Raw genomic sequence first — 55,394 nt, 5'->3', positions numbered from 1 at the left:
CAGGCGCAGCACGTCACGGGCATAGATGGCGTAGGGGTCGCGGATCAGGGTCTTGACCTGCGTCACCGACAGCTTGCGCGGGCGGGTGGAAACGGGCGGGCGGGGCGAGGGGCGCGGTGCGGGCGGCAGAGGCGTCGGTTTTTCCAGCGCCTCGACCCAATGCAGCCAGGTCGCCCCGCGCGCCCGCATGGCGGCCAGCGCCGCCCGCCCGCCCTGTTCGGGCAGCCCCTCCAGCAGGTTGGTCAGCCGGTTGAGCCACCGCGACGGCACCGTTTCGGCATCTTCCGAGCGGGTTGCACGGGTCAGCCAGACCTCGCGCGCGGCGATGGCCTGCTGAAAATCATGCGCGGCCAGGCCGATCCGCCGTTCCGGCAGCAGCAGGCCTGCCTGGTGGCGCATGCGGCGGTTCAGCCACGGATCGGGGGGGACGGATTCGGGCCAGCTGCCTTCGTTCAGACCCGCCAGGATCAGCAGTTCGGCCCCTTGCACCCGGGCCTCGAGCGTACCCCAGATCATGATATGCGGGTGCGGCGCATCGCGGTCGCGGACCTCTTCGGCCGACAGCAGCGCGCCCAGCAGATCGGCAAAGTCGCGGGCGCCCAGCGCGCCGGCCGCGCCCGCCTCGGCGGCCAGCGCCTCGATCACCGCACGCGCCTTCTGCCCGGCATTTCGCTCCCACAGCTCGCCCGCGCCGTCCGTGGCACTTCCGGCGGCGATGGCCTCGGCCAGCTTGCGCAGCCGGGCCACCCAGAACGCCAGCGGCCGTTCGTCGGGGATCTCCTGCCCGCAGAAGCAACGGCACAGCCAGTCGATCCAGCCGGAATCGGGGGCCGGGCTGGCGTTTTTTCCATAAGCCTTCAGACTCGCGGCATCAGGAAAGGGCGGCCCGTGGCGGCGCAGCTGCAGCTCCAGATCGCGGCTGGCCAGAAGGTGGCGGCCCCGCCCGGCCCCGCCATGGCACAGGGGATGCTTGAGCAGCGTCATCAGGGCCTGCGCCGTCAGCCGCCCCGAGAACAGGGCGGCAACGTGGCGCAGGAACCGCCCCGGCGGCGAAAGCTGCAGCGGCAGGCCGGCGCTGTCATCCGGTTCGATCCCCCAGCGATCCAGCGCCGCCGCCACCTGCCGGGTCAGCATCCGGTCGGGGGTGATCAGAGCCGCCACCTGCCCGTGTTCGGCCGCCTGTCGCAGGCGCAGCGCGATGGCCAGCGCCTCGGAGCGGGGCGAGGGCGCCTCGACCAGCGTCAGGTCGGCCGTGGCGCGGTCCAGCCCGGTCAGGGCCGGCCCCTCGCGCATCCACGAATCCGTCACCGGCGCCGGCCGCAGCGCCAGCGACAACAGCCGGTTGCGCGCCGGTGCAGGCGGAAGGGTATCCGTCCAGCGGGCGATGTCGCCGGGCCCGATCCCGAGGCGCTCCATCAGCCTGCGAAAGCGGAACTGCGGGTGATCCTCGGCGCTCAGCGCGTCATCCAGATCCTCCCATGCCTGCGGGGCCATGTCGAAGTCGAAGCCCGGAAGGATCACCGCCCCCTGCGGCAGCCGCGCCACCGCCTCCATCAGCATCAGCGTGGTGCCCCGCGACCCGGTGGAGCCGGCCACGATCACCGGGTGCTGCGGAGGTGCCTTCTGCCAGCGGGCGATGGTGCTCTCCACCAGCCGGCGGTGGTAGGCCTGCGTATCCAGGGCGTCGTCCGTCGCCGAAAGGAAGTTTTCGGCAATGTCGATGAATTTCTGCGCCCGCGCCCAGTGGCCCGACTCGTCGCTGACGTCGAGCTCGCGGATGGCGCTGGCGGGCACGCCTTCGCCCTGCATTTCGTCGATCAGTGCCGCAAGGCTGTCGGCCAGGTCGTAAACCGAAGCGCGTGCGGCAAGGTCGGGCTGACGATCCAGCGCCGCCGCCACCAGACGGGCCAGCTCCAGCCGTCGTCGCAGGGGAGGCACGGGCGGCGGCAGGCGGGCGATTGCGGACGCGTCCGCAAAATCCGTGACCAGCGACAGCCGCGGCAGCAGCCGCGGCGGGCCGGCATCCAACAGCTCACGGATGCGGCGGGCCATGCGGCGGGTGTTGACCACCAACTGCACACGGGCCAGCGCCTCGGGCGGCTGGCCATCAAGGCGCGCGGTCAGCCCCGCGATCAACTCGGCGGGGAAATCCACCCCCGGAGGCAGGGCAAAGACCCGGGGCCTGGCCGAAGGCTCAAACATGGCCGTCGTCCTGCTTCAACATCGCTTCGGCCAGGGCAATGCCGCCCGGGTGGCCGACATCGCACCATCCGCCGGGATAGCTCAGCGCATGCAGCCGCCCCGCCGCCTGCATCCGGTTCCACAAAAGGTTGAGGGAAAAGGCTGGCTGGGGGAAGTCGTGCAGCCCCTCGGGTTTGACGATCTGCACCCCGCCATAGACCAGCCCCGGCCCGCGCCGGATCCGGCCCGAGTCATCGGCCGTGAAATCGCCAGGGCCGGAATGGCCGGTGGCACGCCCGGCCGGCACGCACATCAGCAGCGCGTCCATGCGCGCCGGATCCCATGCCGCGCGCAGCAGCGCCAGCGGGTTCGGCCCGACCCAGATCGCATCGGTGTTCATGGTGAAGACCGGCCCCGGCCCGAGCAGCGGAAGCGCCGCGCGCAAGCCGCCCCCGGTGTCGAGAATATCGGGCTGCTCATGCGAAAGCGCCACGCCGCGCGGGGCAAGGTGACGGGCCAGCTGATCGGCCCGGTAGTGCAGGTTGGCCACGATCCGCGACGGCCCGACCGCCCGGGCCAGTGCCAGGGCATGGTCGATCAGCGGCTTCCCGGCCACCTCGATCAGCGGTTTCGGCCGTTCCTTGGTCAGCTCGCCCATGCGGGTGCCAAAACCGGCGGCAAACAGCATCACGGCAATGGGTTGGTCGGTCATGGACGCTTCAGCCGTCGCAGGTTGTCGGGGGTCGGTTCGGGCAGCCCCCTGCCCAGCATGTCTTTGACCGGAGCCAGCGCCGGATGCACAAGATCGCGCTGCAGCAATCCCCACACACGCGGGATCAGATCCACGTAATGCGACTTGCCACTCTCCAGCGACAATCGCGCGAAAACCCCCAGGATACGCAGATTGCGCTGGGCACCCAGTATCGCGCAGGCGGTTTCGACCCTGGTGCGGTCCGAGCCGGTCCGATCGGCATATCGGGCAATCATCGCACGTTCGATCGCAACCGGGACGTCCCTGCGGGCGTCCTGCAGCAACGACACCAGATCATAGACCGGGTGGCCCAGCATGGCATCCTGAAAATCCAGCAGGCCCACCCGTGCAATTCCCGCGCGCTGCGGCAGCCACAGCAGGTTTTCGGCGTGGTAGTCGCGCAGGATCACGACCGGCACCACGCCCTGCATCACCTCCTCCAGCAGCGGCCGGAAGGCGGCAGCAAAGGCCTCGCGCGCCGCCGGGTCGGGGGTGCCGGCGATGCCGTCGCGGTACTTGTCGAAAGCCAGCGCCGCAAGTTCGGTCATCAGCGGCGGATCATAGGGCGGAAGGTCGGGCGGGTCAGCCGCGTGCAGCGCGACCAGCACATCAGCCGCTGTTTCGTAAAGTACGGGCTCCAGCCGGGGGTCACGCTGCACGACCCGTGCATAGAGGTCGTCGCCGAGATCTTCGAGCAGCAGAAAGCCGCCTTCCGCATCCTCCGCGAAGATCTCGGGCGCGCTGAGACCGTTTTCGCGCAGGAACCGGGCGATTCGGACGAACGGGCGCACATCCTCGCCGCGCTCGGCCGGGGCGTCCATGAAGATGGCCGTCCGGCCGGTGTCGGGACAGGTCAGGCGTTCATAGCGGCGATGCGATGCATCTCCCGCCAGCGCAGCGTGCCGCGCCTCGCCCCAACCGGCGCGGGACAAAAAGTCCTGGGCCAGTGCCGACCGGTCAGTCATCCGCGAATGCCTCCAGAACCTCGCCCCAACGCTCGGCAGGGCCGCAAAACCGGATCAAACGGGCGTTTTCGTCCTCGGCATCTGTCTCGAAGACCAGCCGAAGCGCCCCGGCGGGCGCCGTCGGGCCAAGGCGGTCGGGCCATTCGACCAGGGTAATCGCCGAAGCGAAGGCTTCGGCCAAGCCGAGTTCCTCGATCTCGTCCAGCGACGTCAGCCGGTACAGGTCGGCATGCCAGATCTCGCCCAGCCGGGTGTCGTAGACCTGGACCAGCGTGTAGGTGGGCGAGGGAACGTCTTCGGGCCGATCCATCAGCGACCGGATCAGGTGGCGGGCGAAATGGGTCTTGCCCGCGCCGATGTCCCCCTCCAGAAGCAGCACGTCGCCGGGTCTGAGACGATCTCCCAACCGACATGCAAGCGCAGCGGTTTCTTCCGGCGAACCGGTTCGGATCGTGACGGGCGGCCTAGTCATGGTGTCACAATGGCCCCTGGCCGGGCCGGCTGCAAGCAGGATCAGGCCGGGGCCTCCTCGGCCAGCGGCAGGTGGCGTGCACCGTGATGCGTGCCATTCCCCTGCCCGGAAAAGCGGACCATCGTCGCCCCGTTCTGAAGGGGGCTGACCAGGCAGTCCAGAGCCTCGCCCGAACGCAGGGCGATCCGGCCCGACCACTCCACCCTGTGTTCCCTCCGGGCAATGAAATCGCGAAGCTCTCCCCACAGTGGGGTCGGGACGCTGCGATCCTGCCAGATCCGGGTCGCGTCCAGAATCGTCATCTGGGCAAAACTGCGATCCGGGTCCATTCCCCATATCCGGTGAAAGCTTCTGTTCGACAGCGTCAGCGTGCCTTCGGACGAGAAAACGGCGATGGCATCGTCAAGAACGTCCAGAACCGCCTGGCCGAGTTCCAGTTCCGACCGGAAACGCCGCGTCAGGGTGATCTCGGCGGTGATGTCCTCGAACAGGAAGGCCACGGCCCCGTCCGGATGAGGCCGCCCGCTGACCGAATAGACCGAGCCCGAGGGCAGGGTCCACGTTTCCTGGTACCGGCCGTCCGCGGCAGCGGCGAGAAGGTCGGCCATGTGCTGGCGCCAGCTTTGATAGTCCTTGGGTTCGGGCATCATCCTGAGGTCGCGCAGACGGTCGAAGAAGCTGGGCAGCGTCGGCCGCGCGCTGAGAAAATCCGCCGGCAGCGAGGTCAGGTCGATCAGGGCGGGATTGAACAGTGCCAGCTGCCGGTTGCGGTCGAAGATGGCCAGCCCGATGGAAAGCTGGGCAAAGGTCTTGGCCAGCGTCTGGACGAAATTGCGCTGGGCGATCTCGGCATCCACCACAGCGTTTGCGTCGGCACCGAAGAACAGCTCGCCCGAGGCCTGCTCGATCCGGGTCACGTCATACCACAGCTTGTGATCCCTGCCCGCGACGTCGATGGAAACGCGCGCCCTGCGTCCCGCGGGCATCCGTTCCCTTGCCGGGTCGAACAGGGGACGCGCAAGATCGGCGTCGCGCCCGCGGACCTTGCGCACCAGTTTCGCATAGGCGGCGTTGTGCCATGTGACCTTGCCCTGCGGCGAGGTGCGCCAGGCCGGGAAGGACATGGCCTCGATCACCTCGCGCAGCTCGCCCAGCTCTTCGGCAAGGCCCGAATCCGAACCCAATGAATCCGGCGACAGAACGACGCGGGTCGTGTCCCCGAAGCGTTCCACAAGCAGCTCGCCCGCGCCGAGGCCCTCTCGCGCGGCGATGGCCATCCTGCCGCGATCGGGCAGGGCATCGGGAGAGGGCGGAAACGACGGATAGGAAACGGCCAGCGTCTCGCGCAGGCGTTTCCAGTTCAGTTCGGCCGGGCCGACGCCGAACAGGGCGCGAATGTCGCCCGAGGCATCGGAGATTTCCCCCCCTTCGAAAAGAAGGACCGGGCCGGAAGGCTCGGGCCCGCCCCGGCCCGGCCGGCGCCCGACTCGCCCCCGGCCGCGGAGCGAAAGTACCGCCACCGCGACCACGGCCGAGGCCAGGCCGATGCCGAACAGGACGATCATATCCGCAAGAGCGAGTTCCTGCATCACGCGACCACCAATCCATCGCCCGCGAAAGAGCCGGGCGACCACTGCATAACCCACGGATCGTTAACGGCTGATTAAACCGGTCGAAGATGACCGGGCGGCGTTCAGATCTCGATCGGCCGGTTGCGTCCCATCGGCACCACATTGTCGCCGGTCTTGGCGTCAATCTTCGCCCGTGGCCAGACTACCTCGACCACGGCGCCGCGCTGTTCGGGGCGCGCGGCGACCCGGTGCGACGGGTCGCGGGCATTGGCGAATGTGAGCCGCGCCCCGGATCGTTCCAGCAAGGTCTTGGCGATGAACAGGCCCAGCCCCATGCCTTCGTATTCCGGGCGCTGCCTGCGGTCGCTTTCGGCGCGCCTGCGGCGCACGAACGGGTCGCCGATCCGCCCGATCAGATGCGACGGGTAACCCCGCCCGTCATCGAGGATACGCACCGTTATCCGGTCGTCGCTCCACGTGGATTCGACCCAGACATTGGCACGCGAGAAGTCCACCGCATTCTGGATCAGGTTGCGCAGCCCGTGGATGATCTCGGGCATACGCAGGATGGACGGTTGCTGCACGCCGCCGCCCTCCTCCGGCCCTTCGGTGAAATGAATCGTCTTGCCCCGGTTCATGTGCGGTTCCGCGGCTTCGTGCACCACGGTCGACAGCGGCGCCTGGCGCAGGTGCAGATCCTCCTTTCCCGCCCGCCCCATGTTGCGCAGGATGTCGCGGCACCGGTCGGCCTGATCGCGGATCAGTTCCACGTCCTCGCGCAGGTCGGGCCGGTCGTCGAGCTCTTCGATCAGTTCCGAGCTGGTCAGCTTGATCGTCGCCAGCGGCGTGCCCAGCTCATGCGCTGCTGCTGCCACCACCCCGCCAAGATCGGTCAGCTTCTGTTCGCGTGACAGCGCCAGCTGGGTTGCCGAAAGGGCATCGGACATGGAGCGCATCTCGGAGCTGATCCGCAGCGAATACCCCCCGAGAAAGATGATGGCGATGACCGTGGCGATCCAGTTGCCGAACAGGAATATCTCCGGCACGCGCAGCACATAGCCCAGCTCGGTCTTCAGCGGCAGATGCCAGTTGGCGAGGATCGACACCAGAACGATCGCCGTGCCTCCGATCAGCAGGGTCGAACGCAGCCCCATCATGTTGGCCGAAATCACCACCGGCCCCAGCAGCAGCAGCGCGAACGGGTTGTTGAGCCCCCCCGTGAGATACAGCAGGAAGCCCAGCTGAAGCAGATCGAAAAGGATGGTCACGAAGCCTTCGAATTCGGACAGGCGCTTGTTCTCGGGAAAGAACAGGATCGCTCCGACATTCGCCGCCACGGAGATCCCGATGGCCAGATAGCACAGCCATAGCTCCAACTGCAGGTGATAGACCCGCTGGGCGATGGTGATCGCCGCGACCTGCCCGACGATCGCGACCCAGCGCAGCCAGATCAGCGTGCGCAGCCTGATCCAGCTGCTGCGCTCCTGTCCGCGCCAGAGTCCGATATTGGTTTCGGGCATGTGATATTGCGTCCCGTTGCAACCGCCTGAGATGTTGATAGGTGTCTGCGGGCAAAGGATCAACTCGTCACCGGGCCGGAGGCCGAACATGAACCGCAGGATCGTCATTGCCGCCATCGCCGTTGTCGGAGCCCTTGCTGCAGCCCTGTGGGTCGCTCTCGGGCCGCAGGCGGACGCGGACCGCTTCGCCCAGTGCCGCTCGGGCCAGATTGCCGGCGGCAAGGCCGAGATCGGCGGGCCCTTCGAGCTGGTGAACGCGCGCGGCGAAACCGTGACCGACAAGGATGTCATCACCGGCCCGTCGCTGGTCTATTTCGGCTATACCTTCTGCCCCGACGTCTGCCCCTTCGACATGGCCCGCAATGCCGAGGCCGTGGACATCCTCGAAGCGCAGGGCAAGATCGTCACGCCGATCTTCATCTCGGTCGATCCGGCGCGGGACACGCCCGAGGTGGTGGGGGATTTCGCCGAAGCGATCCACCCCCGCGCCATCGGCCTGACCGGCTCGCCCGAGCAGGTGAAGGCGGCAAGCCGCGCCTACAAGACCTATTACAAGGCCAATCCCCCGGACGAGGACGGGTTCTATTTCGTGGATCACTCCACCTTCACCTATTTCATGTCGCCCCGATACGGGCTGCTGGACTTCTTCAAGCGCGACGACACGCCCGAAGAGATGGCCCGCCGGGTGGCCTGCTTCATGGACCGGATGTGACCCCTTCCGGTCCGGGCAGGCGGCATCCGGCCTGAAGGTCACGGCCGGGTCGCCCGGGCACGTGCCATTTGACCTTTGCCGGGGGGCTGGTAATACTCGCGGCCGAGCCGACGGAACAGCCGCGAAGGAGTGCGCATGGCCGACCAAGCCCTGCCCGAGATCGGACCCGACAAGTCCCTGTTGCTGGTCGACGACGACGAGCCGTTCCTGCGCCGTCTGGCCAAGGCGATGGAGAAACGCGGCTTCGAGGTGGAAACCGCCAGTTCGGTGACGGCGGGGAAATCGATTGCCACCGCCCGCCCGCCGGCCTTCGCCGTGGTCGATCTGCGGCTCGAGGACGGCAACGGGCTGGACGTGGTCGAGGTGCTGCGCGACAAGCGGCCCGATTGCCGGGTGGTGGTGCTGACCGGTTACGGCGCCATCGCTACCGCCGTGGCGGCGGTCAAGATCGGGGCCACCGACTACCTGTCGAAACCGGCCGATGCGACGGACATCACCAATGCCCTTCTGGCGAAGGAAGACGAGTTGCCGCCTCCGCCCGAAAACCCGATGAGCGCCGACCGCGTGCGCTGGGAGCACATCCAGAGAGTCTATGAGCTGTGCGACCGCAATGTCAGCGAAACCGCGCGGCGGCTGAACATGCACCGCCGGACATTGCAGAGAATTCTTGCCAAGCGCAGCCCGCGCTAGGCCCGCCCGGGCGGCGGCACGGCATTCCCCGGTTTCCCCCGCACCCGGCCCCGCCAGACGGCCATTTCGGGATTGCCAAATGGTCCCATATACCGGCACACGGAAATGTGGTCGTGTTCGGCCGGCGCGACCAATTTGAGGAGGCTGCCCATGAAGATGAGTGACAAGCGCGAGATCGCCGCGGACCCGGCAACGGTCTATGCCGCGCTTCTCGACGCGGAAGTTCTGAAGGCCTGCGTTCCCGGCGCGAAAGAGGTCACCGGCAACCCGCAGGAGGGTTACACCGCCACCGTGGTCCAGAAGGTCGGGCCGGTGAAGGCCACCTTCAAGGGTCGTGTCACCATGTCCGAGATGGTCGAGAACGAAAGCCTCGTCATCACCGGCGAGGGCAAGGGCGGCGCGGCGGGCTTTGCCAAGGGCGGCGCACGGGTGACGCTGGAGCCGGCAGGGGATGGCGGAACCGTGCTGAGCTATGACGTCGAGGCCAAGGTCGGCGGCAAGCTCGCGCAGATGGGCAGCCGTCTCATCGACGGCTTTGCAAAGAAGATGGCCGACCAGTTCTTCGCCAATCTTCAGGAGGTCCTGGAGGGTCCGCAGGAGGCCGAAGGCGATGAGGTCGGCGCCGACGACGAGACAGGCGAAAGCGGCAAGGGGAAAGGCTGGTTGCGCAAGCTCACGGGGCGGGGCTGAACGCCGGGGCGGCGGGGCGGCGCAATTTGCCCTGTTCCCCCTTGACGGCGCCGATTAGGGTTGCGCCCAGAGACCGGGAACGACCATGCCAGCCATCCTTTCCATTCGTGATCTGAGAAAGACCTATCAGGGCGGCCTCGAGGCGCTCAAGGGGGTTTCGCTTGATATCGAAGAGGGCGAGATCCTGGCGCTGCTGGGCCCCAACGGGGCGGGCAAGACCACATTGATCTCGATCATATGCGGGATCACCACCGCCAGTTCCGGCACCGTCACCGTCGCGGGACACGACATCGTGGACGAATTCCGCGCAGCCCGCGCGCTGATCGGGCTGGTGCCGCAGGACATCGCGCTGGAACCGTTCGAGAAGGTCCGCAACACGGTGCGGTTTTCCCGCGGCCTGTTCGGCAAGCGGCGCGACGACGCAAGGATCGAAGACGTGCTGCGCCGCCTGTCGCTGTGGGACAGGCGCGACGACCAGATCAAGGAACTGTCGGGCGGCATGAAACGTCGCGTCCTGATCGCCAAGGCGCTGGCGCACGAACCGCGGATCCTGTTTCTCGACGAACCCACCGCCGGGGTGGATGTGGAACTGCGCCGGGACATGTGGGAAATCGTTGCCGAGCTGAAGGCCTCGGGCGTGACCATCATCCTGACCACCCACTATATCGAAGAGGCCGAGGCCATCGCCGACCGGGTCGGGGTCATCAGCCGGGGCAGGCTGCTTCTGGTCGAGGAAAAGGCCCGCCTGATGAAGCGCATGGGCCGCAAGCAACTCGAGGTGGAACTGACCGAGCCGATCCGCGAAATTCCGCCCGCGCTGGCGCGCCACCACCTGCGCCTGTCGCAGGACGGCCGACGACTGATCTTCACCTATGACAGGCAAGGCCGGCGCACCGGCATTACCGCGCTTCTGAACGATGTCGCCGCGGCCGGGCTGGTGCTGTGCGACGTGCAGACCCGGCAAAGCAGCCTCGAGGACATTTTCGTGGATCTCGTGCACGGAGAGCAGGCATGAACTGGCTGGCCATCGCCGCGATATACCGGTTCGAGATGAACCGGTTCTTTCGCACGCTCATGCAGAGCTTCCTTTCCCCGGTCCTGTCCACGTCGCTTTACTTCATCGTCTTCGGAGCGGCAATCGGCAGCCGGATCAGAGAGGTCGAGGGCATCTCCTACGGCGCCTTCATCGTTCCGGGGCTGGTGATGCTGTCGGTGATGACGCAGGCGCTGAGCAACGCCTCCTTCGGGATCTATTTCCCGAAATTCATCGGCACCATCTACGAGCTTCTCTCGGCGCCGGTGAGTTTCCTGGAAATCGTCATCGGCTATGTGGGGGCGGCGGCGACGAAGGCGCTGTTCATCGGCGTGGTGATCCTGGGCACGGCGTCGTTCTTCGTGGACATCTCCATCGCCCATCCGGCGGCCATGGTCGCCTTCCTGCTGCTGACCTGTTTCAGCTTTGCCCTGCTCGGCTTCATCATCGGCATTTGGGCGGGGAATTTCGAACAGCTGCAGATCGTGCCGCTGCTGGTGGTCACGCCGTTGGTATTCCTTGGCGGTGCCTTCTATTCCACCACGATGCTGCCGCCGCTGTGGCAGAAGATCACCCTGTTCAACCCGGTGGTCTATCTGGTGTCGGGGTTCCGCTGGTCCTTTTTCGGAATGGCCGACGTCCCGGTGGGGAGGAGCCTGCTTGCCATCGCCCTGTTCACGGCCGGCTGCCTGAGCGTGATCTGGTGGATCTTCCGGACCGGCTGGCGCATCCGCAGCTGACCGCCGCCGTCGGGGCCGGCGTTGCAATTTTGCCTGCGGCGGGATGATTTTCCCTGTCGCGGCGACAGCTTTGCCGGCGGTGCCTTGTTTGTCGCAGGGCGGCAATCTACATCGTGCCCATGAAGTTGCGCCTGCCCTTCATCAAGAACCCGCCGCTGGTGGCCGTGGTGCGCCTTGCCGGTGCCATCGGCATGGCCGGCCGCTCCTCGCTGAGCGACAGCGCGCTTGCCCCGGTGCTGGAGCGCGCCTTTCGGCGCGGCAGGCCGTCGGCGGTGGCGCTGGAAATCAATTCTCCCGGCGGGTCGCCGGTGCAGTCGTCGCTGATCGCCCGGCGCATTCGCCGGCTGGCGGACGAGCGGAACATGCCCGTCTATGCCTTTGTCGAGGACGTGGCGGCCTCGGGCGGATACTGGTTGGCGGCGATTGCCGACGAGATCTGGGCAGATGAAAATTCGGTCCTGGGCTCCATCGGGGTGATCTCGTCGGGGTTCGGGGCGCATGTCTTCCTGGCCCGCCAGGGGATCGAGCGGCGGGTCCACACCGCGGGCCGGTCGAAATCCATGCTGGACCCTTTCCGGCCCGAGAAAAAGGAGGATGTCGAGCGCTTGCAGATCATCCTGAACGACATCCACCGCAACTTCATCGATCACGTCACCACCCATCGCAAGGGCCGGCTGGCCGAGAACGAGGACCTGTTCAACGGCGATATCTGGCTGGGCCGCCGGGCGGCCGAGCTGGGGCTGATCGACGGGATCGGGCACCTGGTGCCGAAGATGCGGGAACGCTTCGGCGACAAGGTCCAGTTCCGCCGCTATGCCCTGCGGCGCCCGTTCTGGAGCCGCCTCGGAACCGAACTTGCCGGCAACGTCGTGGCCGGCATCGAGGAGCGCGCGGCCTTCGCGCGCTTTGGTCTGTGACGTGATCGTCAAGATCGTGACCCTCTTCCTGATCGGCATGGCGGTGCTGGCCATGTTCGGCAGGCTGCGGTTTCCCGGCAGCCGCAGGCTTTCCTCGGCCAGATGCCCAAAATGCGGCCGGTTCCGGATCGGCAAGGGCCCCTGCGATTGCGGCCGGGAGGGGCGCAAATGATGGCGTGGCTGCTGTGCGGGCTGGGCCTTGCCATCCTGCTGCTGGCGGGGGATTCGCTGGTGCGGGGTGCGGTCAACCTCAGCCTGCGGCTGGGCGTGCCGGCGCTGATCGTGAGCCTGACGGTGGTTGCCTTCGGCACCTCGGCGCCCGAGCTTCTGGTGGCCATCAAGGCGGTGCAGGAGGGCGCGCCGGGCATCGCGCTGGGCAATGTGGTCGGATCGAATACCGCCAACATCCTGCTGGTTCTGGGCATCCCGGCGGTCCTGTCCATCATCCGCACCAGCCAGTGCAACAGCCGCAAGACATATCTGCAGATGCTGGCGGCCTCGGTCCTGTTCATCGCGCTGGCCTCGTTGGGCACCTTCACCGCCGTGACCGGGGTCATCCTGCTGTCGGTGCTGGCGCTGGTGCTGTGGGACATGTTCCGCGATGCCATGGCCCATCGCGCCGCCTGCGCGGTTGTCGATGTCTCGGAAATCGAAGAGGCCGATCCCGACATGCCCTGGTGGCAGATCAGCATCTACCTGGTGCTGGGAATGATCGGCCTGCCCCTGGGGGCACACCTGCTGGTCACCTATGCCTCGGTCATCGCCCGCACCTATGGCGTGACCGAGACCGCCATCGGCCTGACCCTGGTCGCCGTCGGCACCTCGCTGCCCGAGCTGGCCACCTCGGTCATGGCCGCCCTGCGCCGGCAGACCGACGTGGCGCTGGGCAACGTGATCGGCTCCAACATGTTCAACCTGCTCGCCATCGTCGGCATTGCCACGATGTTCGGACCGATCCCCGTCGATCCCGGCTTTCTCGCCTTCGACCTGTGGGTGATGCTGGGCGCCTCGCTGCTGCTGATCCCCTTCGTGTTCCAGTGCCGGGACATCTCGCGCCTGTGGGGGGCGGCATTTTCGGCGCTTTACGTCGGCTATGTTGCGACGGTGCTGTTTTGACGTATCAATCCGGTGAGAAAGGACAATGCCGAAAGGTCCGATGGAACCTATGAACCGAGCCCTCGTCACCGGCGCCGGGGCGCGACTGGGACGGGAAATGGCGCTTTACCTTGCCCGCCGCGGCTTTGACGTGGCCGTGCATTTCGCCACCTCGCGCGAGGGAGCCGAGGAAACCGCCCGGCGCATCCGCGCGCTTGGCCGGCAGGCAGCGGTGTTGCAGGCCGATCTTCTGGACGAATCACAGACCACCCGGTTGCTGCCCGCTGCGACGGATGCCCTGGGCGGCCCGGTCACCTGTCTCGTCAACAACGCCTCGATCTTCGAGCACGACTCGATCACCACCGCCACGCGCGAATCCTGGGACCGGCATGTCGAAAGCAACCTGCGCGCCCCCTTCGTCCTGACCCAGGCGATGGCGGCCCAGGGGCTGACACCGGAAACCGACCCGGCGGGAGAGCCGCGCGCCACCGGGCTGATCGTCAACATGATCGACCAGCGGGTGCGCAAGCTGACCCCGGAATTCATGTCCTACACCATCGCCAAGGCCGGCCTGTGGACTCTGACGCGCACGGCGGCGCAGGCGCTTGCCCCGGCGATCCGGGTCAATGCCATCGGACCGGGCCCCACCCTGCGGGGGCACCGGCAAAGCGAGGCACATTTCGCGGCCCAGCGGGCGAACACGATCTCGAGGCGGGGGGTGAACCCGTCCGACATCACCGGGGCCTTGGGCTATTTCCTTGATGCTCCCGCGGTCACAGGTCAGCTGCTTTGCGTGGATGCCGGGCAGCATCTGGCATGGCAGACACCGGATGTGGTGGGGGTCGAATAGGTGATCCCCCACTTCAAGTTTTGCACCGGTGCCGGCACGTTCCCGACGCCGGCCGGAAATTCCCTTTAATTTCATAAACTTGCGAACGCGGAAAAAAATATGTTGTAATTTCAATGCCTTGGATAAGCGCCCAATTTTTGTGCAAGCCGGCGAAATTGGCGTGTTTCAAGGAAAATTCCACGTTCACCAGAAGTTATCTCCGTACTTATCCACAAGAGTCGTGGATTTGTTTTCTCTTGATCCCGACGCCGCGAGATTGCAGCCGATGCCAGAGAATCATATGTCCCGACCATGACCACGGGTAAACATGACGCCCCCCCGGCGCCGGTCACGGGGCATGCCTGCATCCAGGCCTATCTTGCCACGCTGGACAACTCGCCCGGCGTGTACCGGATGCTTGATGCGCAGGCGCGGGTTCTCTATGTCGGCAAGGCCCGCAACCTGCGCGCCCGCGTCTCGAGCTATGCCCGCCCCACCGGCCATTCGCCCCGGATCCAGCGGATGATCGCGGCCACCGCCTCGATGATGTTTCTGACCACGAACACGGAAACCGAGGCGCTACTGCTGGAGCAGAACCTCATCAAGCAGCTCAAGCCGCGCTACAACGTGCTGCTGCGCGACGACAAGAGCTTTCCCAACATCCTGATTGCCAAGGATCACCCCTTTCCCCAGATCCGCAAGCATCGCGGCGCGCGACGCGACAAGGGGGCCTATTTCGGCCCCTTCGCCAGCGCCGCGGCGGTCAACCGCACCCTGAACCAGCTGCAGAAGGTGTTTCTGCTGCGCAACTGCCCCGATTCCACCTTCGAAGGGCGCACGCGGCCCTGCCTGCTCTACCAGATCAGGCGCTGCTCGGCGCCATGCGTGGGCCTGATCTCGGAACAGGACTATGCCCGCAGCGTGCGCGATGCCGAACGCTTCCTCAGCGGGCGATCAACCGGAATTCAGGAAGAACTGGCCCGGCAGATGCAGGAGGCCTCCGCCGCGCTCGAATTCGAACGCGCCGCCGCCCTGCGCGACCGGATCCGCGCGCTGACCGAGGTGCAGGGGTCGCAATCCATCAACCCCCGCACCGTGGACGAGGCCGACGTGATCGCCCTGCACATGGAGGGCGGGCAGGCCTGCGTCCAGGTCTTCTTCATCCGCGCGCACCAGAACTGGGGCAACCAGGACTTCTACCCGCGCATCTCGGACGACATGTCGCCGGCCGAGGTGATGGAGGGCTTCCTCGGCCAGTTCTACGACAACAAGGAACCACCCCGACAGATCATCCTGTCCGACGCGATCGAGAACGCCGACCTGATGGCCGAGGCCCTGACAGGCAAGGCCGGGCGCAAGGTGACGCTGATCGTGCCCCGGCGTGGCGAAAAGGCCGAGCTCGTCGCCGGCGCGCTGCGCAACGCGCGCGAATCCCTGGCCCGCCGCATGGCCGAACACGCCACGCAGGCAAGGCTGCTGCGGGGCCTGGCCGAGGCGTTCGACCTGGGCACACCGCCGAAAAGGATCGAGGTCTACGACAACTCGCACATCCAGGGCACCAACGCCGTCGGCGCGATGATCGTCGCGGGGCCCGAAGGCTTCCGCAAGAGCAGCTACCGCAAATTCAACATCAGGGGCGATGATCTCGTGCCGGGGGACGATTTCGGCATGATGAAAGAGGTGCTGACCCGCCGCTTCGCCCGGCTGCTCAAGCAAGACCCGGACCGCCGCAGCGACCAGTGGCCCGACCTGCTGCTGATCGACGGCGGTGCCGGGCAGGTCTCGGCGGTGGCCGGGATCATGGAAGGCTTCGGTCTGTCCGACATCCCCGTCATCGGCGTTGCCAAGGGCATCGACCGCAATGCCGGCAAGGAAGAGTTCCACCGCCCCGGCCGGCCGCCCTTTGCCCTGCGGCACAATGACCCGGTGCTCTACTTCATCCAGCGCCTGCGGGACGAGGCCCACCGCTTTGCCATCGGAACCCACCGGGCGAAACGCGCCCGCGCCGTGGGAGCAACGCCGCTGGACGAAATACCGGGCATCGGTGCTGCGCGAAAACGCGCGCTTCTGGCCCATTTCGGTTCGGCCAAGGCCGTCAGCCGCGCCGCGGTGGCCGATCTCAAGGCGGTGGACGGCATTTCCGACGCCCTTGCCGAAACCATCCACGCCTTCTTTCACGACCGCGGCTGAGCGGCCGGCGACCACCCCTTCCTCTTGCCCAAAATACTCCCGCCGGAGGCATCTGCCCGCCAGGGCAGATTCTGCCGACGCCCGCTTTTCTGTCCCGACCGGTCATTGTAGGGTCCACGCATGAAGTGGAACCTGCCCAATCTCCTGACCGTTCTGCGCCTTGTCGCCGCCCCCGGTGTCGCGGTGATGTTCCTCTACTTCACGCGCCCCTATGCAGACTGGTTCGCGCTGATCCTGTTCCTGGGCGCTGCAGCAACGGACTGGATCGACGGCTACCTCGCCCGCGCCTGGAGCCAGGAAACCAGACTCGGCGCCATGCTCGACCCGATTGCCGACAAGGCCATGGTCATCATCGCCCTGATGGTGATCGTGGGCTATTCTTCCATGTCGCCCTGGCTGGTGCTGCCCGCCACCTTCATTCTGTTCCGCGAGGTGTTCGTGTCGGGCCTGCGCGAATTTCTCGGCGATACCGCCGGCACGCTGAAGGTGACCAGACTCGCCAAGTGGAAGACAACGCTGCAGATGGTCGCCATCGCGATCCTGTTCTCCCAGGGCATCTTCGAACACTACCTGCTGCAGGCCGCCTGGAAAATGGACCAGACGATGGTCAACGACATCCTCAAGGGCAGGGCCGAAGACCTTCAGGGCCTGCGCGGCTATTATGCCGGCATGATCTGGTCCGGCCGGCTGGGCCTGTGGCTGCTGTGGCTGGCGGCTGCGTTGACGGTCGTCACCGGCTTCGACTATTTCCGAAAGGCCCTGCCCCATCTGAAGGAACCACTGTGATGCTGGACGTTCTCTATTTCGCATGGGTCCGCGAACGCATCGGTATCCCGCGCGAGCAGGTCGAGACGCAGGCCACCACCGTGGCCGAACTGGTCGAGGAACTGAAGGCCCGCGAAGAACGCTATGCCGCGGCCTTCGCCGACCCGTCGGCGCTGCGGGTCGCGCTGGACCAGGAATTGCGGGATTTCAACGCCCCGCTGGCCGGCGTGCGCGAGGTCGCCTTCTTTCCCCCGATGACCGGAGGCTGACCCCCATGCGCATCGCCGTGCAGGAAGCCCCCTTCGACCTTGGCGCCGAATCCGAAGCCTTCGCCCGCAACTGCGCCGGTATGGGCGCGGTCGTCACCTTCACGGGGATCGTGCGCGACCTCGACGGCGCCCTGACCGCGATGGAAATCGAACACTACCCCGGCATGACCGAAAGGGCGATCCGGGACATTGCCGAAACGGCCATGGCGCGCTGGGGGCTGGGCGATGTGCTGGTGATTCACCGCCACGGGCGGCTGACTCCGGGCGAACGGATCATGATGGTCGCCACCGCCGCCCGGCATCGCAAGGAAGCCTTCGAGGCGGCCGAATTCCTAATGGACTATCTCAAGTCGCGCGCGCCCTTCTGGAAAAAGGAGATCACCGCGCGTGGTGCCGACTGGGTGAAGGCCCGGGAAGAGGACGAAGCAGCGCTGAACCGGTGGTAGCGCGCCACCCGGTCAGGCCCGGCCTTCAAGCCGCGCGCGCAGTTCCTCGGCCTCCTGCCGGGCATCGCGCAGCCCGTCCATCGCCGCGCGCAGTTCGGCCTCGGTCTGGACCAGCTGGTTGGTCAGTTCGGCCTCGCGCTGCTGCAGGTAGGTGATGGCCTGATCGCGCGCTTCTTCCGCTTCGTGCAGCTCCTGGCTCATGCGCTCCAGATCGGCCACGTCGCTTTGCCGGACACGGGTGAAACGATGCACCAGCCAGTTGGCGAACCATCCCAGCGCGAAGGCAACGAACAGGATGACTGCGGTGGTGATGATGAACTCGGTCCGGTTCATTCGCTGGCCTCCGGAGTGGATGACGGTTTGTTCGGCGATGGCGGGTGGCTCTCGCCCGTTGTCGGGCGCGGGCGCGGCCTGACCCTGGGAATTGGCGGTGCCTGCGTGCCGGCGCCGTCCCCGGTCGCGCCTTTCGCCTGATCCACCTGCGGCTCTGCCGTGGCCTCGGCACCGTCGCTTGCGGGTGACGGCCCGGCCGCCCCGTCATCGCCCCCCTCGCCGTCCCGGGCCTTATCGGGGCGGATCAGGTGAAACTCGATCCGGCGGTTCGCCTCGCGCCCCTCTTCGGTTTCGTTGTCGGCAATGGGGCGGGTTTCGCCATAGCCCACCGCCCGGTAGCTTGAGGTCAGAACCCGCCTTGCCCGCAATTCGTCCAGAACCGTCTGCGCGCGCAGCTGGCTGAGCCTGAGATTCATCTCGGCCCGCCCCTGGCTGTCCGTATGGCCCTGAATCTCAAGCCGGATTTCCCCGCAATCGTTGAGAACCGCGGCGATCTGATCCATCACGTCCAGCGATTCGGCCGCGATGTTGGCCGAGCCCGGCTCGAAGGAAATCTTCTTTTCCTTCTGGATCTCGACCAGTTTCTGCAGACAGATTTCGGGATCGGGCGCCTTGATCTCGGGCTCGGGCGGCGGCGGCCGGTAGGTGATCGACAGCTCGAAGGCGGCTTCGGCCCCCAGCTTGTCGGCAAGAATCCGCGAGATTTCCGCGCGGACACCTTCGTGATCGCTTTCCCCGCGCAGCACCACATTGTCGGGCGTCACCGACACGAAACCGCGCGAAAGCTGCGACAGGGCGTCAAGACCGGCCAGCACCCGCACCGACCAGTTCGCCGGCAGGCCCTCGGCCAGGCGGGCCGCCATGTGAGTGTTTTCCGAGCCGAACAGCGCCTTGGCATAGCTGGCCGCCATCCGGCGGCTGCGCGCGTCCCCCATCTTGCCGCGCATCTGCACCAGGCCCTCGGGGCTGAGCGTGGCGATGAACTCGATGCTGTCCGCATCGGCCTTCTCGACCGGCTTCGGCAACACCGGGTGCAGCGCAAACGCCTTGGGCAGCTGCGCCTCCAGTTCGCCCACGACCCGGTCGAAAAGCGCGCTGTCAGCGCCCTCGGCGGCCACCAGCGTGATGTCGGTATCGGCATAGGTGATCGCGCCCCGGCCCAGCTCGGCCAGCGCGGCAATCCCCGCCTCGACCGCGCGGGCCCAGCTGGGGGTGGGCACACCCATGCCTATGGTGCATTGCGCCGCCTCCTCCAGCCCGGCGGCGCGGGCGGCCGAGAGGATGCGTGCGCGCGCCTCTTCGCTGTCGGCCGAGCAGGCATCGAACCGCGCCCCCCCGTCGTCGATGATGAAGCGCAGCGTGAACGGCGTGATCACCGGGCGCGGCGCGGCGATGTCGAGCGCCAGCCTCACCCCCCCCGGCACCTGCGCGCGCAGCCCCCGGTCGAGCGCATCGCGCTGGCTGCGGCTGTCGGCGATGGCGGTGACGGCCACCGCTCCGGCGCGGACGGAGACCTTCGACCGGGGCAGCCTGGCCAGCGCCCGGATCGCGAAATCCATGGCCTCGTCCCAGCCGGGGGGAACCGGGTAGTCGGCAACCTCGAGAAGATCCACCACCTCGGCCGAACCGGCCGCCTGCCGCAGGCGCCGGGCCATGGCCTGCCGGTCGAAATCGGCCGGGACCAGCCCGATGACCGAGATGCCGTGATCGTTTCGCAGGATCTCGGCGGAAAATTCCGGGGGCGCCAGGTCCGAGGCCGGGCGGACATCGGTTTCGTCGCTGATTCGCGCGGCATCGACGATGCGGCCGGCGACCCGAATGGCCTCGAACCGGGTGGCCTCGTCGGGGGCGGTGCCGGCGAGGATCACCCGCAGACCGTCGGCCTCGACCTCGGCCCATTCCAGCCCCGATTCGTCGAAGGCCCGACGCAGGGAAATCTCGGTCCTGTCCTCGATCGCGCCGACCGCGAAGCCGGCCGCGATCAGCGACAGCGCAGCAGCCGCGGCAAAGACCAGTCCGACGACGAGCAGGGAGGAGATGCGCATGGATCGTTTCGCGAGTGAGCGTGAGTTGGTCCGGTCATACTAGGCCGGTGCGGGGGGATCAATCACGCCAACATCGCCGCCACGAAGAAGATGAGCGGAATCAGGCCGGTGTCGCGGTTGGCGCGGAACAGTTGCAGAAGCTTCGCATTGTCGTCGATATCCAACCCGCGAAGCTGCCAGGCCATGTGCCAGCCCATCGCCCAGGGGCCGGCCAGCGCCACCGCCAGCGCCAGAACCGAGCCGTTCGGCTGAACCGCGGCGATGACCGCCAGCCCCATCAGGCTGACCGTGATCACCAGAAAATACTTCAGCCAGCGGGCGGTGTCGGTTCCGAACAGCCGCGCGGTGGACTTGATCCCGATCAGGGCGTCGTCCTCGCTGTCCTGGTGGGCATAGATCGTGTCATAGAACAGCGTCCAGGAAATCCCGGCCAGATACAGCAGCACCGCCGGCCAGTTCAGCGTGCCGGCATGGGCCGTCCAGGCCAGCAGCGCCCCCCAGTTGAAGGCCAGCCCCAGAAACACCTGCGGCCACCAGGTGAAGCGCTTGGCAAAGGGATAGACCGCCACCGGCAGCAGCGACAGCACCCCCAGCGCGATGGCCGCACGGTTGAAGGTCAGCAGGATCGCCAGCGCCACCAGCGCCTGGAGCACCATCCAGACAACTGCCTGGCGCACACTGACCTGCCCCGACGGGATCGGGCGGGAACGGGTGCGTTCGACCCTTGCGTCGAAATCGCGGTCGGTGATGTCGTTCCAGGTGCAGCCCGCCCCGCGCATCAGCCACGCACCCGCCGCGCAGCCCAGCGCGATCCAGGCATCGAACCAGCCGACGCTCTGCGTCCACAGGATGGACAGGGCCAGCCCCCACCAGCAGGGGATCAGCAAGAGCCAGGTGCCGATGGGCCGGTCGGCGCGGCTGAGCCGCAGATAGGGGCGCGTCGCCGCCGGGGCGAGGCGATCCACCCAGTTGCCGGCGACCGCGTCAGAGACCTGTCCGTCTGGTGTCGGGGCGCTGCCTTGCATATGTAGGGGTCCATGAATGCTCGGGTCAGGCTGTATGTAGATCACCCCCTGGGTCGGGGGCAATCGGTTCCTTTGAACCGGGATCAGGCGCATTACCTGTTCGGGGTCATGCGGCTGGGGCCGGGGGACGGGGTGCTGCTGTTCAACGGCCGCGACGGCGAATGGCGGGCCGAAGTCGCGCAGGCGGGAAAACGGGGCGGGACGCTCGTGGCGCGCGAGATGACCGCGCCGCTGCGGCGCCCGCCGGATCTGTGGCTGCTGTTTGCGCCGATCAAAAAGGCCCGCACCGACTTCATCGTCGAGAAGGCCGCCGAGATGGGCGCCGCCCGCATCCTGCCGGTCCGCACCGATTTCACCAACGCCGAGCGCATCCGGCGCGACCGGCTCCAGGCCCATGCGATCGAGGCGGCCGAGCAGTGCGGCGGCACATATGTGCCCGAGGTGGCCGAGCTGAAGCCGCTGGAGCGGGTTCTGGACGACTGGCCCGAAGAGCGGCGTCTGATGTTCTGCGACGAGGCCCGGGTCGGCCCCGCCACGGCCCTTTCGGAGCTTTCCGCCCTGCGCGGCGATGCCGGAGATGACGGCGCGGCCGGCCCCTGGGCCATCCTGATCGGGCCCGAGGGCGGCTTTTCCGAGCGCGAACGCACCCGCCTGAACGACCTGCCCTTTGCCCATGTGGTCAGCCTCGGCCCGCGAATCCTGCGCGCTGACACGGCGGCGGTGGCGGCGATGACGCTGTGGCAGCTGGCGCTGGGGGACTGGCGGTGAGCTTCTTCCGCCCCGAGGCCAGGGCGGCACTGCGGCGCTGGCGCGAGGTGATCCTTGCCGCCGCCCTGGCGGCGCTGGGGCTGTGGTGGATCCTCGGCGCCGGCGGGATCCTGGCCTGGCTGGGCTGGGCGCTGATCGTCATTGCCCTGGCCACCCTGGTCATGGGCATCCAGCGCGCCCGCTTCCGCCAGGGCGGGGGCGGGCCGGGGGTGGTGGTGGTCGATGAGGGCCGCATCGCCTATCTGGGGCCGCTGACCGGCGGCGTCGTCGCCACGGCCGAGCTGGAGCGGCTCACCCTCGACCCCACGGCCCGCCCGCCGCACTGGATCCTCGAACAGCCCGGCGCCCCGCCCCTGTTCATCCCGGTCAATGCCGAAGGGGCCGAGGGGCTGTTCGATGCCTTCGCCCTTCTGCCGGGGCTGCGCACGGGCCGGATGCTGGACGAGCTTGCCGGCCGCTCCGCCCGCCCGGTGGTGATCTGGGAACGCCGCGGCGCCCGCCCGGCTGTGCATCGGCTGCATTGACAGTGGCGCGGTTTCGCCCCACCACTGGCCGCCAGACGAAGCCTCAGGAAGCGGAGCGCGCAGCCCATGTCCATCCCCCAATCCGGCGGCGGGCCGATCGAACGCAAGGAACAGCTGGCCGAATACCTGGCTGCCGGCTGCAAGCCGAAGGACCAGTGGCGCATCGGCACCGAGCACGAAAAGTTCGGCTATTGCAAGGACACGCACAAGCCACTGCCCTATGAGGGGGAACGCTCGATCCTTGCGGTGCTGGAGGGGCTGCGCGACCTGCATGGCTGGTCGCCGCTGACCGAAGGCGGCAAGCTGATCGGGCTTGAGAAGGACGGCGCCAATGTCTCGCTGGAACCGGGCGGGCAGCTGGAGCTGTCCGGCGCGCCGCTCGAGACCATCCACCAGACCTGCGACGAGCTGAACGCACATCTGCGCGACGTGAAAAACATCGCCGACATGATCGGCGTGGGCTTCATCGGACTGGGCGCCGCCCCCGAATGGCGGCACGAGGACATGCCGGTCATGCCCAAGGGCCGCTACAAGCTGATGACCGCCTACATGGACAGGGTGGGCAGCCTCGGCAAGGCGATGATGTATCGCACCTGCACGGTGCAGGTGAATCTCGACTTCGGCTCCGAGGCCGACATGGTGCAGAAGCTGCGGGTAGGGCTGGCGCTGCAGCCGGTAGCGACGGCGCTGTTTGCCAACTCGCCCTTCTGGGAGGGCAGGCCGAATGGGCACAAGAGCTGGCGCTCGCGCATCTGGCGCGACCTCGACCCGGCGCGGACGGGCATGCTGCCCTTCGTCTTCGAGGACGGCTTCGGCTTCGAGGCCTGGGTCGAATATGCCCTGGATGTGCCGATGTATTTCGTCTACCGCGACGGGAAATACATCGATGCGCTGGGCCAGTCCTTCCGCGACTTCCTGCGCGGCGAGCTGCCGGCGCTGCCGGGCGAAATGCCGACGCTATCGGACTGGGCCGACCACCTGACCACCATCTTCCCGGAGGCCCGGATCAAGCAGTTCATCGAGATGCGCGGCGCCGATGGCGGCCCGTGGCGGCGGATCTGCGCGCTGCCGGCCTTCTGGACCGGGCTTCTGTATGAGCAATCCTCGCTCGATGCGGCCTGGGATCTGGTCAAGGGCTGGGACGCGGAAACGCGCGAGGCCTGGCGGGTGGCGGCCTCGGTCCACGGGCTTCAGGCGAAGGTGGGCGGCATGACCATGACCGAGCTGGCCGGCAAGGTGCTGGACATCTCCCGCGCCGGATTGAAGGCGCGGGCGCGGCCGGGGCTGGGCGGCATGGTGGCCGATGAGCGGCACTTCCTGCACGCGCTGGAGGACAGCGTGGAAACCGGCATGAGCCCCGCCGACGAGCTGCTGGAGAAATATCACGGCGAATGGGGCGGGGATCTGTCCCGGATCTACGAGGAATTCAGCTACTGACCCGAGGGCGGCCCGGCCCCGGCCGGGCAGGGCGACTCAGGACGCCTTGTCGCCCAGCGACAGGGTGTGCTCGCGCAGCCAAGCCATGAAACCGCGCGGGTCGCTCTCCAGCGGCTTCATCTGTTCCTCGGTCAGCGGCGGGCCGATCACCGGCGCCTGCGGGCGGTTGCAGGACCGCACGATTTCGTGCAGCAGCAGCCCCTGGCGCAGAACCGGCGAGATCTGGCAGGCGATCTGATAGGCGCGCGAATTGCGCCCCGGAAAATAGATCGGCACCACCCGGGCCCCCGAACGGCGGATCATCTTGGCGGTAAAGACATTCCATTCGCGCTCGACCGGCGGGCCGAACCAGCTGTCCGAGGACATCACCACCCCCGAGGGAAATAACGCCACCACGCCGCCATCGGCCAGGTGCCGCATGGCCCTGGCGCGCATTTCCACCATCTTGCGCTGGGCGTCGGGGTCGTGGGGAAAGGGCACCGGGATCATGAACGAGGTCGCCGCCTCGTCCAGCCCGGTCAGGACCGAGCGGGTGAGAATCCGGTAATCCTCGCGCACGCGGCCGATCAGTTCGGCCAGGATCATCCCGTCCACCATCCCGTGAGGGTGGTTGGCGACCACCACCACCGGCCCCTCCTTGGGGATGTTGGCAATCTGTTCGGGCGGGGTCAGAAGATCTATCCCCATGGTGTCCAGCGCCCCGCGCCAGAACTTCTGCCCGCGATAAAGGGCGTTCTTCTTCTCGAACCGGTTGACCATGCGCAGGATCGAGATCTTGCCCGTGCACCACTCGATCGCCTTGATCGCGAAGGCGGTCCAGGGATCGTCGAAGGAATTGGCATAGGTCAGGGTGCGGCGATCGTAGACCTCGACAGTCTGTCGGTACGTATCGCCGCCCTCCATGCCTGAACTCCGGTCCTGCGCGGTTTTCAATGTCGCATTTCCCGTTCCTGTCGCCGGTGCTTCGCGGCGATCAGAACTCCTCGCCGAACTTGTCCGCTACCAGGGCCTCGAGCGCATCCGCCAGCGCATCCGCATCCGGCCCCGTCGTCTCGAGCTCGACCGTGGTTCCCTTCGAGGCAGCCAACATCAGAAGACCCATAATACTGTCGCCCGACGCCGACAAGCCGTCGCGTGAAAGCTCGGCCGTGGCGTCAAAGCCTTCCACGACTTCGACCAGCCTGGCCGATGCCCGCGCGTGCAGGCCCTTTTCATTGATGATCTTCAAGCTTCGTTGCGCCATCAGCGTTCCATTGACCGTCAGTCCGCCCCCGACGCCCGACCGGCGCTGAGGTTGCGTGCATTGATATATTTCCGCCCCGCCTCCATGGCGTCGCGCACCGCCTCTCCGACCGGCAGATGCCTGCTCTTGGCCAGCTTGATGAGCATGGGAAGGTTGGCTCCGTACAATATCCGCCGATTCGGCCGCTGACACGCCTCAAGGCTCAGGTTGGACGGCGAGCCTCCGAAAAGATCGGTCACCACCACGACACCATCGCCGGTATCGACGCGGTCGGCAGCCTCGGATATTTCGCGGCGTTTGGCGTCGCGGTCGTGATCGGCTTCGATCGAGATCGCCACCACGCCGGGCTGCTTGCCCATGACATGTTCGATGGCTGCCAGATACTCTCTGGCCAGCCCCCCATGCGCAACGATCACGATTCCGATCAATCCGGCCTCTCATCCCGTTTGCGGCCCTTCAGCTCGCGGTGCCTAATTGACACCTGCTGGCCATCCTCTGCAAGGGCCTTCGCGACCGCCTCGGCCAGCGCCACCGAGCGATGCTGACCGCCGGTGCAGCCAAAGGCGATGGTCAGGTGGGATTTCCCCTCTTCCAGAAATGCCGGCAGGAGCAACCGCAGAAGGCCCAGCACATGGTCGAGAAAAGCAGCGTGCCGCGGGTCGGCGGCGACGTGCGCGGCAACCGCCCGGTCGCGCCCGTCGAGGCCGCGCAGTTCCGGCACCCAGTAGGGATTGGACAGGAAGCGGCAGTCGAACACCATGTCCACCCCGCGCGGCAGGCCCCGCTTGTAGGAAAACGACTGCACCGACAGGGCCAGGTTGCGGCCGCCTTCGGGCGCGAACCAGCGTTCGATTTCCCGCCGCAACTGGTGGACGTTCAGCCCGCTGGTGTCGATCAGGATATCGGCCCGGTCCCGGATCGGGGCAAGAAGATCCAGCTCACGCTCGATGCCGATGCCGGGGCTTTCCCACGGTGCCAGCGGATGCCGCCGGCGGGTTTCGGAAAACCGCCGGATCAGAACCTCGGGCTGGCAGTCGAGGTAGAGCACCGACAGGGCGATATCGGGGCGCGCGGAAAGGTCGCGGATGAGGTCAAGCAACGCCTCGGTGGTAAAGTCGCGGTTCCGGGTGTCCACGCCCAGCGCCACCGGCCGCCTGGGCGGCGGTCCCTCCAGAAGGCGCGGAAGCAGGCGCAGCGGCAGGTTGTCGATGGCCTCATGGCCGAGATCTTCCAGAACATGGATCGCCGTCGATCTGCCGGCGCCCGAGGGGCCGGTGACCAGAACGACCCGTGCGCCTTCCCCGGTTTTCTCGCGATTCGTCATCGGTCCTGCCACAAGCCGCCCTTGAGATATTGTAACAGCGCCGGCGCGAAATGCGCAGATTCGATCCTGCAGATCAGCGGCACGCGCAGCCCCAGCAGTTCGGCCGTTTCCGGCTCTGGCAGGCGGTGCCTTGCCACCCGGTCGAGATCGACCAGCGCCGCGACGGTGGCGGAACCGGCCGGGTCGGCCCGAAGGATGCCCAGCCCGCGCGCCTCGATCAGACCGCGGATCTGCGCGGGCGCCTCGGCGACAAGCGACGCCCCGCGGCGGCGGATGCGAACCCGGTCATCGGAAACCAGCTGCGCCCCGTATGCCATGAGCGACAAGGCCAGCGCCGACTTGCCGCTGCCGGATGCCCCCGAGATGATCAGACCCCTGCCGGAAAGCGCAACACAGGACGCGTGCAGGACGATCTCGTCGCCGGAACCGACCACCGCCCCGTCAGAGCGGCAGGCCGACGACGAAACGCGCGCCCAGCGGTTCGGACGTCACATCGGCTTCGGTCGGGCGGATGTTCTCGGCCCAGATCACGCCGCCATGGGCCTCGACGATCTGCTTGGAAATAGCCAGGCCCAGGCCGGAATTGTTGCCGAAATGCTCGGGCGGGCGCTGGGAATAGAAACGCTTGAAGATCTTCGACAGGGCCTCTTCCGGGATGCCGGGCCCGGTATCCTCGACCACCACGAGAACCCGGTTCTGCCGCCTGCGCGCCCAGACCCGGATGGCATCGCCTTCCTCGCAGAAGGAAATCGCGTTGGTGATGAGATTGACGAAAACCTGCGCCAGCCGCGCCTCGAGCCCGTCGATCATGATCGGATCGGGCGGAAGATCGGTGATGAAATCGATCCCCTTGTTGCGCGCATCCTCGCCCAGATACTGGTTGAGGTTGCGCAGCATTTCCAGCAGGTCGAAGGTTTCCTCCTCTTCCTTGACCAGTTCCGCATCAAGCCGCGAGGCATTGGAAATGTCACTGACCAGCCGGTCGAGCCGGCGGACGTCGTGCTCGATCACGTCCAGCAGCTTTTCGCGCTGGTCATCGCGCTTCACCATCCGCAGCGTGCCGACCGCCGATTGCAGGCTGGCAAGGGGGTTCTTGATCTCATGCGCCACGTCCGCCGCGAACTGTTCGTTCCCGTCGATGCGGTTGTACAGCGCCGAGACCATGCCGCGCAGCGCCCGGCTGAGGCGGCCGATCTCGTCCGGGCGGGCGGACAGGTCGGGGATGCGGATCCGGCCCGGTGTCATCCGGCGCGCGTTGCGGTCGCGCCCCAGCTCGGCCGCTTCGGCCAGATCGGCAAGCGGGTTGGCAATCGTCGAGGCAAGAACGAGGCTGAGCCCGACCGACACCAGAAGGGCCACGATGAACATCTGGAGAATACGCTCCCGCTCGACCCGGGCGGCGGCATCGATTTCGCCCGAGGGGCTGGCCACGGTCACCACGCCCACCGGACGGCCGTTCTGCAGAACGGGAGTCGCAGCCGAAAAGACCGAACCGCCCTCGGTCATGACCCCGGTTTCGATCCGGGTTCCGCCGAGCGCCTTCTGCGCGAGCGCCTGCATCCTCTGTTCAAGCGGCGGCGGCGCTTCGGCCTTGCCCGAAGACAGCAGGCCGGACACCGTGTTCCACACGGCCTCCAGCGCATTGGTGATGACCGTTCGCGGCTGATCCGGCGCGCCCCCAGCAACGAGGGCCCCGACATCGTCGGCCCCCTCTGCCCGGGCGATCAGCCTGCCTTCGGGGTCGAAGACGAAGACCTCAACCCCCTTGCGAAGATGCAGGTTGTCCAGCGTCCGCGCCACGTCGCCATCCCCGGCGTCAGTGGCCGCAGGGCCGTCGACGGCCGCGCGGGCTGCGAACACATCGGCAATCAGCCGCGCTTCGCTGACCAGGGTGACGGCATATTGCTGCACCATGCGATCGCGCGAATTGTTGAGATAAAGGATCCCCGCGACCAGAATGGCCAGCCCGACCAGGTTGAAGGTGATGATCTTGCGCGCCAGCGGCGACCCGCGCAACGAGAGAAAGCCGCGGCGGGCGCGACGCGCCTGCAGCTCGGGACCACCGGCATAGTCCGGGACGACCCAGTCGTCGCCCAGAACCACGTCGCCATTGGCCTGGCCATGTGTGATGCCCGTATCCCGCACCGTTTTCCTCACCTCGGGCCCCTTTCGGGCCGGTCGCTCCGTCTATCTATTCTTCGTTGTAACGATAACCGATCCCGTACAGCGTTTCGATGGCCGAGAAATCGGGATCGACCGCGCGCAGTTTCTTGCGCAGCCGCTTGATATGGCTGTCGATCGTCCGGTCGTCCACATACACCTGATCGTCATAGGCCACGTCCATCAACTGGTCGCGGCTTTTCACGAAGCCCGGACGCTGGGCGAGCGCCTGCAACAGCAGGAATTCCGTGACAGTCAGGGATACGTCCTTGCCCTTCCACGTCACCTGGTGACGCAGCGGGTCCATGCGCAGATGGCCACGTTCCATCACCTTGGCCTCGGGACCGGTGCCGGCGGCATCGCCGACCAGAGCCTCCTGCCGGCGCAGCAGGGCACGGATCCGCTCGACCAGAAGACGCTGGGAAAAAGGCTTTTTCACATAGTCGTCCGCCCCCATGCGCAGGCCGAGCACCTCGTCGATCTCGTCATCCTTCGAGGTCAGGAAGATCACTGGCATCTGGGTTTTCTGGCGCAGCCGCTGCAGCAGATCCATCCCGTCCATGCGCGGCATCTTGATGTCCAGAACGGCCATGTCCGGCAGCTTCTTGTTGAAAGCGTCCAGCGCGGCCTGACCGTCATTGTAGGTCTCGACCTCGAAACCCTCGGCCTCGAGCGTCATCGAAACCGACGTCAAGATGTTCCTGTCGTCGTCAACCAATGCAATCTTCGACATCTGAAAGCGCCCCTATACTGCTCATGTCTGCCCGTTTTTTCCGCCATTCTTCGCCGTTTTGGCGTTCCGAATCAATCCTTAAGTGCGAATCAGCAGGCCGATCGCCCTCATGAGGGCAGAAATTTCCTGACAATGTCTGAATTTCGCCACGCTCCCCCATGGCGTGTCGCGCGTGGTTGCGCTAAACTTCGCTGTGGTGGCGCTAACTGTGCCAAAGCGCCCTGTTCATACCTTTTTTCAGCATGTTAAGACCGCCCCACTCCGGCACGATCCCGGAGATCGCCTATTGGCGCGATGGAATGCAAACGCGACGCGCGACGCCGCTCACAGGAGAGAAAGCGCATGACCACCGGACGGGTGAACCCGAACTTCCGCCTCGAAGACCAGGGCATCGAGGGGCTCGGCAACGTCTATTACAACCTGATCGAACCGGCGCTGATCGAACATGCGATCCGGCGGGGAGAAGGCAAACTGGGCAAGGGCGGATGCCTCATGGTCACGACTGGCAAGTTCACCGGCCGTTCGCCCAAGGACAAGTTCGTGGTGAAAACCGACAGCACCGCCAACACCATCTGGTGGGAAAACAACGGCGAGATGGCGGCCGACGCCTTCGACCGGCTCCATGCCGACATGCTCGAATACCTCAAGGGCCGGGACGTGTTCGTCGAGGATCTGGTCGGCGGGGCCGATCCGACACTTGCCGTCAATGTGCGCATGGTGACCGAACTGGCCTGGCACGCCCTGTTCAACCGCACCATGCTGCGCCGCCCCGCGCGCGAGGCGCTGGACGATTTCGTCGCCGACTTTACCCTCATCAACTGCCCCGGCTTCAAGGCCGACCCCGAGCGCCATGGCTGCCGGACCGACACGGTGATTGCGCTCAACTTCGACCGCAGGCTGATCCTCGTGGCCAATACCGAATATGCCGGAGAGAACAAGAAGGGCATCTTCACGCTGCTCAACTACCTGCTGCCCGAGAAAGGCGTGATGCCGATGCACTGCTCGGCCAACCACGCCATCGGCAACCCGGTGGATGCCGCCGTGTTCTTCGGCCTTTCCGGCACCGGCAAGACCACGCTTTCGGCCGATCCGGGGCGCACGCTGATCGGCGATGACGAACATGGCTGGTCCGATCGGGGCATCTTCAACTTCGAAGGCGGCTGCTACGCCAAGACCATCAACCTTTCGGCCGAGGCCGAGCCCGAGATCTACGCCACCACCTCGAAATTCGGCTCGGTGGTCGAGAACATGACCTTCGATCCCGAGACGCTTGACCTCAACTTCGACGATGACAGCCTGACGGCGAACACCCGCGTCGCCTATCCGCTGCACTACATCTCGAATGCCTCTCCCTCGGGCCTGGGCGGGCATCCCAAGAACGTGGTCATGCTGACCTGCGACGCCTTCGGCGTGCTGCCGCCGATCGCCCGGCTGACCCCGGCGCAGGCGATGTATCACTTCCTTTCGGGCTTCACCTCGAAGGTGGCCGGAACCGAGCGCGGCGTGACCGAGCCCGAACCCACTTTCTCGACCTGCTTCGGCGCTCCCTTCATGCCCCGCCGCCCCGAGGTGTACGGCAACCTCCTGCGCGAAAAGATCGCCCAGCACGGCGCCACCTGCTGGCTGGTCAACACCGGCTGGACCGGCGGCGCCTACGGCACCGGCCGGCGGATGCCGATCAAGGCCACCCGGGCGCTGCTGAGCGCGGCGCTCGACGGGTCGCTGGCGGATGTGGCGTTCCGCAAGGACCCCAATTTCGGCTTCGAGGTGCCGGTTTCGGTGCCCGGCGTGGACGATACCCTGCTGGACCCGCGCCGCACCTGGGCCGACCCGGCCGCCTATGATGCGCAGGCCAAGAAACTGGTGCAGATGTTCGCGGAAAACTTCGAACAGTACCTGCCCCATATCGATGAGGACGTGAAGGCGATCGCCATCGGCTGACGGCGCTCCCGGTCCGCTTCATTCCCGCAGCGCCCCGGCCCCGTCCGGGGCGCTTTGCGTCCGCGCCGGCAACGATGACGCACGCCCGTCAAAGCCCCCGAAGCCGCCCGCGCGCCGTCGATGTTCTCGAAAACATGTCGATTTTTCCATGTTTTCATTGCTCTGAGCGTCTTCACGAAGTATTTACTGGACAATGTTGAACATATGGGGATAGCGCGGCGGAATTGCGGCGCCCGAAGGCGCCGCAGACAAGCCAGACAAAATTACCGGCAGCCACCACTCACACTCACTCGCCGCCGGTAGCGCCAGATTAGCGAAACGGGTTCTCGTGTCAACATGAGACACCGTGCAGCTATTGAGATAACCGTGTCCCGTGGTTACCATGAGCCCGGGATGGACACTCACGGGAGCAAACGGAACATGCCTGAGATTTCCAAGCTGACGGAACTGCGCAAGCTTCTGTTGGGGATGGAGCGGTCCCTGGGTCTGCAGGAACTGTCCCATACGGAGCGCGACATCTACTATGCCGCCAGCGACATCGCGAAAACCGAAAAGCAGATCCGCACCACCGGCCTGATGGAACATGCGCTGGTCGCCGAGGTTTCCCGGCCTACCTTTTTCCGGGCATTGAAATCTCTCGTCGAAAAGGGTTACCTTGCCCCCTCTCAGGGCCGCAGCCGCGGTCTGTACGAGATAAATCGAAAACCGAACGGCTGAGGGCATGGTTTGAGCCGAACTGAAGCTTCGCCATCTTCCCTGTTTATCGAGATGTTCGTTGCTTCGGTGGCCTACGTCGCGGCCTCTTTCGTGACGTTCAAGATCATCGGGCCGGTCCAGGACCTGTTCTTCCCCGCTCTCGCCGGTCATGCGAGCCTGCTTTTCCTGCCGCATGGCGTACGCGTGCTTGCCGGCTGGCTGCTGGGGTGGCGGGCGATCGTCGCACTGCTGCCCGGCGTATTCGCCGTGTTCTGGTTCGTGGGCGGCGCCGACGTGTTTCTGCCCAGCCGCCTCGTGGCCATCGCCATCGCGGTGGCCACTGCGCCCGCCACCTTCCGTCTGCTGGCTGCGCTTGGCTGGAACCTCTCGCCGGGGCGGAACACCCCACCCTGCTGGCCCTGCGTCATGGCGGCGGGGATCGTGATCTCGGTCATCATCGCCACCCTGACCAACATGGCGTTTGACACGCGGCCCGTCGATTTCGTGGCCTACCTGATCGGCGATTTCTTCGGTCTGTTCTTCCTGATGATGTTCCTGATGTTCTTCTTCCGCTTCATGCGTCACCACGGGACCGCCTGACGGAAAGGCCCGCCACGGTCAGCCCAGAAGACCGCGGCGCAACAGGTTCAACCCGGCCAGAAGCAGTACCACCAGCGTCGCCCGGCGAAAGGTCTCCTGATCGATACGATCATGGATCGCCCGGCCGACCCATTGCCCGACCAGCGCCGGAGCGATCAGCAACGCCGAAAAGGGCAGGGTCTCGGCCCGCAGCACGCCCGAGCCCAGATGCGCCACCACAAGGGAAATCGCCCCGAGGCCATAGATCACGCCCTGCACCCTGAGCTGTTCGGCCTTCTGCGTGTTCAGCGCCGTGAGATAGGCCACCGTCGGCGGCCCCCAGACGCCGCTGAGCCCCCCGACGAACCCGGCGAGCGCTCCGGCTGCAACCTCGATGGGAACCGACTGCCGGGCAAGCGCGAATGTCACCCCCGCAAGCTGCATCGCCGCGAACCCGGTCACCGGCAGCGAGATCAGCACCAGAAGCGTTGCCGCGGGGATCCAGTTGACCATCTGCGCGCTGATGGCAAGAAACACCAGGCCGGCAAGCAGAAACACGCGAAACCGCCGGACCGAGGCCAGCGCGGCGCGGGCGCCATGGCCGAAGGCCTGCGCGCCATTCGTCACCACCGTCGGCAGGATCAGCCCGGCCAGCGCGATGTCCGGCGGCAGGAAGGCGCTGAGAACCGATATCAGCAGCATCGGCATCCCGAAGCCCACCGCGCCCTTGACCACCCCCGCCGCGACCGCCGCAAGGCAGGCAACGACCAGCCCGGTCAGCGAAAGGAAGGGGAAAATCGCATCCATGCCCCCTCATACCATTCCTGCATCTCGCCGCGATGCAAAATTCGGTGCGCAATATTAGAACTCCGGGAATGCCAATAAGGTATTTTTGTTGCGCTGCACTTGCAAAATGATTACCACCAGGCGACCCAACAAAGGACGTGATTCATGGCGCATGACGGACCGGATCGACCGATGACCACACAGACAGCATTTCTGCCCGACCTGCTCACCCTGACCCGGGCCGCCCTGCCCGCTGTTGACGCGGTTCTTGCGACCGCGACGACCAGGCTGCGCGAACTGGTCACCGCCGATGGCAGGGTTTCGGGGGCGTTGATCGAGGCCCACCAGCCCGCCGCCCATGGCCTGGCGTGGCTGGCCACCTACGCGCAAAGCCTGCGCCAGATGCAGAACTGGGCCGACCGGCTGGTCCAGCAGGGCCGGTTCGGCGAAATCGAACGGCTGATCCACCAGATTGCCTTCGGGGAATACCTTGCCCAGATCGCCGGCGGCATCCCCATGAGCCAGGGCGAAATCATCCGCCTTGCCGATCTCGGGCTTGGCCCCGACGACATCGCGCCGCTGTCGGCAGGGGCGGTGCGAACGCTCATCGCCCAGGGCAACAGCCAGGCCGCGCGTACCCGCCTCGTCCAGCTGATGCAGGAGCAGGCCGGCAACATCACCTTCGGCGCCACCGGGCTGGATGACGAGCTGGAGATGATCCGCGAACAGTTCCGCCGCTTTGCGATCGAACGTATCGAACCGGTAGCCCATGAATGGCACCTCAAGGACGAGCTGATCCCGATGGAGATCATCTCGGAACTGGCCGAACTCGGTGTCTTCGGCCTCACCATCCCCGAGGAACATGGCGGGCTGGGCCTTTCCAAGGCATCGATGGTGGTCGTCTCCGAGGAACTCTCGCGCGGCTATATCGGCGTGGGCAGCCTCGGCACCCGCTCGGAAATTGCCGCCGAACTGATCCTGTGCGGCGGCACCGAAGAGCAGAAGGCCAGATGGCTGCCCCGCATCGCCAGCGGCGAAATCCTGCCCACCGCCGTCTTTACCGAACCCAACACCGGATCGGACCTCGGCGCGCTGCGCACCCGCGCGGTGCGCGACGAGAACGGCGACTGGCGCATCACCGGCAACAAGACATGGATCACCCACGCCGCGCGAACCCATGTTATGACCCTTCTCGCCCGCACCGATCCCGCCACCACCGATCACCGGGGCCTGAGCATGTTCCTGGCCGAAAAGACCCCCGGCACCGACGACGACCCGTTCCCGTCCCAGGGCATGACCGGCACGGAAATCGAGGTGCTCGGCTATCGCGGCATGAAGGAATACGAGCTGAGCTTCGACAATTTCCGCGTCGAGGGCGAAAACCTCCTCGGCGGGGTCGAGGGGCAGGGCTTCAAGCAGCTCATGCGCACCTTCGAATCGGCCCGCATCCAGACCGCCGCCCGCGCCATCGGCGTGGCCCAGTGCGCGCTCGACCTTGCCCTGCGATACGCCGAGGAGCGCAAGCAGTTCGGCAAGCCCCTGATCGCCTTCCCGCGGGTCTCCGGCAAGCTGGCGATGATGGCGGTCGAAATCATGATCGCCCGCCAGCTGACCTATTTCAGCGCGTGGGAGAAGGACCACGGCCACCGCTGCGACCTCGAGGCCGGCATGGCCAAGCTTCTTGCCGCCCGCGTGGCCTGGGCTGCGGCCGACAACGGGTTGCAGATCCACGGCGGCAACGGCTTCGCGCTGGAATACCCGATTTCCCGCGTCCTTTGCGACGCGCGCATCCTCAACATCTTCGAGGGCGCGGCGGAAATCCAGGCCCAGGTGATCGCCCGCCGCCTGCTGGCCGGGTGAGCCGGCAGAGAACGAGGCAAACCGGCCACCGCACTTCCTCTTGCCCCAAATACTCTCGGGGGTGAATTGGCCCGGCACGGGCCAAGAGGGGGCAGACAGCCCCCTGCCCCGGCCTGCCTTACGCCACCAGCGCCTCGGCCTTCTTCAGATCCACCGAGACCAGCTGCGACACCCCCTGCTCGGCCATGGTCACGCCGAACAGCCGGTCCATCCGGCTCATGGTCACGGCGTGATGGGTGATGACCAGAAACCGCGTCTCGGTCCGACGGCACATCTCGTCCAGCATGTCGCAGAACCGCCCCACATTGGCATCGTCCAGCGGCGCGTCCACCTCGTCCAGCACACAGATCGGCGCCGGATTGGCCAGGAACACCGCGAAAATCAGCGCCAGCGCCGTCAGGGTCTGCTCCCCCCCCGACAGCAGCGACAACGTGCTCAGCTTCTTGCCCGGCGGCTGGCACATGATCTCCAGCCCCGCCTCCAGCGGATCCTCGCTTTCGACCATGACCAGGTTCGCCTCGCCGCCGCCGAAGAGATGCCGGAACAGCATCGCGAAATTGCCGTTGACCTGCTCGAAGGCCGTCAGCAGCCGCTCGCGCCCCTCGCGGTTGAGGCTGGCGATACCGGAACGAAGCGTCCGCACCGCCCCCTCGAGATCTGCCTTCTCGCCCGCCAGTTCGTCATGTTCCACCTGCACCTCGCGGGCGTCCTCTTCGGCACGCAGGTTCACCGCGCCCAACGCATCGCGCTGTCGCTTGTACCGGTTTACCTCCGCCTCCAGCGCCTCGGCCGGCGGGATCGCCGCAGGATCCACCCCCAGCAGATCGAGCAACTGCTCCGGCGTCACCTGCTGGCCGTCGGCGATACGCTCGGCCGCATGCAGAACCGCCTCGCGCGCCGCATCAACGCGCGCCTCGGCCCGCGCGCGCGCCTCGCGCGCCTCCGAGGCCTGCCGCTCGGCCTCGCGCTCATGGCCGAGCGCCTCGCGCAATGCCGCCTCGGCCGCAGCCAGAGCGTCCGCCGCGCGGGCCCGACGCGCCTCGGCCTCGGAAATGGCCTTCGACAACTCGTCACGCCGGGCCGCAATCTCGGCCGGAGCCGCACTGGCCTCGCGCAACTCCTCCTCATGGACGACCTTGCGCTCGGCCAGTTCCGCAATGCGTTTGCCGGCAGTGTCAAGCCGATGCCGCCAGCCGCTGATCTCTTTCGCCACCTCCTGCACGCGACGCGTGCGGGCCTCGCCCTCGCGGCGCAGCTCGTCATGCGCCGAACGCCGGGTCAGCATGGTGATCCGCGCCGCCTCGACCGTCTGGCGGATGTCCTCGACCTCGGCCCGCGCAGCCTCCAGATCGCCCAGATCGGCCAATGCGGCCTCGGCCTCGCGCAGCCGCAGGCGGGCCTCCATCGCGTCCTCGCGGTGACGTTCAACCGCCAGAGACAACGTCTCAAGCCTGCCCTGCGCGAGGTTGCGGTCGGCCTCGGCCCGGCTGAGCGCGCGCGCAGCCTCGGCCAGGCGCCGGTCGGCATCACGGCGGGCATCGCGGGCGGCCTTGTCGGCCTCGGTCACCTCGGCCAGGCGACGGCCAAGCAGCTCATGCGCGGCGCGCGCGCCCTCGGCCCGCGCCTCGGCCCGGGTTAGATCCTGCTTGAGCGCCTCCAGGCGATTGAGCTGTTCCAGCCGCAACGCCGCGGCGCTGGGCGCATCCTCGGCCCAGGCGCGGAACCCGTCCCACCGCCACAAGTCACCCTCGGTGGAAACCAGCCGCTGACCGGGGCGCAACAACGGCTGCAACCGCGCCGCCGCGTCGGAATCGACGACCCCGATCTGCGCGACCCGCCGGCCCAGTGCCTCGGGCCCGGACACGTAACGGGCCAACGGCACCACGCCTTCGGGCAGCGGCTGATCCGCATCATAAGCCGGCAGAGCAAGCCAGCCCGACGGCCCCTCGGCTTCCACCAGCGGCGCGCGCAGGTCATCGGCCAGCGCCGCCCCCAGCGCCTTTTCATAGCCCGGCGCGACCCGTACAAGGTCCAGCACCTGCCCGCCCTCGGCGGCCTCGCGCGCCACCAGCCGGGCCAGCGCCGCCACTTCGGCTCGCAGAGCCCCGGCCTCGCCCTCGGCCTCGGACCGCTGGGCGCGGGCCTCGGCCTCGCGCGCCTGGATCTCGGTCCGGGCGGCATCGGCTTCGGCCAGCTTCGCCTCGGCCGCCTCGGCCGCCGCAATTGCATCCGACTCGGCCCGGCCGGCCGTCTCGAAGGCCTCGCCGGCGCGGGTCAGCGCCCGTTTTGCCTCGGCCATGGCCTCGCGGGCGCGGGCCTCCTCGGCCTCCGAGCGGGCCAGCGTCTTGCGGCTGTCGGCCACCAGACGCTGCACCGACTGGTGACGCGCGGCAAGACGCGCCACGTCCTCGGTCACCTCGGAAAGCCGGGCCTCGCGCGTCTTGAGAATCTCCGCCGCCTGCCGGGCCAGATCGGCGGCCTCGGCCAGCCTTTCGTCGTGACCCTCACCCGCGCGGGCCAGTTCCCGCGCCTCCCATTCCAGCCGCTCGATGGTGTCGCCGGCATCGCGGCTGAGGCCCTGTTCGCGCGCGATGTCGCGGCCTAGCTGTTCGATCCGGGCCTGCAGGGCCTCGATGGTCTGGCGGGCGCGATCCTCCTGATCGGTCAGGGCACCGTACTGCACCTGCAACCGTTGCAGAACGGCCGCCGCAATTGCCTCTTCCTCGCGCAGCGGCGCCAGCGCCTCTTCGCGTTCAGCACGCAGCTTCCCGGCACGGCGGGCGGCGGTTTCGGCGCGCGCAGCCGCAACCGCGCGTTCCCGCAACGCCCCTTCGGCAGCGGCGCGGGCCTCGTCGGCCTCCTTCCACCGGCGATAGAGAAGCATCCCTTCGGCACGGCGCAGATCCTCGCCGATCTGGCGATAGCGCGCCGCCTGCCGGGCCTGACGCGCCAGTTGCGCCAGCTGCTGGGAAAGCCGTTCGATCACGTCCTCGACGCGCACGAGGTTGGCCTCGGTCGCCTTCAGCTTCAGCTCGGCCTCATGCCGACGCTGGTAAAGTCCCGAGATCCCCGCCGCCTCTTCCAGTACCCGACGACGCGCACGCGGCTTGGCGTTGATGAGTTCCGCGATCTGTCCCTGCCGGACCAGCGCCGGCGAATGCGCGCCGGTGGAGGCATCGGCAAACAGCATCTGCACGTCGCGGGCGCGCACATCCTTGCCGTTGACCTTGTAGGCGCTGCCCACGTCGCGGGTGATCCGCCGGACGATTTCCAGAATGTCCGAATCATTGAACCCCGCCGGCGCCAGCCGTTCGCTGTTGTCGATCAGCAGGCTGACCTCGGCGAAGTTGCGCGCGGGCCGGGTGGCGGCACCGGCAAAGATCACGTCTTCCATCCCGCCGCCGCGCATCGCCTTGGGCCGGTTCTCCCCCATCACCCAGCGCAGGGCCTCGAGCAGATTGGACTTGCCGCAGCCATTGGGCCCGACGATTCCGGTCAGCCCGTCGGCGATCAGCAGATCGGTCGAATCGACGAAGCTCTTGAAGCCGTTGAGTCTGAGTTTGGTAAAGCGCAAGACAGGCCCGTCCCGATTCCCCTAGAGTCGGAATGTTCCGACTTGAACCATGCCAAGTCAACATGTCTGCAGGCGTATATGGCACCTCTGTCGTGTTTATCCACAATATATTGCGTCATTCAGCCCGAATCCGCGCGGCACCGGGCTGTGCGGCACGGGTTCACGACGCCCCCGCCGGCCGGTCAGGGAGGAGGCGCTTTCCTCTTCGACCCATCGCTGCAATCGAGATTGGCGGTCATCAACGACTGGTCGCCAAGAACCCCCACCACGCGACAGCCGCTGACCTGCGCAAAGGCAACCGCCGCGCGGGCGCGGATCGGCTCGAACCGGGGGGCATATTGCGGGTTGACGCGGATGGCCTCCGCAAACTCACCCCGCACGCGGATGTCGAAGACGCTGCCCTCCACCTCGACCCGCGTCGGAGTCAGACCGCGGAAGGGCTGGCCCGGTGCATTGCAACCTGCCAGCGACAGTACCGACAAGGCCAGAAACCATGCGAAATGCAATCTCATGCCCGGATCATGGGATCTCCGGGTTAACAATTAGGTCATGTTGACAAAAGGCGAAGCCAAAGTCGGATTGACGTGATGTCTATGAAACCCAGGAAGCTTTCGGCGGTCTTGTCGTAGCGTGTGGCGACGCGCCGGGCATTTTTGAGCTTGTTGAAACACCGCTCGACAAGATTGCGCAGGGCATACAGAGAGTGATCGACGCCGACGCGCATCTTGCGGGACTTGCGCATGGGAATTTGGGTCAGAACATCACGCGCATTCATCTTTTCCCGAATGCTGTCAGCATCATAGCCCCTGTCCGCCAGCAGAACCCTCGGCTCGGGCAGGTTGTCGGCCATGACCAGGTCGAACCCGAGGTAATCGGATGTCTGACCCGGAGTAATCTCGGTTCTCATGGGCAGGCCTGCCGCCTTGACGCGGAGGTGGATCTTGGTCGTGAAGCCACCTCTTGAGCGGCCAAAACCCTGTCGCGGAGTCCCCCTTTAGCGCCCGCTGCCTGATGATGGGCGCGAACCACGGTGCTGTCGATCATCTGCAGCGCGTCTGGAACGGCACCGCTCTCGTTCAAAGCATCCATGATCTGCTCCCACAACCCGGCCAGCGTCCAACGTCGGAACTGGCGGTAAACGCTGGACCATTTGCCGAACTCTTCGGGCAGGTCACGCCATGGGGCTCCGGTTCGCGTGATCCAGAAAATCCCATCAAGAACAAGGCGATGGTTGGTGGGTTTGCGCCCGTTGGGGGCGCGGATCGCATGAATGAAATGTTCAAAGAACGCCCATTCCTCGTCCGACATCAGGTCTCGTGCCAAGCTGACCTCCATTGAAGATACCAGCTTGAATCACGTCTACAGCTCCGTGTGAATCCTTTTTGTCAACACGGCCTAGACGGAGGCGGCGGTAGAGCCCCGTTTCACTCCAGGCGCACCTGCCGTAAATCCGATGTCAGCATGTTGATCTGCGCCTTGTCGGCCATCGGGTAGGATCGGAAGAACCTGTCCAGAAGGAATCCAGGTTCGAGGATTCGGATTTCCTCCGCCTCCCATTCGGCATCATCCACCCTGCCGAGACGCAGCAGGCAGGCCGCGTGATACAGATGGGCCTCAAGGTTGTCGGGATTGCGTGCCAACGCTTCTGCCAGGTTGAATTCGGCCTGCTCGCAATCCCCCAGAAAATAGTAGGCCCGTCCCAGCAGCAGAAAATACAGATACCCCGCCTCGGGCCGCAGCAGGATGGCTTTCCGCAGGCTGGGCAGGCTGTTCTGCGGCCGGCCTTCATAGGTGGCGATCCCGCCAAGCAATGCATGTGCGTCGGCGTAATCCGGGCGCAGCTTCAGGGCCTGTTGAAGCGCTTCGCGCGCTGCCGGAAACTCGCGTTTCTGGGTACGCACATAGCCGACCACCCAGAATTGTTCCGGCAGATCGGGGGCGATTTCCAGCGCCGTGCGGGCCATTTCCAGCGCCCCGCTCAGGGCCGCGGCAGGGTCAGAGGCCCAGCCGTTGCGGTATTCGGCCGCCAGGCTCAGCGCCAGCCCGCCATAGGCGCGGGCGAAACGCGGGTCGTGGCGGATCGCCTCGCGGTAAAGCCTCTGCGCCTGACGATTGGCGTCCCTGCCGCGGACCAGCAGCGCCGCCTGCGCCTGCAGGAAAAGATCGAACGCACTGGTGCTGTCGGTATAGCCCGAGGCCCGCCGCGCCAGGTCGGCCTGTTCGATGTCAAGCGCCAGCGCCCTGATGACCCGGGATTCGATGGCGCGTTCCATCTCGAGAAGGTCTGCAAGGGGCTGTTCAAGCTGCTCGTTGGCCAGGATGGTTCCGTCTCTGGCATCAATCAGCCGGATGGTTACACGCACCGCGTCCGGTCCGGGCAGGACCACCCCCTCAAGCACGAAATCGGAGTCGATGTCGGCACCCGCGGGCGGATGAATGATGGTCAGATCCGGCTTGCCGCTGAGCTGGTTGACCACCGTTTCTTCCAGCCCGCGCACCAGATAGTCGCGGGAATTGTCTTCGCCAAGGTTGACAAAGGGTCGGATCATGACGCGCAGCCCGGCCGCGGAAGCATCCGGGCCGGCAATCTTGGGTGGAGGCCGCGCCGGCTCCCTCATCAGCGGCAAGACCAGAACTCCGGCCGGCGCGACAACCACCAGACCAACCCCGAGCAGGGCCGGCTGCAGACCGCGCGCGGCCCCGGACGGAGCAGGACCGTGAAAGATGCCGGGTTTCGGAGGCGCCAGCGGTGTGACCTGCGCAACAAGGCGATAGCCGCGCTTGGGAATGGTTTCCACGTAGCGCGGGTTGCGGGCATCGTCGCCCAGAGCCTTGCGGATCTTGATGATCGCATTCGTCAGCGACTCGTCGCCCACCACCACCTCGCCCCAGATTGCGCTCTGGAGCCGGTCACGCGAAACCACCTGGCCGGCATTTTCGATCAGATGGACGAGAACCTCCATCGAGCGCGGCTCGAGATGCACGCGCGCGTCGCCGCAGGCCATCTGGTTGGTGGCCGGATCAACGATGCAGTCGCCGACCCGCCCCGCCCCGCCGGTGGCCCTGGCCGTTTCGGTTTCGCGCGTTTCGTCGGGCATCGAGGGCTGTTCGGTTTCGTGGCAAGCCCCCCGCAAGCCGGGTGGGGCAAGTCCCCAGTATAGCGCAAAAATGGGAATTTCATGGGATTTCCTTCGGGACGACTCGGGCGTTCCGCCGCGACCATCCTGCCCGGCGCAATGCGACGCGACCCACCATGCGATCCAACAGAGGAGAAACGCCATGAACACCGCGACAGATACCGCCGTACCCGCTGCGAAATTCGACCCGGACGCCTACAAGAAGACCACCCACGCACAGTGGCAAGAGGCGGCCAAGGCCTGGAACGACTGGGGGAAACTGCTGCGCGACTGGCTTGGCCCGGCCACCGAGGTGATGCTGGACATGGCCGATGTCAGGCCCGGCAGCCAGGTGCTGGACGTGGCCGCGGGCGCCGGCGACCAGTCGCTGATGGCGGCCGAGCGCGTGGGCGGCAGCGGCCGGGTGCTGGCCACCGACATTTCCGAAAACATCCTGGAATTCGCCGCCGAGAACGCGCGCGCCCACGGGTTTTCCAACCTCGAGACCCGGGTGATGGACGGCGAAGCGCTCGACCTGCCGCCGGCCAGTTTCGACGCCGCGATTTCGCGGGTTGGCATGATCTACTTTCCCGACCAGCAGGTGGCGCTGGCCGGCATCCGCAGGGCGCTGAGGCCAGGCGGGCGGTTCGCGACGATCGTCTATTCGACCCCTGAAAACAACGGCTTCTTTTCGGTGCCGGTGCGCATCATCCGCGAGCGCGCCAAGCTGCCGCCGCCGCTGCCGGGCCAGCCGGGGCCGTTTTCGCTGGGCGGGCCGGGGGTGCTGGCCGGCGTGCTGGAAGAGGCCGGGTTTTCCGAGATCGAGGAACGGGTTGTTCAGGCGCCGGTGATCCTGCCCAGCGCCGCCGACTGCCTGCGCTTCGAGCGCGAAAGCTTCGGCGCGCTGCACCAGATGCTTGGCGGGCTTTCGGCTGCCGAGCAGGACGAGGTCTGGGACGAAATCCATACCGCGCTCAAGGCGTTCGAGACCGGGCAGGGCTTTGTCGGCCCGTGCGAGCTGGTCGTCGCCTCCGGCCGCAACTGAGGAGGGCGGGCGATGAAACTTGCCGTCATCCAGGAGCCGCCGGTCTGGCTGGACCTCGAGGCGACCATGGCGCGTGCGGTCTGGCTGATCGCGCGTGCGGCGGGCGAGGGGGCGCAGATGGTGGTGTTCCCCGAGGCCTGGTTTCCCGGCTACCCCACCTTTGTCTGGCGGCTGGCGCCCGGCGCCGGCATGGGGATGACGGACGATCTGTTCGCCCGTCTCCAGGCCAACGCCATCGACACCGCCCACGGCGGGCTGGCGCCGCTGCAGGAGGCGGCGCGCGAACATTCCGCGGTGATCGTCGCCGGCTATCAGGAACGCGACGGGGCGGTGAGCGGCTCGACGCTCTACAACGCCTGTGCGATCATCGACGCCGATGGAAAGCTGTTGAACAACCACCGCAAGCTGATGCCCACCAACCCCGAACGGATGGTCTGGGGCTTTGGCGACGGGTCCGGCCTGCGGGTGGTGGAAACCGCCGTGGGCCGGGTCGGGGCGCTGATCTGCTGGGAAAACTACATGCCGCTGGCGCGGTTTGCGCTTTACGCCCAGAACATCGACATCTATGTGGCGCCGACCTGGGACAGCGGCGAAACCTGGCTGGCGACCATGCAGCATATCGCCCGCGAAGGCGGCTGCTGGGTGATCGGCTGCGCCACCGCGCTGGAAGTGGCCGACACCCCCAGGGACGCCCCCCATTTCGACAAGCTGTTCCCCAACGGCGGCGAATGGGTGAACCCGGGCGATGCGGTGGTCTACAAGCCCTTCGGCGGCGTCCATGCCGGGCCGATGCACCGTGAAAAGGGCATCCTGTTTGCCGAGATCGACCCCGCCGCCGCCCCCGCCGCCCGGCGCAAGTTCGACGTGGCCGGCCACTATGCGCGGCCCGACGTGCTGAGCCTTTCGGTGAACCGCGCGCCCCAGCCCCCGGCGCGTTTCGAGGGCTGAGTCATGGCGGCCGCGATCCATCGCGGAGCGTGACGCGCATGCAGCTGATCCACACGCCGGAAGCCTGGCGCCCCGACCTGACCGCGAATCGAGACATCGACGAAGCCTATCGGATCGCGCTCAAATCGCTGGCGCGCCGGTATCCAGAACTGCATGATGAGATCGCCGATCTCGGTGCGATGGTCACGGAAATTGCGAAGGAACTGGCCTCTGATCTTCTTGCGCGTCCATCTGTTGGCCTTGCCAGCGCTGCTCGGTTTCTGCTGACGGCAGGCGAAACCCGGAACGGCTCAAATCCGAGGCCAGCCGCACAGCTTCTGCGCGAAACTCAGCGGTTGGTCTCTGTGCCATGATGCCTCTCCCTTGTGGCAGAATACCAAGTCAAAGGAGCGGAACGATGCTGCTGCAGGTCCAGCCGCGCGGGGGCAGGAAGTGGTGCCGGTGAAGGGACTCGAACCCCCGACCCCATCATTACGAATGACGTGCTCTACCAGCTGAGCTACACCGGCACTTCCATGTGCGAAGGTTGCCCTTGCGCCGCGCCTCATATCACCGGCGCGGCGCACTGGAAAGGGGTTATTTGCGCGCTCCGGTGCCGACCATTTCGACATCGCCCTCCTCGGGGGCGTCCTTGTCGTCCAGGCGGGCTTCGGCGGCTTCCCCGGCGGTTTCCTCGACGATCTCTTCGGCGCTCTTCTCTGCCACGTCTCGTTTTGCGGACCCGTCCTCGATGGCTCCGATGATGAGAGGCAGCATGTGCGCCCCGGTGGCGGCCGTCGCATCCGAGTCGGGCGGCGCGGTCCAGGCGAGAGTATCGAAGGCGCCGCATTCCTCGCAGACCGGTGCCCATTCGGCATGGGCATGATGGCATTTGGCACAGACCCATTGCGGGCCGCGCGGCGCCGTCAGCGCCTTGGCCAGCCAGCCCTTGACCACCGAATCGGGCGCGCCCTCGCCGCGTTCGATTGCCGCCATGATCACATGCGCCCGCGCATCGCCCCCCTTTACCGGCAGATCACCCAGCGCACGCCGCGCTTCGGGGAAGTCTTCAGCGGCGACGTTCAACTCGGCCAGAAGCAGGCGGGTTTCCGGGTGATCGGGGTGGATTCTCGTCAGCGTCGCGAAGCGCCTGATCCGCTGCTGCGGGGTCTCGTCGGGGGCGATTTCGGCGAAGACGGCGGCCAGATCGGGATGCGGTTGCATCTCCCACGCCTTCCTGATGATGCGCGCAGCATTGCGCGGCTTGCCCATCTCGATATATCCGCGCGCCGCCATCACCGCCGCCGGCACCAGGCCGGGGGAAAGGCGGTTGGCCTCGATCGCCTTTTCGCGGGCCTCGACCGAGGCGTCCTCGGCCACGATGTCGCGCGCCTGTGCCAGCGCCAGAACCGCGTCGCGACGCCTGAAGACGTCCTTGGGAAGGGTGCCGGATTTCAGTTTCGCGCCCAGAGTGCGACGGGCGCCGGCCCAGTCCTCGGCCCGGGTCTGGAGTGAAAGCAGGATGTCCTGCGTTTCCGCATGGGCCGGCTTCATCTCAAGTGCCTTTTCGGCCAGCTTGCGGGCGGTTTCATCGTCGCCCGAGGCAAGGCGCTGCTTGAGCGCACCCCGCACCCCGACAAAGCGGGTCGCGGGATTGGTGATCAGTTTCTTGTAGGCGGCCTCGGCCCGGCGGGTGTCGCCTGCCAGCTCGGCCGCCTGGGCGGTGATCAGCGTGGTCAGCTCCGGCCGGCGCAGGAGTTTTTCGGCCTTGGCGGCCCGGGCCATGGCTTGTCGTCCTTCCCCTGCCGCCAGCGCCAGCATGGCCTCGGTCAGGGCACGATAGCCGCGCCGTTCGCGCCCGCGGTCGAAAAAGCGGGAAATCGCGGTTTCGTCGCCGTTGAGGAATTTCAGCACCGCCACCAGCAGCGAGACCAGCTTGAGCCCCAGCCAGATCAGGACCACCAGAAGGATCAGCGCGATGACCGATTGCAGCGGGCCCAGGGTGAATTCGGTGCCCGCCACGGTGATCTGAACACCGCCCTGGGTTTCCATCAGGTAGCCCGCGCCCAGCGCCGCAAGGGCGATGATGGCGACGAAGGCGAGGATCTTGATCAGCGACCACAACATGGCAGGCCCCTCAATTCGAATTCAGGCTTCGGGCCAGCGCATCGGCGGCCACAAGCGCGGATTGCCGGGCGGCGGCGCGGGCCTCCCATTCGGCCAGGGCGTCGCGTGCCACCGGCGGCAGCGCGGAGATTTCCGACAGCGCATCGGCGAGGCGGCCTTCGACCAGGGCGGCTTCGGCCCGGGACAGGATGGCATCGGGATCGTCGCCCGCGCGCGGCGCGACCGAGCGCATGCCCAGCTGGCGTTTCAGAAATGCGCCGATGCCGCCCTTGCCGCTGTTTTCCGCGCGCACGGCGGCCAGGGCGGCGCGGGCGGCGGGGGGGAAGCTTTCGCGCAGGGCGGCCATGGTGGCCACGCCATCTGCCGCCTGCGCCGCAAGTTCCGCGGGAATGGCCAGCCCCGCCGCGGACAGATCGTCAAGGATCGGCTCATAGGGGGCGCCGTCGTCCAGCGCGCCGCGCAGCCGTGCCAGCATGTCGCGGATCGCGGCCAGCCTGGCCTGTTCCGCGGCCTTTTCCTCCAGCGCGCGGGCCTCGGCCTCTTTCGCGCGGGCGGATGCGATCATCTGCTCCACCTCGGCTCGCTGAGCGGCAAGCGACTCGCGCAGCGCCGCCAGTTCGCGCTCATAGGCGGCAACGGCGGCGGGGCTGGCGCTTTCGGTGAGGGGGCGCCTTTCCACTTCGCTCAGGCGGGTGTCGAGGTCGTCGAGGCGGGTTGCGAGCGCGGCGATGCGGCCGTCGAGCCGCTCAAGCCCGCCGGACAGGGGAGAAACCTGCCCGGCCAGCGCCTCGATCCGGCTTTGCAGGGGCGCGATGTCGGGGATCTTCACGGCCTCGATCCTCTGCCGCAGCTGCGCGATTGCCGTTGCCTGATCGTCGCTGCGGCGCTGAAGCTCGGCTATCGTGCTGCTGTAGTCGGGCGCGCGCCACCCGGCGGGCAGCCACGGGTCGAGCAGCGGGCTGCGCGCGACGACCCCGCCCAGGACCGCCGCCACGATCCCGCCGATCAGAACGGGCAAAATGCTGCCCCTGCGTTCGACCGCGCGGCCGGACACCTGTTCGGGCGCGGGTTCGGGCGGTTGCGCGGCCGGGGTTTCGGGGGCGGGTTCGGCATCCGGTCCACTCGGGGCTTCCTCGGGTCGGGCCTGATCCGCGTCCTCGCCGCTCTCGCGGGGTTCGGAGCCTTCCGGTGCGTCCGAGCCGGCAGCGGCATCCGTCGCCCCGGCCGGGCCGTCTTCGCCGTCCGGTGCCGGCGCGGGCCGCTGCTCCTTTGCCTGCGTGTCGGCCTCTGGCCTGTCCGGTTCGGTTCCGGTTTCGGGCCCGGTTTCGGGTTCGGGTCTGGAATTGTCAGCCACCTGGCTGTCCCCCTTGCGATTCTCGAAATTCATGCCGGCAAGCCACCGGCAAACACTAATGCCCGCCCGATGGGCCGACAACCCGACCGGCCCGGCGGGCCAGCCGCGCGACGGCCTCGGCCATGGCCTGCGCCTCGGGCGCCTCGGCCACGTCAAGGGCGCTCGGGCCCAAGGAAACAAGCGGTTCCGCGACGGCCTCGCTCATGGCGGCGATGTAAAGCGGCGCGCGCGCCCGGCAAAGGCTGGCAAAATGTCGCGCTGTGCGGGGCGAAAAAAGAGGCACGATCACCGGTTCGGTCCCGGCCAGGGCGGCCCTGGCCCGCGCATTCAGCGGCAGCAGGTGCTGGTCGTAGATCACCTGTTCGTGCGTCTCGACGCCGGCGGCGGTCAGCCGGGTGGCGATGTTGCCGCGCGCGTGCTTCCCGCGAAGATGCAGCAAGGGGGCCGCCGGGCGGCGTGCGGAAAGATCGGCGACCAGCTCATCGGCAGTGCGCCCGGCGCAGTCGGCCTTCCAGCCCGCGGCCCTTGCCGCCTCTGTCGTGGCCCGGCCCACGCAGAAACAGGGGATATCCCGGCGCCGGGTCAGCGATGACGCGACCGCAACCCCGTTGCCCGAGGTGAAGATGATCCCCCGCGCCCGGCCTGGATCGAGCGTTCCGGTCACGGGCGCGACCCCGATCAGCGGAGAGGTGACAACCCGCAGCCGCGCGCGCAATTCCTCGGGCAGGCGCTGGACGAAACGCCTTGACGCATCCTCTGCGCGGGTCATCAACAGCGTCACCATTCCTTGCGCCTCGGGATTGTTTGCCGGGGTCCGGGGTGATACCCCCCTGCGGCAACATATGCAACCTGGCAGGCGCCATGACGCAAAGGCTGACCATACTCGGGCTGGAAAGCAGCTGTGACGACACCGCCGCGGCAGTCGTGCGCCTGCGTGAGGATGGGCGCGGCGAAATCCTGTCCTCGGTGGTGTTCGGCCAGAGCGACCTGCACGCGGACTTCGGCGGTGTGGTGCCCGAGATCGCCGCGCGGGCGCATGCGGAAAAGCTGGACCTGTGCGTGAAGGAGGCGCTGGCGCGCGCCGACGTGCGCCTTGCCGATCTCGACGCCATCGCGGTGACCGCAGGGCCGGGGCTGATCGGCGGCGTGATGGCGGGGGTGATGTGCGCAAAGGGGCTGGCCGCGGCAACGGGGCTGCCGCTGATCGGGGTCAACCACCTGGCCGGCCACGCGCTGACCCCGCGCCTGACGGACGGGGTGGACTATCCCTATCTGATGCTGCTCGTCTCCGGCGGGCATTGCCAGTATCTGATCGTCCACGGCCCGCAGGAATTCACCCGCCTTGGCGGCACCATCGACGACGCCCCGGGCGAGGCGTTCGACAAGGTGGCCCGCCTGCTTGGCCTGCCGCAACCCGGAGGCCCCGCGGTCGAGGCCGAGGCCGCGAAGGGCGACCCGTCCCGGTTCCGTTTCCCCCGCCCGCTTCTGGACCGGGACGACTGCAACCTGTCATTCTCGGGGCTGAAGACCGCCGTGCTTCGCAAACGCGACCGGATCGTAGCCGAAAAGGGCGGGCTGACCCGGGCCGATCGGGCCGATCTGTGCGCGAGCTTCCAGCAGGCGGTGGTGGAGGTGCTGACGGAAAAGACCCGCCGGGCGCTGCGCCTCTACCAGGAGCAGGCCCCGCGGCGGCCGCTGATCGCGGTTGCCGGAGGGGTGTCGGCCAACCGCGCGATCCGCGCCGCGCTGAAGGCCGTCTGCGACGAGGCCGGTGTCGCATTTTCGGCGCCACCGCTGGCGCTGTGCACCGACAACGCGGCCATGATCGCCTGGGCCGGGCTGGAGCTCTACCGCGCCGGGGTGCGTGACGGGATGGATCTGGCCGCTCGGCCGCGCTGGCCTCTGGACCGCAAGGCTGCGGCGCTGATCGGGGGCGGCAGAAAGGGGGCCAAGGCATGAGCGTGGCAGTCCTCGGCGCAGGTGCCTTCGGTACGGCACTGGCGATCTCGTTGGCCGGAAAGGGTGCGGTGACGCTCTGGGCGCGTGCGCCGGATCACGCCCGCGACATGCGCCGCCGCCGCGAGAACGCAACCCGCCTGCCGGGGGTCGCCCTGCCCGACGCGGTAGCGGTGACGGCCGACATGACGGCAGCGGCCGCACATGAAACCCTGCTGCTGGCAGTGCCGATGCAGCAGTTGGGGCGGATGCTGGGGCAATACCGGGCGGCGCTTGAGGGCAGAACCCTTGTCGCCTGCTGCAAGGGGATCGAGCTGCACAGCGGCCGCGGCCCGGTCGCGGTCATCGCCGACGCCCTGCCGCAGGCGCGCCCGGCGCTGCTCACTGGCCCCAGCTTTGCCCGCGACATCGCCCGCGGCCTGCCGACCGCGCTGACGCTGGCCTGCGCCGACTCGACGCTGGGCGAGCGGTTGCAACGGGCGCTGACGACCGCGAATCTCAGACTCTATCGCACCACCGACACGATCGGCGCCGAACTGGGCGGAGCGCTCAAGAACGTGATCGCCATCGCCTGCGGCGCGGTGATCGGCGCCGGGCTTGGCGACAGCGCGCGGGCGGCGCTGATGACCCGCGGCTATGCCGAGATGCAGCGCATGGCGCTGCGGCTGGGCGCCAGGCCCGAAACCCTGGCCGGGCTGTCGGGCTTCGGCGACCTGGCGCTGACCTGCACCTCGGAACAGTCGCGCAACTACCGCCTCGGGCTGGCGCTGGGGCGGGGCGAAAGCTTCGACCCGTCTCAGACCGTCGAGGGGGCCGCCACCGCGCATGCGGTGGCGCAAAAGGCCGGCGCCATGGGGATCGAGATGCCGATTACCGCTTGCGTCACCGGCCTTCTCGACCGCACCCTCACGCTGGATGATGCCATGGCCCGGCTGCTGGCCCGGCCGCTGAAGGAGGAATGACATGCTGATCGCCCTGATCGCCCGCGACCGGCCGGGCGCGTTGCAGACCCGGCTGGACAACCGCGAAGCACACCTTGCCTATATCAGGGAAACCGACGTAGTTGCGCAGGCAGGCCCGTTCCTGGACGAACAGGGCCAGATGTGCGGATCTCTTGTGATCCTCGACGTGGACGACATGCAGGCCGCCCGGCGCTGGGCCGAAAACGACCCCTACGCCCGGGCGGGACTGTTCGAATCGGTCGAACTCATCCCCTGGAAGAAGGTGATCGGCTGATGGCATACTGGCTGTTCAAATCCGAACCGTCCACCTGGAGCTGGCAGGACCAGCTTGCCAAAGCCCCCGAATGCGAGGAATGGGACGGCGTGCGCAACTACCAGGCGCGCAACTTCATGCGCCAGATGAAGCCGGGCGAACGCGGCTTCTTCTACCACTCCATGAAGGAGAAGGCGATCGTCGGCATCGTCGAGATCTGCACCGAGGCCCACCCCGACAGCACCACCGACGACCCGCGCTGGGAATGCGTGGACGTGCGCGCCCTGCGCCCGCTTGCCCGCCCCGTGACGCTGGACGAAATCAAGGCCGATCCCCGCCTTGCCGACATGGTGCTGGTCAGGAATTCGCGCCTTTCGGTGCAGCCCGTAACCGACAGGGAATGGCGGATCATCTGCGAGATGGGTGATACCGAACCCGACTGAAGCGCCCCCCTGCCGACAGGGAAACGCCGGTACGGAAAAGCGGGAAGGTCCCGGCCTGACCGGAACCTTCCCCTCACCCCGCGTGCATCTCCACCACCACACACGCGTTCAGAAAACCAAAGGTTCCGGCCGTCCTGGCCGCAATGCCAACCTATCCGACCCGCACCCCGTCCCGCAAACCCAAAGCCCGAAAAAAACGCCTAAAATCCGGCACGCCCTTCCTCTTGCAGAAAATACTCCGGGGGTGAATGGGCCGCAGGCCCAGAGGGGGCTGGCCCCCTCCGGCTGCGGGGGATCAGCGGTAAACCGATTCCCTGCCGAAATGCTTGACCAGCATGTAGTAGATCACCGCGCGATACTTGTTTCGTTCCGAGCGGCCATAGGTATCGATCACCTTCTCGATCGCTTCCATCAGTTCCGGGCCGTCCTCCAGCCCCAGCTTCCTGATCAGAAAATTGTTCTTGACCGTTTCCAGCTCGCCCTCCTGCGTTGCCGCCACGGTCGAGGCGTCCGCGTCATAGATCGAAGGCCCGCAGCCGATCGTGACCCTGGTCAGCAGGTCCATGTCCGGCTCCATCCCGCACTTGTTCCTCAGATCGTCGGCATATTTTTCAATCAATTCGTCCCGTCTACCCATGAAATCCTCCCTTCAGGTTCCCGATGAATTAACCTTGCTGGCAGAAAGACCTTAACGATGCCCGCCAACCGAACAAGGAAAAATCCCGCCCGGCCCTGGGGCCGGACGGGTCGGATGCTCGATACTGCGCCAGAGAACACCGCCCGGCGCGCTCCGGAGACCGGGGCGGCAGGGCGGCAGCGGCAGGTCAGTAACGGTAATGCTCGGGCTTGAACGGGCCTTCGGGGCTGACGCCGATATACTCCGCCTGCTCGGGGGTCAGCTTCGTCAGTTTCGCCCCCACCTTGGCCAGATGCAGCCGGGCCACCTTTTCGTCCAGATGCTTGGGCAGAACGTAAACCTTGTTCTCGTAACAATCGCCGCGCGTCCACAGCTCGATCTGCGCCAGCACCTGGTTGGTGAAGCTGGCCGACATGACAAAGCTGGGATGGCCCGTGGCGTTGCCCAGGTTCAGCAGACGGCCCTCGCTCAGCAGGATGATCCGGTTGCCCGAGGGCATCTCGATCATGTCCACCTGGTCCTTGATGTTGGTCCACTTGTGATTGCGCAGGGCCGACACCTGAATTTCATTGTCGAAATGGCCGATATTGCCGACGATGGCCATGTCCTTCATCTCGCGCATGTGCTCGATGCGGATCACGTCCTTGTTGCCGGTGGTGGTGATGAAGATGTCGGCGGTGGCCGCCTCGTCTTCCAGCGTCGTCACCTCGAACCCGTCCATCGCCGCCTGCAGCGCGCAGATCGGATCGACCTCGGTCACCTTCACCCGCGCCCCGGCGCCGCGCAGCGAGGCGGCCGAACCCTTGCCCACGTCGCCATAGCCGCACACCACGGCGACCTTGCCGGCAAGCATCACGTCGGTGGCGCGCCGGATCCCGTCCACGAGACTTTCGCGGCAGCCATACTTGTTGTCGAATTTCGACTTGGTGACGGAATCGTTGACATTGATCGCCGGGAAGGGCAGCTGGCCCTTCTCCATCATCTGGTAGAGGCGATGAACGCCGGTGGTGGTTTCCTCGGTCACGCCCCTGATCTTGTGGCGCTGCTGCACGAACCAGCCGGGGCTGGCCGCCATCCGCTTGCGGATCTGGTTGAACAGGGCGACTTCCTCGTCCGAATCCGGGTTGGCGATCAGGTCGGTTTCGCCCTCTTCCACCCGGGCCCCCAGCAGGATGTAGAGCGTGGCGTCCCCGCCATCGTCGAGGATCATGTTGGCACCGTCCTCGAACTGGAAGATGCGGTCGCAGTAATCCCAGTATTCCTCCAGCGTCTCGCCCTTGACGGCAAAGACCGGGACGCCGGCCGCGGCAATGGCAGCGGCCGCATGGTCCTGGGTCGAGAAGATGTTGCAGCTTGCCCAGCGCACATCCGCTCCCAGATGCACCAGCGTCTCGATCAGCACGGCGGTCTGCACGGTCATGTGCAGGCTGCCGGCGATGCGCGCTCCGGCAAGCGGCTTGCTGTCGCCGTATTCCTCGCGCACTGCCATCAGGCCGGGCATTTCGGTTTCCGCAATGTCGAGTTCCTTGCGGCCGAATTCGGCCAGGGAAATGTCTTTGACGATATAATCGGCGGTCATCTGTCGCTCCGTTGCGCTTGCTGTCGGGATTTCGGTGGCCCTAGCACTCATCGGCGCCAACGGCAACGAGGTTCCCCCGCGGTCAGGGGCGGCGCGGGCACAGGCTTTGGCGGGCGCGTGACACATTGGCCACAGCGGTTCGGCCTGCCAGAGCCCTGCCGGCTGATTTCGGGGCGGCGCGGGGCCGTGGCGGCGATTCAGAAAGCCGAAGGGATGACAGCGAGGCGCTTGAACATGGAGCGCACCAAATCTAGTGATTGCGGTTTGAAGGGAGCGCGCCGGGAGGAGGAAGCGCACCCCCTTCACTGGCCATCATGTCGTGGTCACGACGGCCTCTTGCAAACTGCGGGGTGCGTGTCACACCCGGTCGGCAACTCGTGATCCGTTCAGTCTCAGGATGCGCCTGAAATGTGGCAAAAACATGGCAACCGACCCAGGTGGTGACAAAATGGCAACACAAACGCGGGCATGGCAACGGATGCTGTCGGGGCGCAGGCTGGACCTTCTCGATCCGACGCCGGTGGATATCGAGATAGAGGACATTGCCCACGGGCTGGCCTTCGTTGCCCGCTGGAACGGCCAGACCATGGGCGATTTCGCCTATTCGGTGGCCGAGCATTCGCTGCTGGTCGAAGAACTGTTCGGTCGTATCGCGCCGGGCGCCCCGGCAAGGTGGCGGCTGGCGGCGTTGCTGCACGATGCCCCGGAATACGTGATCGGCGACATGATCTCGCCGGTCAAGGCGGCGGTCGGCCCCGGATACGGTGAACTGGAGGCCCGCCTGAGTGCTGCCATCCACATCCGCTTCGGCCTGCCGGCCGCCCTGCCGGCCCGGACGAAGCGGCAGATCAAGAAGGCCGACCGCATCAGCGCCTGGATGGAGGCCACACGCATTGCCGGGTTCACCGAAGCCGAGGCCGACAGGTTTTTCGGCCGCCCCGACCGCGCGCTGTTCGAGGGGCTGGATATCCGCCTTCGCCCCCCTGTCGAGGTGCGCGCCGCCTACACGGCCCGCCACGCCGAGCTTCTGGCACAGATGTAAGCGCCCCACGCTCCATGGGGCAGGGGGGCCGCTCAGAACGGCAACCCGACGTAATTTTCCGCCAGCGACGTCATCGCCGCCCGGGACGAGAACAGGTAGTCGAGTTCCGTCTTCTGCAGCCTGCGGTCATAGTCGCCGTGATCGGGAAAGCGGTGCAGCAGCATGGTCATCCACCATGAAAACCGCTGCGCCTTCCAGATCCGCGCCAGCGCCCGGTCGGAATAGGCCTCCAGCCCGGCATCGTCGCCGCGCTCATAGTGATCCACCATCGCATGATAGAGGTAGTAGATGTCCGAGGCCGCCGAATTGAGCCCGCGCGCGCCGGTGGGCGGCACGATATGGGCCGCATCTCCGGCCAGGAACATCCGCCCGTAGCGCATCGGTTCGGCCACATAGCTGCGCAGGGGGGCGATGGATTTCTCGATGCTGGGGCCGGTGACCAGGCGCCCGGCCACCTCCTCCGGCAGGCGGCGCTTCAGTTCCGCCCAGAAGGCGTCATCCGGCCAGTCCTCGACCCGGTCCGACAGCGGCACCTGGATGTAGTAGCGGCTCAGCACCTGACTGCGCAGCGAACACAGGGCAAAGCCGCGCTCATCGCGGGCATAGATCAGTTCCGGCGAAACGGGCGGCGTGCGGCTGAGCACCCCCAGCCAGCCGATCGGATAGACCTTTTCGTATTCGCGCAGCACGCTGGCCGGAATCGAACGCCGGCTGACCCCGTGAAACCCGTCCGCGCCGATGATGAAATCGCACTCGATCCGTTGGCGTTCGTCCCCCAGCCGCCAGCTGACCCAGGGCGCATCCGTGTCCATGTCATGCGGCTGCACATCCGCCGCTTCGTGGATCACGGTGCCGCCCATCCGGTCGCGCGCCTCGTACAGGTCGCGGGTCAGTTCGGTCTGACCGTAGATCATGACCGAATTTCCCCCCGTGTGGCCAGCCAGATCGACCCGGTGCAGAGCCCCGTCCCAGGCGATGAAAAAGCCTTCGTGGATCTCGCCCTCACGGTCCATCCGCTCGCCGCATTGCGCCTCGCGCATCAGTTCGGCGAATCCGTGCTCCAGCACGCCGGCCCTGATCCGGCCCAGC

General features: G+C 66.8%; 54 protein-coding genes, 1 tRNA gene and 1 pseudogene (2 of these 56 only partly in view). 28 read left to right on the top strand and 28 right to left on the bottom strand.

Annotation, left to right across the window (positions count from 1 at the left end; translation table 11 throughout):
- The 6 genes from addB to regB all read right to left on the bottom strand — a co-directional run.
- A protein-coding gene (gene addB, locus ACZ5CM_RS15625; RefSeq protein ID WP_464640019.1) for a double-strand break repair protein AddB crosses the window boundary here: on the bottom strand, positions 1-2,202 show its 5' portion. 732 nt of this gene lie to the left of the window's left edge; only the first 2,202 of its 2,934 coding nucleotides appear in the window; the start codon lies at positions 2,200-2,202; the stop codon falls past the left edge of the window.
- Complete coding sequence (locus ACZ5CM_RS15620; RefSeq protein WP_464640017.1) at positions 2,195-2,893, bottom strand: nucleotidyltransferase family protein; 699 nt, start codon at positions 2,891-2,893, stop codon at positions 2,195-2,197. The genes addB and ACZ5CM_RS15620 overlap by 8 nt, the downstream gene beginning before the upstream one ends.
- Positions 2,890-3,897 (bottom strand): aminoglycoside phosphotransferase family protein, encoded by a 1,008-nt coding sequence (locus ACZ5CM_RS15615; RefSeq protein WP_464640016.1) that lies wholly within the window; start codon positions 3,895-3,897, stop codon positions 2,890-2,892. Before ACZ5CM_RS15615 ends, ACZ5CM_RS15620 begins: the two co-directional genes overlap by 4 nt.
- The gene (gene tsaE, locus ACZ5CM_RS15610) at positions 3,890-4,369 is read right to left on the bottom strand and encodes a tRNA (adenosine(37)-N6)-threonylcarbamoyltransferase complex ATPase subunit type 1 TsaE (RefSeq protein WP_464640014.1); all 480 of its coding nucleotides are present in this window, start codon (positions 4,367-4,369) and stop codon (positions 3,890-3,892) included. The genes ACZ5CM_RS15615 and tsaE overlap by 8 nt, the downstream gene beginning before the upstream one ends.
- Before the next feature lie 41 nt (positions 4,370-4,410).
- Positions 4,411-5,958, bottom strand: a complete 1,548-nt coding sequence (locus ACZ5CM_RS15605; RefSeq protein WP_464640012.1) for a PAS-domain containing protein — start codon at positions 5,956-5,958, stop codon at positions 4,411-4,413.
- A gap of 104 nt (positions 5,959-6,062) precedes the next feature.
- Entirely contained in the window at positions 6,063-7,460 is a 1,398-nt protein-coding gene (regB, locus tag ACZ5CM_RS15600; RefSeq protein WP_464640010.1) for a sensor histidine kinase RegB, read from the bottom strand.
- An 88-nt stretch (positions 7,461-7,548) separates the two neighbouring features.
- On the opposite strand from regB, the gene ACZ5CM_RS15595 reads away from it, so the two are divergent.
- The 13 genes from ACZ5CM_RS15595 to ACZ5CM_RS15535 all read left to right on the top strand — a co-directional run bounded on the left by ACZ5CM_RS15595 (position 7,549) and on the right by ACZ5CM_RS15535 (position 17,836).
- Positions 7,549-8,172: an SCO family protein gene (locus ACZ5CM_RS15595; protein WP_464640009.1), complete on the top strand. Its 624-nt coding sequence runs from the start codon at positions 7,549-7,551 to the stop codon at positions 8,170-8,172.
- A 135-nt stretch (positions 8,173-8,307) separates the two neighbouring features.
- The gene (locus tag ACZ5CM_RS15590; RefSeq protein WP_464640007.1) at positions 8,308-8,862 is read left to right on the top strand and encodes an ActR/PrrA/RegA family redox response regulator transcription factor; all 555 of its coding nucleotides are present in this window, start codon (positions 8,308-8,310) and stop codon (positions 8,860-8,862) included.
- A gap of 150 nt (positions 8,863-9,012) precedes the next feature.
- Positions 9,013-9,552: a CoxG family protein gene (locus ACZ5CM_RS15585; RefSeq protein ID WP_464640005.1), complete on the top strand. Its 540-nt coding sequence runs from the start codon at positions 9,013-9,015 to the stop codon at positions 9,550-9,552.
- 85 nt (positions 9,553-9,637) lie between these two features.
- On the top strand, positions 9,638-10,567 hold the full coding sequence (locus ACZ5CM_RS15580; RefSeq protein ID WP_464640003.1) for an ABC transporter ATP-binding protein: 930 nt from the start codon (positions 9,638-9,640) through the stop codon (positions 10,565-10,567).
- On the top strand, positions 10,564-11,325 hold the full coding sequence (locus ACZ5CM_RS15575; protein ID WP_464640001.1) for an ABC transporter permease: 762 nt from the start codon (positions 10,564-10,566) through the stop codon (positions 11,323-11,325). Before ACZ5CM_RS15580 ends, ACZ5CM_RS15575 begins: the two co-directional genes overlap by 4 nt.
- A gap of 119 nt (positions 11,326-11,444) precedes the next feature.
- Positions 11,445-12,242 carry a S49 family peptidase gene (locus ACZ5CM_RS15570; RefSeq protein ID WP_464640000.1) on the top strand — a complete coding sequence of 266 codons (798 nt, stop codon included), beginning with the start codon at positions 11,445-11,447 and terminating at the stop codon, positions 12,240-12,242.
- 1 nt (position 12,243) lies between these two features.
- Positions 12,244-12,414: a hypothetical protein gene (locus tag ACZ5CM_RS15565; protein WP_464639998.1), complete on the top strand. Its 171-nt coding sequence runs from the start codon at positions 12,244-12,246 to the stop codon at positions 12,412-12,414.
- Complete coding sequence (locus ACZ5CM_RS15560; RefSeq protein ID WP_464639996.1) at positions 12,411-13,358, top strand: calcium/sodium antiporter; 948 nt, start codon at positions 12,411-12,413, stop codon at positions 13,356-13,358. The genes ACZ5CM_RS15565 and ACZ5CM_RS15560 overlap by 4 nt, the downstream gene beginning before the upstream one ends.
- 49 nt (positions 13,359-13,407) lie before the next feature.
- Positions 13,408-14,187: an SDR family oxidoreductase gene (locus tag ACZ5CM_RS15555; RefSeq protein ID WP_464639994.1), complete on the top strand. Its 780-nt coding sequence runs from the start codon at positions 13,408-13,410 to the stop codon at positions 14,185-14,187.
- A gap of 291 nt (positions 14,188-14,478) precedes the next feature.
- Complete coding sequence (uvrC, locus tag ACZ5CM_RS15550) at positions 14,479-16,356, top strand: excinuclease ABC subunit UvrC (RefSeq protein ID WP_464639992.1); 1,878 nt, start codon at positions 14,479-14,481, stop codon at positions 16,354-16,356.
- A 120-nt stretch (positions 16,357-16,476) separates the two neighbouring features.
- Entirely contained in the window at positions 16,477-17,142 is a 666-nt protein-coding gene (gene pgsA / locus ACZ5CM_RS15545; RefSeq protein ID WP_464639991.1) for a CDP-diacylglycerol--glycerol-3-phosphate 3-phosphatidyltransferase, read from the top strand.
- Positions 17,142-17,390 (top strand): molybdopterin converting factor subunit 1, encoded by a 249-nt coding sequence (gene moaD / locus ACZ5CM_RS15540; RefSeq protein WP_464639989.1) that lies wholly within the window; start codon positions 17,142-17,144, stop codon positions 17,388-17,390. The genes pgsA and moaD overlap by 1 nt, the downstream gene beginning before the upstream one ends.
- 5 nt (positions 17,391-17,395) lie before the next feature.
- Positions 17,396-17,836, top strand: coding sequence for a molybdenum cofactor biosynthesis protein MoaE (locus ACZ5CM_RS15535; RefSeq protein ID WP_464639987.1), 441 nt, complete (start codon positions 17,396-17,398; stop codon positions 17,834-17,836).
- A gap of 12 nt (positions 17,837-17,848) precedes the next feature.
- Here the strand turns inward: ACZ5CM_RS15535 and ACZ5CM_RS15530 are convergent, their stop codons facing one another.
- From ACZ5CM_RS15530 to ubiA, 3 genes are all read right to left on the bottom strand, one after another.
- Positions 17,849-18,169: a hypothetical protein gene (locus tag ACZ5CM_RS15530; protein WP_464639986.1), complete on the bottom strand. Its 321-nt coding sequence runs from the start codon at positions 18,167-18,169 to the stop codon at positions 17,849-17,851.
- Positions 18,166-20,214 (bottom strand): OmpA family protein, encoded by a 2,049-nt coding sequence (locus ACZ5CM_RS15525; RefSeq protein ID WP_464639984.1) that lies wholly within the window; start codon positions 20,212-20,214, stop codon positions 18,166-18,168. Before ACZ5CM_RS15525 ends, ACZ5CM_RS15530 begins: the two co-directional genes overlap by 4 nt.
- A 62-nt stretch (positions 20,215-20,276) precedes the next feature.
- A complete protein-coding gene (gene ubiA, locus ACZ5CM_RS15520; protein ID WP_464639983.1) occupies positions 20,277-21,239 on the bottom strand; it encodes a 4-hydroxybenzoate octaprenyltransferase in 963 nt (320 codons plus the stop codon).
- 12 nt (positions 21,240-21,251) lie between these two features.
- Between ubiA and ACZ5CM_RS15515 the strand changes: the two genes are divergently transcribed.
- The 3 genes from ACZ5CM_RS15515 (at position 21,252) to ACZ5CM_RS15505 (ending at position 23,968) form a co-directional block, all read left to right on the top strand.
- A complete protein-coding gene (locus tag ACZ5CM_RS15515) occupies positions 21,252-22,007 on the top strand; it encodes a 16S rRNA (uracil(1498)-N(3))-methyltransferase (protein WP_464639981.1) in 756 nt (251 codons plus the stop codon).
- On the top strand, positions 22,004-22,531 hold the full coding sequence (locus ACZ5CM_RS15510; RefSeq protein WP_464639979.1) for a hypothetical protein: 528 nt from the start codon (positions 22,004-22,006) through the stop codon (positions 22,529-22,531). The genes ACZ5CM_RS15515 and ACZ5CM_RS15510 overlap by 4 nt, the downstream gene beginning before the upstream one ends.
- Before the next feature lie 66 nt (positions 22,532-22,597).
- Complete coding sequence (locus tag ACZ5CM_RS15505) at positions 22,598-23,968, top strand: glutamate--cysteine ligase (protein ID WP_464639977.1); 1,371 nt, start codon at positions 22,598-22,600, stop codon at positions 23,966-23,968.
- 36 nt (positions 23,969-24,004) lie between these two features.
- On the opposite strand, the gene ACZ5CM_RS15500 is transcribed toward ACZ5CM_RS15505, so the two are convergent.
- From ACZ5CM_RS15500 to ACZ5CM_RS15470, 7 genes are all read right to left on the bottom strand, one after another.
- On the bottom strand, positions 24,005-24,871 hold the full coding sequence (locus ACZ5CM_RS15500) for a lysophospholipid acyltransferase family protein (protein ID WP_464639975.1): 867 nt from the start codon (positions 24,869-24,871) through the stop codon (positions 24,005-24,007).
- A 70-nt stretch (positions 24,872-24,941) separates the two neighbouring features.
- Positions 24,942-25,211 carry an HPr family phosphocarrier protein gene (locus tag ACZ5CM_RS15495; protein ID WP_464639973.1) on the bottom strand — a complete coding sequence of 90 codons (270 nt, stop codon included), beginning with the start codon at positions 25,209-25,211 and terminating at the stop codon, positions 24,942-24,944.
- Between the two features lie 17 nt (positions 25,212-25,228).
- Positions 25,229-25,639, bottom strand: a complete 411-nt coding sequence (locus tag ACZ5CM_RS15490; RefSeq protein WP_464639971.1) for a PTS sugar transporter subunit IIA — start codon at positions 25,637-25,639, stop codon at positions 25,229-25,231.
- Positions 25,636-26,535: an RNase adapter RapZ gene (rapZ, locus tag ACZ5CM_RS15485; protein ID WP_464639969.1), complete on the bottom strand. Its 900-nt coding sequence runs from the start codon at positions 26,533-26,535 to the stop codon at positions 25,636-25,638. Before rapZ ends, ACZ5CM_RS15490 begins: the two co-directional genes overlap by 4 nt.
- Positions 26,532-26,969, bottom strand: a complete 438-nt coding sequence (locus ACZ5CM_RS15480; RefSeq protein WP_464639967.1) for an HPr kinase/phosphorylase — start codon at positions 26,967-26,969, stop codon at positions 26,532-26,534. Before ACZ5CM_RS15480 ends, rapZ begins: the two co-directional genes overlap by 4 nt.
- A 7-nt stretch (positions 26,970-26,976) precedes the next feature.
- The gene (locus ACZ5CM_RS15475; protein WP_464639965.1) at positions 26,977-28,680 is read right to left on the bottom strand and encodes an ATP-binding protein; all 1,704 of its coding nucleotides are present in this window, start codon (positions 28,678-28,680) and stop codon (positions 26,977-26,979) included.
- Positions 28,681-28,726: 46 nt separating this feature from the next.
- Positions 28,727-29,428, bottom strand: a complete 702-nt coding sequence (locus tag ACZ5CM_RS15470; RefSeq protein ID WP_464639963.1) for a response regulator — start codon at positions 29,426-29,428, stop codon at positions 28,727-28,729.
- 342 nt (positions 29,429-29,770) lie between these two features.
- Between ACZ5CM_RS15470 and ACZ5CM_RS15465 the strand changes: the two genes are divergently transcribed.
- From ACZ5CM_RS15465 to ACZ5CM_RS15455, 3 genes are all read left to right on the top strand, one after another.
- Positions 29,771-31,369 (top strand): phosphoenolpyruvate carboxykinase, encoded by a 1,599-nt coding sequence (locus ACZ5CM_RS15465; RefSeq protein WP_464639961.1) that lies wholly within the window; start codon positions 29,771-29,773, stop codon positions 31,367-31,369.
- A 420-nt stretch (positions 31,370-31,789) separates the two neighbouring features.
- Positions 31,790-32,086 (top strand): hypothetical protein, encoded by a 297-nt coding sequence (locus tag ACZ5CM_RS15460; protein WP_464639959.1) that lies wholly within the window; start codon positions 31,790-31,792, stop codon positions 32,084-32,086.
- A 51-nt stretch (positions 32,087-32,137) separates the two neighbouring features.
- Positions 32,138-32,665, top strand: coding sequence for a hypothetical protein (locus ACZ5CM_RS15455; RefSeq protein WP_464639957.1), 528 nt, complete (start codon positions 32,138-32,140; stop codon positions 32,663-32,665).
- A gap of 18 nt (positions 32,666-32,683) precedes the next feature.
- Here ACZ5CM_RS15455 and ACZ5CM_RS15450 read toward each other — a convergent pair whose 3' ends face one another.
- Positions 32,684-33,451, bottom strand: a complete 768-nt coding sequence (locus ACZ5CM_RS15450; protein ID WP_464639955.1) for a sulfite exporter TauE/SafE family protein — start codon at positions 33,449-33,451, stop codon at positions 32,684-32,686.
- Positions 33,452-33,595: 144 nt separating this feature from the next.
- On the opposite strand from ACZ5CM_RS15450, the gene ACZ5CM_RS15445 reads away from it, so the two are divergent.
- Positions 33,596-35,290 (top strand): acyl-CoA dehydrogenase family protein, encoded by a 1,695-nt coding sequence (locus ACZ5CM_RS15445; RefSeq protein ID WP_464639953.1) that lies wholly within the window; start codon positions 33,596-33,598, stop codon positions 35,288-35,290.
- A 118-nt stretch (positions 35,291-35,408) separates the two neighbouring features.
- Here ACZ5CM_RS15445 and smc read toward each other — a convergent pair whose 3' ends face one another.
- The 4 genes from smc to ACZ5CM_RS15425 all read right to left on the bottom strand — a co-directional run bounded on the left by smc (position 35,409) and on the right by ACZ5CM_RS15425 (position 41,962).
- Positions 35,409-38,864 (bottom strand): chromosome segregation protein SMC, encoded by a 3,456-nt coding sequence (gene smc / locus ACZ5CM_RS15440; RefSeq protein WP_464639951.1) that lies wholly within the window; start codon positions 38,862-38,864, stop codon positions 35,409-35,411.
- Positions 38,865-39,046: 182 nt separating this feature from the next.
- Complete coding sequence (locus ACZ5CM_RS15435; RefSeq protein WP_464639949.1) at positions 39,047-39,376, bottom strand: hypothetical protein; 330 nt, start codon at positions 39,374-39,376, stop codon at positions 39,047-39,049.
- 35 nt (positions 39,377-39,411) lie between these two features.
- Positions 39,412-40,199 (bottom strand): IS5 family transposase gene (locus ACZ5CM_RS15430; protein WP_464638555.1). Its coding sequence is split into 2 segments (ribosomal slippage): positions 39,412-39,860 and positions 39,860-40,199, totalling 789 coding nucleotides; the frame shifts between segments, so codons are not numbered across the junction.
- A gap of 89 nt (positions 40,200-40,288) precedes the next feature.
- Entirely contained in the window at positions 40,289-41,962 is a 1,674-nt protein-coding gene (locus ACZ5CM_RS15425; protein WP_464639948.1) for a winged helix-turn-helix domain-containing protein, read from the bottom strand.
- Between the two features lie 181 nt (positions 41,963-42,143).
- On the opposite strand from ACZ5CM_RS15425, the gene ACZ5CM_RS15420 reads away from it, so the two are divergent.
- The 3 genes and pseudogenes from ACZ5CM_RS15420 to ACZ5CM_RS15410 form a co-directional block, all read left to right on the top strand.
- Positions 42,144-43,025 carry a class I SAM-dependent methyltransferase gene (locus ACZ5CM_RS15420; protein WP_464639946.1) on the top strand — a complete coding sequence of 294 codons (882 nt, stop codon included), beginning with the start codon at positions 42,144-42,146 and terminating at the stop codon, positions 43,023-43,025.
- Between the two features lie 12 nt (positions 43,026-43,037).
- Positions 43,038-43,973 carry a carbon-nitrogen hydrolase family protein gene (locus tag ACZ5CM_RS15415; RefSeq protein WP_464639944.1) on the top strand — a complete coding sequence of 312 codons (936 nt, stop codon included), beginning with the start codon at positions 43,038-43,040 and terminating at the stop codon, positions 43,971-43,973.
- Between the two features lie 11 nt (positions 43,974-43,984).
- Positions 43,985-44,337, top strand: a pseudogene (locus tag ACZ5CM_RS15410) (IS110 family transposase); the annotation flags it as partial.
- Positions 44,338-44,406: 69 nt separating this feature from the next.
- On the opposite strand, the gene ACZ5CM_RS15405 reads toward ACZ5CM_RS15410, so the two are convergent.
- From ACZ5CM_RS15405 to ACZ5CM_RS15390, 4 genes are all read right to left on the bottom strand, one after another.
- Positions 44,407-44,482: transfer RNA gene (locus ACZ5CM_RS15405), tRNA-Thr, on the bottom strand.
- A 67-nt stretch (positions 44,483-44,549) separates the two neighbouring features.
- Positions 44,550-46,079: a heme biosynthesis HemY N-terminal domain-containing protein gene (locus ACZ5CM_RS15400; RefSeq protein WP_464639942.1), complete on the bottom strand. Its 1,530-nt coding sequence runs from the start codon at positions 46,077-46,079 to the stop codon at positions 44,550-44,552.
- A gap of 10 nt (positions 46,080-46,089) precedes the next feature.
- Positions 46,090-47,466, bottom strand: a complete 1,377-nt coding sequence (locus ACZ5CM_RS15395; RefSeq protein WP_464639940.1) for a COG4223 family protein — start codon at positions 47,464-47,466, stop codon at positions 46,090-46,092.
- 22 nt (positions 47,467-47,488) lie between these two features.
- Positions 47,489-48,217 carry a uroporphyrinogen-III synthase gene (locus ACZ5CM_RS15390; protein WP_464639938.1) on the bottom strand — a complete coding sequence of 243 codons (729 nt, stop codon included), beginning with the start codon at positions 48,215-48,217 and terminating at the stop codon, positions 47,489-47,491.
- A 77-nt stretch (positions 48,218-48,294) separates the two neighbouring features.
- Here ACZ5CM_RS15390 and tsaD point away from each other — a divergent pair, with 77 nt between their 5' ends.
- Genes tsaD through ACZ5CM_RS15370 form a run of 4 tightly spaced genes read left to right on the top strand, consistent with a single transcriptional unit; the run spans position 48,295 to position 51,047 of the window.
- On the top strand, positions 48,295-49,392 hold the full coding sequence (tsaD, locus tag ACZ5CM_RS15385) for a tRNA (adenosine(37)-N6)-threonylcarbamoyltransferase complex transferase subunit TsaD (protein ID WP_464639937.1): 1,098 nt from the start codon (positions 48,295-48,297) through the stop codon (positions 49,390-49,392).
- On the top strand, positions 49,389-50,351 hold the full coding sequence (locus tag ACZ5CM_RS15380; RefSeq protein WP_464639936.1) for an NAD(P)H-dependent glycerol-3-phosphate dehydrogenase: 963 nt from the start codon (positions 49,389-49,391) through the stop codon (positions 50,349-50,351). Before tsaD ends, ACZ5CM_RS15380 begins: the two co-directional genes overlap by 4 nt.
- A gap of 1 nt (position 50,352) precedes the next feature.
- A complete protein-coding gene (locus ACZ5CM_RS15375) occupies positions 50,353-50,625 on the top strand; it encodes a YciI family protein (RefSeq protein ID WP_464639934.1) in 273 nt (90 codons plus the stop codon).
- The gene (locus ACZ5CM_RS15370) at positions 50,625-51,047 is read left to right on the top strand and encodes an EVE domain-containing protein (protein ID WP_464639932.1); all 423 of its coding nucleotides are present in this window, start codon (positions 50,625-50,627) and stop codon (positions 51,045-51,047) included. The genes ACZ5CM_RS15375 and ACZ5CM_RS15370 overlap by 1 nt, the downstream gene beginning before the upstream one ends.
- 295 nt (positions 51,048-51,342) lie before the next feature.
- Here the strand turns inward: ACZ5CM_RS15370 and ACZ5CM_RS15365 are convergent, their stop codons facing one another.
- The gene (locus ACZ5CM_RS15365; protein ID WP_464639930.1) at positions 51,343-51,684 is read right to left on the bottom strand and encodes a DUF2853 family protein; all 342 of its coding nucleotides are present in this window, start codon (positions 51,682-51,684) and stop codon (positions 51,343-51,345) included.
- Positions 51,685-51,871: 187 nt separating this feature from the next.
- On the bottom strand, positions 51,872-53,263 hold the full coding sequence (gene ahcY, locus ACZ5CM_RS15360; RefSeq protein WP_464639928.1) for an adenosylhomocysteinase: 1,392 nt from the start codon (positions 53,261-53,263) through the stop codon (positions 51,872-51,874).
- Positions 53,264-53,711: 448 nt separating this feature from the next.
- Here ahcY and ACZ5CM_RS15355 point away from each other — a divergent pair, with 448 nt between their 5' ends.
- Complete coding sequence (locus tag ACZ5CM_RS15355) at positions 53,712-54,305, top strand: HD domain-containing protein (RefSeq protein ID WP_464639927.1); 594 nt, start codon at positions 53,712-53,714, stop codon at positions 54,303-54,305.
- Positions 54,306-54,337: 32 nt separating this feature from the next.
- Here ACZ5CM_RS15355 and pobA read toward each other — a convergent pair whose 3' ends face one another.
- Positions 54,338-55,394, bottom strand: partial view of a 4-hydroxybenzoate 3-monooxygenase gene (gene pobA / locus ACZ5CM_RS15350; protein WP_464639925.1) — the 3' portion only. Its footprint extends 116 nt past the window's final position; the window shows 1,057 of its 1,173 coding nt (coding positions 117-1,173); the start codon falls outside the window, past its right edge — the gene reads right to left on this strand; its stop codon occupies positions 54,338-54,340.

The organism is Piezobacter thermophilus (assembly GCF_055386745.1).
The sequence above is the reverse complement of the archived record's forward strand: the minus strand, read 5'-3'. Positions and strand labels throughout refer to the sequence as shown.

Bases quoted from the DNA above. Each gene is read 5' to 3' on its own strand.
- ACZ5CM_RS15470 (WP_464639963.1), bottom strand. From the start codon at position 29,428: ATGTCGAAGATTGCATTGGTTGACGACGACAGGAACATCTTGACGTCG.
- uvrC (WP_464639992.1), top strand. From the start codon at position 14,479: ATGACCACGGGTAAACATGACGCCCCCCCGGCGCCGGTCACGGGGCAT.
- moaD (WP_464639989.1), top strand. From the start codon at position 17,142: ATGCTGGACGTTCTCTATTTCGCATGGGTCCGCGAACGCATCGGTATC.
- ACZ5CM_RS15595 (WP_464640009.1), top strand. From the start codon at position 7,549: ATGAACCGCAGGATCGTCATTGCCGCCATCGCCGTTGTCGGAGCCCTT.
- ACZ5CM_RS15585 (WP_464640005.1), top strand. From the start codon at position 9,013: ATGAAGATGAGTGACAAGCGCGAGATCGCCGCGGACCCGGCAACGGTC.
- ACZ5CM_RS15375 (WP_464639934.1), top strand. From the start codon at position 50,353: ATGCTGATCGCCCTGATCGCCCGCGACCGGCCGGGCGCGTTGCAGACC.
- ACZ5CM_RS15580 (WP_464640003.1), top strand. From the start codon at position 9,638: ATGCCAGCCATCCTTTCCATTCGTGATCTGAGAAAGACCTATCAGGGC.
- ACZ5CM_RS15530 (WP_464639986.1), bottom strand. From the start codon at position 18,169: ATGAACCGGACCGAGTTCATCATCACCACCGCAGTCATCCTGTTCGTT.
- ACZ5CM_RS15355 (WP_464639927.1), top strand. From the start codon at position 53,712: ATGGCAACACAAACGCGGGCATGGCAACGGATGCTGTCGGGGCGCAGG.
- ACZ5CM_RS15535 (WP_464639987.1), top strand. From the start codon at position 17,396: ATGCGCATCGCCGTGCAGGAAGCCCCCTTCGACCTTGGCGCCGAATCC.
- ACZ5CM_RS15395 (WP_464639940.1), bottom strand. From the start codon at position 47,466: ATGAATTTCGAGAATCGCAAGGGGGACAGCCAGGTGGCTGACAATTCC.
- ACZ5CM_RS15455 (WP_464639957.1), top strand. From the start codon at position 32,138: ATGTTCGTTGCTTCGGTGGCCTACGTCGCGGCCTCTTTCGTGACGTTC.
- ACZ5CM_RS15390 (WP_464639938.1), bottom strand. From the start codon at position 48,217: ATGGTGACGCTGTTGATGACCCGCGCAGAGGATGCGTCAAGGCGTTTC.
- ACZ5CM_RS15615 (WP_464640016.1), bottom strand. From the start codon at position 3,897: ATGACTGACCGGTCGGCACTGGCCCAGGACTTTTTGTCCCGCGCCGGT.
- pgsA (WP_464639991.1), top strand. From the start codon at position 16,477: ATGAAGTGGAACCTGCCCAATCTCCTGACCGTTCTGCGCCTTGTCGCC.
- ACZ5CM_RS15620 (WP_464640017.1), bottom strand. From the start codon at position 2,893: ATGACCGACCAACCCATTGCCGTGATGCTGTTTGCCGCCGGTTTTGGC.
- rapZ (WP_464639969.1), bottom strand. From the start codon at position 26,535: ATGACGAATCGCGAGAAAACCGGGGAAGGCGCACGGGTCGTTCTGGTC.
- ACZ5CM_RS15465 (WP_464639961.1), top strand. From the start codon at position 29,771: ATGACCACCGGACGGGTGAACCCGAACTTCCGCCTCGAAGACCAGGGC.
- ACZ5CM_RS15450 (WP_464639955.1), bottom strand. From the start codon at position 33,451: ATGGATGCGATTTTCCCCTTCCTTTCGCTGACCGGGCTGGTCGTTGCC.
- ACZ5CM_RS15560 (WP_464639996.1), top strand. From the start codon at position 12,411: ATGATGGCGTGGCTGCTGTGCGGGCTGGGCCTTGCCATCCTGCTGCTG.
- ACZ5CM_RS15460 (WP_464639959.1), top strand. From the start codon at position 31,790: ATGCCTGAGATTTCCAAGCTGACGGAACTGCGCAAGCTTCTGTTGGGG.
- ACZ5CM_RS15525 (WP_464639984.1), bottom strand. From the start codon at position 20,214: ATGCGCATCTCCTCCCTGCTCGTCGTCGGACTGGTCTTTGCCGCGGCT.
- ACZ5CM_RS15495 (WP_464639973.1), bottom strand. From the start codon at position 25,211: ATGGCGCAACGAAGCTTGAAGATCATCAATGAAAAGGGCCTGCACGCG.
- ACZ5CM_RS15575 (WP_464640001.1), top strand. From the start codon at position 10,564: ATGAACTGGCTGGCCATCGCCGCGATATACCGGTTCGAGATGAACCGG.
- ACZ5CM_RS15415 (WP_464639944.1), top strand. From the start codon at position 43,038: ATGAAACTTGCCGTCATCCAGGAGCCGCCGGTCTGGCTGGACCTCGAG.
- ACZ5CM_RS15435 (WP_464639949.1), bottom strand. From the start codon at position 39,376: ATGAGATTGCATTTCGCATGGTTTCTGGCCTTGTCGGTACTGTCGCTG.
- ACZ5CM_RS15365 (WP_464639930.1), bottom strand. From the start codon at position 51,684: ATGGGTAGACGGGACGAATTGATTGAAAAATATGCCGACGATCTGAGG.
- ACZ5CM_RS15570 (WP_464640000.1), top strand. From the start codon at position 11,445: ATGAAGTTGCGCCTGCCCTTCATCAAGAACCCGCCGCTGGTGGCCGTG.
- ACZ5CM_RS15515 (WP_464639981.1), top strand. From the start codon at position 21,252: ATGAATGCTCGGGTCAGGCTGTATGTAGATCACCCCCTGGGTCGGGGG.
- ACZ5CM_RS15605 (WP_464640012.1), bottom strand. From the start codon at position 5,958: ATGCAGGAACTCGCTCTTGCGGATATGATCGTCCTGTTCGGCATCGGC.
- ubiA (WP_464639983.1), bottom strand. From the start codon at position 21,239: ATGCAAGGCAGCGCCCCGACACCAGACGGACAGGTCTCTGACGCGGTC.
- ACZ5CM_RS15400 (WP_464639942.1), bottom strand. From the start codon at position 46,079: ATGTTGTGGTCGCTGATCAAGATCCTCGCCTTCGTCGCCATCATCGCC.
- ACZ5CM_RS15500 (WP_464639975.1), bottom strand. From the start codon at position 24,871: ATGGAGGGCGGCGATACGTACCGACAGACTGTCGAGGTCTACGATCGC.
- ACZ5CM_RS15505 (WP_464639977.1), top strand. From the start codon at position 22,598: ATGTCCATCCCCCAATCCGGCGGCGGGCCGATCGAACGCAAGGAACAG.
- ACZ5CM_RS15445 (WP_464639953.1), top strand. From the start codon at position 33,596: ATGGCGCATGACGGACCGGATCGACCGATGACCACACAGACAGCATTT.
- ahcY (WP_464639928.1), bottom strand. From the start codon at position 53,263: ATGACCGCCGATTATATCGTCAAAGACATTTCCCTGGCCGAATTCGGC.
- tsaE (WP_464640014.1), bottom strand. From the start codon at position 4,369: ATGACTAGGCCGCCCGTCACGATCCGAACCGGTTCGCCGGAAGAAACC.
- ACZ5CM_RS15590 (WP_464640007.1), top strand. From the start codon at position 8,308: ATGGCCGACCAAGCCCTGCCCGAGATCGGACCCGACAAGTCCCTGTTG.
- ACZ5CM_RS15420 (WP_464639946.1), top strand. From the start codon at position 42,144: ATGAACACCGCGACAGATACCGCCGTACCCGCTGCGAAATTCGACCCG.
- ACZ5CM_RS15425 (WP_464639948.1), bottom strand. From the start codon at position 41,962: ATGCCCGACGAAACGCGCGAAACCGAAACGGCCAGGGCCACCGGCGGG.
- ACZ5CM_RS15555 (WP_464639994.1), top strand. From the start codon at position 13,408: ATGAACCGAGCCCTCGTCACCGGCGCCGGGGCGCGACTGGGACGGGAA.
- tsaD (WP_464639937.1), top strand. From the start codon at position 48,295: ATGACGCAAAGGCTGACCATACTCGGGCTGGAAAGCAGCTGTGACGAC.
- ACZ5CM_RS15380 (WP_464639936.1), top strand. From the start codon at position 49,389: ATGAGCGTGGCAGTCCTCGGCGCAGGTGCCTTCGGTACGGCACTGGCG.
- regB (WP_464640010.1), bottom strand. From the start codon at position 7,460: ATGCCCGAAACCAATATCGGACTCTGGCGCGGACAGGAGCGCAGCAGC.
- ACZ5CM_RS15370 (WP_464639932.1), top strand. From the start codon at position 50,625: ATGGCATACTGGCTGTTCAAATCCGAACCGTCCACCTGGAGCTGGCAG.